We start from the raw sequence: 57,671 nt of genomic DNA, 5'->3' as shown, positions 1-57,671 counted from the left end.
AAAAGCACCAGGGATGACAGCACGGCGACGAACAGGGCGGGATAATTATGGGCATCGAACGGAATAGGTTTGATAACCGCGCCAACGCCCAGGATGAAAAATACATTGACAATATTGGAACCGACGATGTTACCGACGGCGATATCGGCGTTCTTTTTAAACGCAGCGACCACAGAAGTGGCCAGTTCCGGCAGGGAAGTGCCAACAGCCACGATGGTCAAACCCACAAATGACTGATCCCAATTCAGATCCTGTGACAACCGGATTGCTCCGTCCACTATCCAGCGCCCGCCGAAAAACAACCCCAGCAGACCGAGGGTTATCAGGTTAATTATCTTCAACCATGAATACTGGACCGTTTGCGTTTCTACATCCTGTTCCGCCGCAACATCGGTGTAGAAACTCGAACGCTGCCGGCGCACCTGGGCGATGGTGTAGTACAGGAAGACCGTAAAAAACAGAAGTAGTATTATTCCATCGGACCGGGTGAGTATCGAAACGGCTTCGTTATCGAGAATAGAATCGGAGGCTATAACGCCCAGCGTCATCACGGCCAACAAACTTAACGGTATCTGCACCCAGATGACATCCCGTCTTACGACGATGGGAAAGATAAGGGATGCAACGCCCAGTACGAGTAAAATGTTGGCGATGTTACTGCCGATGATGTTGCCGATCACCAATTGGGACGCTTCGCTGGCGCTGGCGCTGGCGAACAGAGTTACCATCAACTCCGGCGCCGAAGTCCCCAAGGCGACCACGGTGAGGCCGATGATGAGACTCGAAATCTTCAGTCGCAACCCCATGGCGGAGCCGCCGTCCACGATGAAGTCGGCGCCTTTGACCAGGATCACGAAACCGATTACGAATAGGATGTATGTGATCATTATTTAAGACCGATATCGATCGATGGTATTTTTGAAAGCCTCCGGTTCCGGGAAGCATTAATACAAAGATTCTACCATATACCAAATTTCGCGTGGTTTTACGACAGATTCTGGCTTATCATGCTCTCACATAGGCATTGGATTGCTTCCCTAACCTTCGGAAAGGGCAGGCGGCGGAATCCCTTCGACAGGCTCACTTCGTGGTGACTCAGTGGAACCAGGACAGGCCTCACAATAACTGATTTTTAGTTTTGGCTTGTGATGACGGTTCATTTATCTTCTCTAAAATACCTATATCGTTGCACGGGATGGTACACTATAATTAAGAATGGAAAGGTGACAAAGGCCAGATAATGCCTCATCGTAAAAAATGACCGAAGATACCGGCTCGGGATTGGGAGCTTCAGCCGGTAGGCAGGCAGGAGGCGCTCAAAAGGTAATAAAATGGAAAACAATAACTGCGAACCGCGTAACCCAGAAAACCAGCCGCTTCAGGGGCCACCGCCTCGCAAACCCCCATCAATAGAACAACTCGAAACCGAACTTCAGACATATGAAGCCGAACTGGAGCTGCAGAACGAGACTTTGCGGGAGACCGAGTGCCGGCTAGAAGAATCCCACGCGCTATACCGCCAGTTATTCAACCTGGCACCGATAGCGTACTTTGTACTCGACTCCAACCATATCATCAAAGTCGTCAATAAGGCCGGTGCTGAACTCCTAAACGAATATCCGGCCAAACTCACCGGACTGCGTTTCACCCGCTTCGTCGCCCCGGAATCACAGGATATCTTCCATCGCCGCCTGATCGGTCTGCACCAAAGGTCGCTGAGGACATCGATCGATGTGGTATTGAAAAGCCAGGACGGTCCCCCCATCCACGCAGAAGTCATGGCCGCCCGCACCGGCTCCGAAGGAGAGAATTTCCTGCTGTCCGTTCGTGACATCACCGAACGCAGGCAATTTATAGCGGAATTACAGGAGCGGCAGGCGGAGATAAACCGCCTGATTGCGGCGACGATCAAGGATAAGATTCTGTTGGAAACGGTCACTGAAAGCATCGGCACCCATGTGGCCTACCTGGACCGTGATTTCAACTTCCAAATGGTCAACAACGCTTACGTCACCGGCAGCGGCCGCAGCCGCGAGGAACTCATCGGTAAAAATCACTTCGACCTGTTTCCAGACGAGGAGAATGAAGCCATCTTCCGGCGGGTCAGGGATAAAGGCATCGCCGAAAGTTATCACGACAAACCTTTCGAGTTTCCAGACCAGCCGGGACGCGGTATCACCTATTGGGACTGGTCTCTCACCCCGGTCAAGTCACCTTCCGGCGAAACCGAGGGAATGGTTTTTGCATTGGCCGAGACCACCCAGCGGGTCCGGGCTGCTAACATCTTAAAGCTGGCCGCCGAACAATTGGAAGAGACGGTCAGCGAACGCACCTCGGAACTCTATGACCTGAATCAGAACCTGGCCGGCGAGGTGGACCGCCGTACCCTGGCGGAAGCGGAGCTGAGGTCACTGTCGCGTCGCCTGGTGGAGGTCCAGGAGGAGGAACGCCGCCGGATTTCCAAGGAGCTTCATGACGAGGTAGGGCAGCATCTGACGGTGCTCAAGATGATACTGGACACGGGTCTTAAGCGCGAAGACGCCATGAGCAAGAATGCCATCAATTCAGCTATTGACCAGGTCAAGCAGGTCATCACCCAGGTGAGGAACCTGTCCATGGAACTGCACCCCTCGATGCTGAACGTCCTCGGACTGGAAACAGCGTTGAACGCCCTGTTCGAGCGACTAAAATCCACGACCGGCCTTACCGTCGAACTGCACAGCGACGTCGACGACAGCCGGCTCAATCCGGATACCAGGCTCTGCGCCTACCGGGTGGTCCAGGAGGCGCTGACCAACGTGCTGCGCTATGCCGGGGTCAAGGAGGCGCGGGTGACGATGGCGGACAAAGGCGACAGCTTCACTGTCACCATCAGCGACAAGGGTAAAGGTTTCGACTTGGCCGACCTGGGCGGCGGACGCAGCAGCGGCATCAGCGGCATGCGCGAGCGCGTCCTGACGCTGGGGGGCAGTTTTCAGTTGGAGACGGGACCCGGCTGCGGCACCAGGATAGAACTCGAACTGCCGTACGCCGGCGTTTAGGTGGAGCGGGGGCGGTACCCGGGGGGGGTTAGTCATGCGTCATGCTCTTGTGGCAGCACTGAGTTCATTTCGCCGTAGACTCACGATGACGGTTTGTGGGATTTTTATTTTTTGCCGGCATTCCGATACCTGGCGGCGTTCGTGTTTCTTTATAAGTCACGCTGAGCCGTGATAGAATGAGTATTCATAAGCTGGATATGGAGGACATGTGAGCATCTTCAAGGCGATCCTGGGCATATGCGACACCAAGCCCCTGGCGGAGACCGCCTGGGAGTCCCGGGACGGACAGGCTATCGTCGATCTGAAGGCAGCGACCATGCTGACGGCAAAGGGCGGCGCCGCTTATCTCAAGGGCAAAGGCCTGGAAAAGCCGGTGCTGGTGGTCCGCGGCCAGGACAACAAATTGTACGCCTACCAGGACCGCTGCACTCACGGCGGCCGCAAGATCGACCCCGTCGCCAACGAAGGGAAGCTCAAGTGCTGTAGCGTCAACCACAGCACCTTCAACTATGACGGCAAGCCGCTGTCCGGACCGGCTAAGCACGACATCAAGCGCTACGAGACGACGGAATCCTCCGGGCGCCTGGTAATAAAAATCACTTAGGATAAAAAGAATGGGTAACCGATTCAGCGACCAAATGGAAAAGATCATCCGGGGCGCCGGGCGGCCGATGGGCTTCGGGCAGAACGCCGCGGCGATCAAGCCGCGCCTGTTCATCATGGCCGAAGCGACGGTCATCGACGAAGGCGCCGGTCTCCCCGGCATCGACGCCGTACTCGTGCCCGGGCCCTGCAACTGTAAATCGGAGAAATCCGGCGTGCTGCGCGGCTGCGCCATCGGTGGTGAGACGGAGCACTCCGGCTGCGAGTTCGTGGTCGTCAGCCTGGACGGGGCGGTTGGCGCTGACCTCGGCGAGGACACGGCGCGACTCCTGCGCATCGAAGCCGGTCTGACCGACGCTCAATTACGGGCAATCGGCGGGCTGGAACCGGTGGCGGTCATCGCCGAAGCCGGATTGGGCGAGTCCCTGACCTTCCATGACTTACTGGTGGTACAGCGCCTGACCGATTTCTGCGGCAAACCGCTCATCCTGAGACTGCCGAAGCTCTATTCCAAGGTTGAGCTTCAGTCTCTCAGCGACCGCGGCATCACCGGGGTCATCGTCGATCCGGCGGTGGTGAATACCACAGCCCTGCGGGAGACGGTGGATTCACTGGAGGCCAAGAAACGCGGTAAGGATAAATCTTCAGCCATCCTCCACTGCCCCCCGGCCGCCACCCCGTCCGCGGAGGAGGAACCGGAGATCGAAACTGACGAGGACGAGTAGGCGATAGTCGGGGCAAACGAGGCCGTGTCTTCAAAAGATAGTATCAGCGAATTGAGGGCGACGGGGGACGAAATCCCTCTTAATCTCCCTTTACGAAAGGGAGAAACGCGAATCGGAGGTTGCCGTCGGGGCGACGGGGAGGGCACGGCACGCCGTGTCCCTACGCGGAGGTAGCGATGCCGACGCTGTATATTGTGGCCACGCCTATCGGCAACCTTGAGGACATCACCCTCCGCGCCATGCGGGTGCTCAAAGAGGTCAGTCTTATCGCCGCGGAGGACACCCGGCGTACTTTGAAGCTCCTCAACGCGCTTCAGATCAAGACGCCGCTGACCAGTTATTACGAGCATAATAAGCTGTCCAAGCTGGATTATATCCTTTCCAAGCTGGAAGATGGGGACGTTGCCCTGGTGTCGGACGCCGGCACGCCGGGCATCGCCGATCCGGGACAGGAACTCATCGCCGCGGCCATCGCCCGGGGGTTTCGCGTGGAGGCGACTCCCGGACCGTCCAGCGTTATCGCCGCCCTAGCAGTTTCCGGTTTGCCGACGGCGGAATTCCGCTTCCTGGCTTTCCTGCCGCGGCAGGCTTCGGAACGACGGGGAGTCCTGGAAAGGCTAGCAGCCGATAAAGCCACGCTGGTGTTTCTCGAAGCGCCGCATAGATTGAGAGTCATGCTGAAGGCGATGATCGAGACACTGGGCGACCGGCCGGTAGCGGTGTGCCGTGAACTGACCAAGCTGCATGAAGAAGTGTTCCGGGGCACGCTGAGCAAAGCATTGGAACACTTCGGGGAACCGAGAGGCGAGTTCGTCATCGTCGTCGAAGGAACCAGGGCGGTAGAAGCCGCGCCGGTGCTCGATGACAAGATCATCGGCCAACTATTGAAGCTGAAAAACGAGGGCGCCCCGGCTAAAGAAGCGACGGCGCGGCTGGCGGCAACAACGGGATTGTCACGGCGCGAACTCTATGGGGCTTGGCTTAAACTTAAGTAACCTTTATAATACGTAGATATTTCGGAGGCAACAAAATGCGACGCGGATGTATTTCCCTGGGTAATATGAAATGTGACGTTTGCGGGCGGGTCATCGGCTACCCGGAACGTTACCTCGTGGTGGACGAGAAAGACGGCGAGGAAGTGGTCAAAGGCGCTTCGGTGCGCTATTGCGTGGAGTGCGCCCTGGAAAAAGGCTACGCCCACTACCGCGAGGACAAAGGCGAACGGACGCTGACGTTCCTGCCCTGATCGCTACGCGAAATGACCAATAACCAAGAAACAAACACCAAACAAGTTCCAAAGTCCAATAACCAATTCCCAAACGTTTGGTCATTGAGATTTGGTAATGGTGTTTGTTTGGTTATTGTAACTTGTATCTTGGTTATTCAATAGATGACAGAACGCATCTTAATCGGCGTGGCCTGGCCTTACGCCAACAATCGCCTGCACCTGGGGCATGTCGCCGGGGCTTATCTGCCGCCGGATATTTTTGCCCGGTATCACCGCACCCGCGGCGATGAGGTGCTGATGGTTTCCGGTTCTGATCAGCACGGCACGCCGGTAACCATCCGGGCAGAGGCTGAGGGGAAAACCCCGGCGGAGGTGGCGGGCTATTTTCACGATAAGTTCGTCGAGAACTGGGCGGCGCTGGGCATCACCTTCGACCTTTACACCACCACCGGCACCCCCAACCATACGGCAGTGGTCCAGGATATCTTCCTCACCCTGCTGGAAAAGGGTTATCTCTACAAAGAAACTGTGTCGCAACCCTATTGCGCCAGTTGTAAACGCTTCCTGCCCGACCGCTACGTCGAGGGCGTCTGCCCGTCGTGTAAGACCCCCGGCGCCCGCGGCGACCAGTGCGACGCCTGCGGCAAGCCGATGAACCCGGCCGATCTGATCGGCGCCTGCTGCAAGCTCTGCGGCACCGCTCCGGAGTTCCGGGAAACGGAGCATTTCTTCCTGCGGTTGTCCGCCTTCGAGCAGCCCCTACTGGAGTGGGTTAAGGAGCAGCAGGATCACTGGCGGCTCAACGTGCAGCGCTTTACCCGGCGTTATTTGGAAGAAGGCCTGCATGACCGGGCTATCACCCGCGATATCACCTGGGGCATACCTGTGCCCTTGCCCGGTTATGACGATAAGCGCATTTATGTCTGGTTCGAGGCGGTCATCGGGTACCTTTCGGCCAGCAAGGAATGGGCGCAGCGGAGCGGTGATCCGGAGGCTTGGCGCCGGTTCTGGCAAGAAGACTGCAAGAGCTACTATTTCATCGGCAAGGACAATATTCCCTTCCACACCATCATCTGGCCGGCCATGCTCATGGGCTACGGCGGGCTGAACCTGCCTTACGACGTGCCCTCCAACGAGTTCCTGACCATAGAGGCGCAGAAGCTGTCCAAGAGCAGAAACATCGCCATCTGGCTGGACGACTTCCTGTCACGCTATCAGCCCGATGCCCTGCGCTACATGCTTTCAGCCAATATGCCGGACACCTCGGATACCGATTTTTCTTGGCGTGAGTTCGTGCGCCGCAATAACGACGAACTGGTGGCCACCTATGGCAACCTGGTCAACCGGGTGCTGTCCATGCTGCAAAAGCATTTCGAGGGACGAGTGCCGGAACACGGCGGCCTCGACGAGCGCAGCCTGGAAATCATCGGCAAGACCGGAGCGACGCTCCAAACGATGGATGAACTACTTTACGGCTGCAAGTTCAAAGAAGCCATCAAGACCGCCATGGCGCTGGCCGCCGAGGCTAACCGTTACCTGGACGAGAAGTCCCCTTGGAAATCGGTCAAGACGGATAAGCCGGCCGCCGCCGATGCGCTGTATACCGCCCTCACCGTCATCTCCGGCCTGCGTACCGCCTTCTACCCCTTCCTGCCCTTCAGCTCGGAGAAGCTGCACGGATTCCTGGGTTACGACAGCACCATTCAAGCCGACGGCTGGAAGCTGCGGCGCCCTGTGCCCGGCTCGGCATTGAACCCGCCGGAAGCGCTGTTCATCAAGCTGGATGAGACGGTGGTCGAGGAAGAAACGGCCCGTCTGGGACTAATGTAGCAATCCACAGGAAACAAGGTACAATAACCATTCATGGTGAGCCCTCTTCATGGTGAACCAAACAAAAATCAATATTCAAATTCCAACCATCAAGTTTGTTCGTGGTTTGAATATTGGAAATTGGATATTGCATGGAATTTGTTTCTTGGTTGTTGGTTATTTCATGGTGATTAGGAATTGACCTTGAGACTAAAAGATCTGTATGCCCCGGTGGTCGGAGACCTTGGCGCCGTCGAGGCGAACTTCAATGCGCTATTCAACCAGTGGCGTGAGGAGTTCCCCGAACTCCACGACATGCTGCGCCATATCCTGGCGGGTGGCAAGATATTGCGCCCGGCACTGACCTTCATGGCTGGACGCTGTATCGACGGAAACACCCACCGTATCCTGAATATGGCCACAGCCAATGAACTGCTGCACATTTCAACGCTCGTCCACGACGACGCTATCGACCGCGCCGACACCCGCCGCGGCAGGCTGACCGTCAACAAGCTCTGGGGTACCGAGAAAGCGATCCTGCTGGGCGATTTTCTCTTTGCCCGCGCCGGTGAATTCGCCGCCGCCACCGACAATCTGCGGGTGGTAAAACTGTTCTCACACACACTCCAGGTGATTGCAGTGGGCGAACTGCGGCAGGCCCGCGATGTTTTCAGCCCGGAACAGAGCCTGGAAGGCTATTATCAGCGCATCGCCGGCAAGACGGCGGAACTTCTCAAGATGTCCACCGAGTCCGGGGCGGTGCTGGCGGGGGGTACCGAGACCCAGATCCAGGCGCTGACGGATTTCGGCTACAATCTCGGCCTGGCCTTCCAGATCGTCGATGATATCCTGGATTTCATAGGCACCGAGGCGGAACTGGGCAAACCGGTAGGCTCCGACCTGCGCCAGGGCACGGTGACCCTCCCCGCCCTTCTCCTGATGGAACGTTACCCGGATTCTAACCCGGTCAAGGATTTCCTGGAAGGCAAAAACCGCGAAGCTGACTTCACCCGCGCCATTGACATGATCCGCCACAGCGACCTTATCGACGAAAGTTACCGCCGCGCCGTGATCTATTCCGACAGGGCAATCGAAGCGCTGGACACCCTGCCGCTGAGTGACTGCCGTGAGGCACTGAAGGAACTTACCGCTTACCTGATCCGGCGGCGGGTGTAGGGCTGGGGACGAAATCCCTCTTAATCTCCCTTTGCGAAAGGGAGAGACGTGAATCAGTGGTGAACCCAACGAATAATAATAATAAGAAAAGGCGCTGATGCTTATATCAGCGCCTTTCTGTTTGTACCTGGTTCTTATCAGGTCGCCGGGGCTACGTGCGGGGCGGCCGGACCGGCTCCAGCCGGTTTGTCGGCAGCCTTGGTGGCGGTCTTGGCTTTAGCTTTGGCTTCTGTTTTAACAGCGGCCACAGGGGTGTTTTCAACTTCGGCCGTCTCAGCCTTGGGTGTGGGGGGCGGCACCGGTTCGGTGAAGAGCCTCTCCAGCGTCTCGCCCTCGAGGGTTTCAGCGGCCATCAACTGTTCGGCGATGTAGCGCAACCGGTCCTTGTTCTCGATCAGAATGGTCTTGGCCGTCTGATAGGCGGACTGGATGATGGCCTCTACTTCCTGGTCGATCAGGTCGGCGGTCTTTTCGCCGTAGTCGCGCTGCTCGTGGATCTCTTTGCCCAGGAAGACCATCTCTTCCTTGCTGCCGAAGGTGCGCGGCCCGAGCTTTTCGCTCATACCGTAGGAAGTGACCATCTTCTTGGCGATGTTGGTGGCATCCTTGAAGTCCTGGGAGGCGCCGGTGGACATCTCATCGAACATGATTTCCTCGGCCAGACGGCCGCCCATGGAGATGGCGATCTTGGTCTTGAACTGCGAGTTGGTGGCGATATAGCGGTCTTCCGCCGGTAACTGCTTGGTATAACCGCCAGCCATGCCCCGGGCTACGATGGTGATCTTGTGCACCGGATCGGCGTGGGGCAGGAGCCGCGCCACCAGGGCGTGTCCGGCTTCGTGATAGGCGGTGATCTCTTTCTCGTGCGGGCTGACCTTGCGGCTCTTGCGCTCCGGCCCGGCGATCACGCGGTCGATCGACTCTTCCAGGTCGATCATCTCAACGACCTTCTTGCCGCCACGAGCCGCCAGGATGGCGCCCTCGTTCATCAGATTGGACAGGTCGGCGCCGGAGAAACCGATGGTTTGCTTGGCCAGGGATTCCAGGTTGACGTCTTCGGCCAGAGGCTTGCCCTTGGCGTGGATCTTCAATATCTGGTGGCGGCCGTTGAGGTCCGGCATATCCAAGACCACGCGGCGGTCGAAACGGCCGGGGCGCAGCAGCGCCGGGTCGAGGACATCCGGGCGGTTGGTGGCGGCGATAACGATGATGGTAGTGGTGGCTTCAAAGCCGTCCATCTCCACCAGTATCTGATTCAAAGTCTGCTCCCGCTCGTCATGGCCGCCGCCGAGACCGGCGCCGCGCTGTCGGCCGACAGCATCGATCTCGTCGATAAAGATGATGCACGGGGCATTGCGCTTGGCCTGCTCGAATAGGTCGCGGACGCGGGAGGCGCCGACGCCGACGAACATCTCCACGAACTCGGACCCGGAAATTGAGAAGAATGGCACGCCGGCCTCACCGGCGATGGCGCGGGCCAGCAGCGTTTTACCGGTGCCGGGGTAGCCGATGAGCAACACGCCCTTGGGGATGCGGGCGCCCAGCGCCTGGAATTTCTCGCGAGACTTCAGGAACTCCACGATCTCCTGGACTTCACCTTTGGCCTCATCCACACCGGCGACGTTATCGAAGGTGGTGGTAGGCTTGTCCACGTTGAACATCTTGGCCTTGGAGCGGCCGAACTGCATGGCCTGGGAATTGGCGCCGCGCGCCTGGCTGAACAGGAAGAGGATAATGCCGCCTATGAACAGGATGGGGATGATATTGATGAGCACGGCGCCCCAGTCAAAACCGGTGTTGCCAACTATCTCAACATCGACCCCTGTAAGATCCAATCCGGGTATGTCATAGATGGAGGTCAGGTATTCCTTAAAGGTAAAGATGTCCCTGGGGGGGTCACCTGCCACTGGATATCCGCCGGTGGTGGTTGCGGTGATCTTGTCCTCTTCAACCACGATCTTCTCGATCTGGTTGTTCTGCGACAGGGTGATTAGATCATTCTGGGTCACCTCCAGAGGTTGATCCTGGGTATTAGGCAGCAATAGTGCGAAAATGGCGATGCTGACCAGCAGCATTATGACATAGGCGATGGTAGTGCGTTTCCAGTTAAATTTCATATCAGCCTCAAAAATAGTCCGGTGGCAAAAATAGTTGATAGAATATTATGTATATTATACCAGAGACCGCTATATCTCGAAAGAATCGTTGTCATTACCGGCCAGGCGACTGCTTCCCTCCCGCCAATTCCCAACGGGTACGCTGCAACAATAACGCGTCCTCCTCTATATTGGGGCTTTCACAGATGAGTAATCCGCCGGCATCGACATCAATCAAAGCTTGCAACAACTCCTCATAGCGGTAATCCGTCTCAGCCAGGTTGAGATGCCGCCGCTCACCGCTCTTACCGTATTCGATGCCGGACACATGCAAATGGAGATCCGACAGCGCCTCAGCGCCCAGTGAGTCGCCGATCCGGTTCAACACCTCGGCGAATTCAGCGTAACTGTTGTAGCGGCCGGTGACGGCACGCAGATGAGCGAAGTCGATGGCCGGAACCACACCCAGCAGTTCCTTCGACAAGCGCAGAAGTTCGGTCAGGTTGCCGAACTGGCTGACCTTACCAGCCAATTCCGGCCGCAGAGTAATCCGGATGTTTTCATCACGGAGTTTCTCCAGCACCACTTCGATTTGCTCTCTGATCCGGCCATAAGCCGTTTCCGGCGTGTCTTTCAAATAGTAACCGGCGTGAAATACGATGCTTCCGGCGCCGGCAAGAGCGGCAATGCGCGCCGCGTGATGCAGCACGCCTCCCGACTGCCGTTGCTTGATCTCATCGGATGCGTTGAGATTGAGATAATACGGCGCGTGACAGGAGAGCTTGAGTCCGAGCTTCTTAGCAACATAAGCGACCGGCGGCGCGGTGTTCTCCTTGAGATATATACCGCGGACAAACTCTATCTCCATGCCGCCCAAACCAAGATCAGCGACCTGCCTGAGACCGGCGACGGTATCGCCTTTGCCCTTGGTGCCGGCGGGTATGCCGGCGGTGCCGAAATTAAGCATAATCCGTTAAGTATAGGCGACCGGCATCAGCCGGGCAAACATATCCATACTACCCGCCCCTCCCCAGGGCCGATCTGAGATTGGCCCCTACACGAGAACGAAGGGATCTGACGAAAACGCATCATCAGCGAACAATGAAATTGACCGCCCTCGGGCGTACCGTGATATCGACCGGCGTAGTGCCGATGATATCGCCGTCACCCTGCACAGCAAGCCCATGGGCGCTCCTGATCCGGATGTCGCTGCCTCCACCGATGAATTGAATGGCGCGTTTCTTCCTGCGCAACGTAATATCCAGCACGGTATCGGCGATTTTCTGAGGCGTCCAGCGGGTGATCCCCAGCACTTCGACACTGCCGTCATCGATGCAGGAAGATTCATGAATATGGTATTGCGGCACACCCAGAACGCCGGTATTGGTAACATGAATCTCCACGGCGTTCACGGCATAATCCCGGCCGTCGATGGTGATTTTATAATCGCAAGGCGCTATCCTCCAGGTGGCGCGGGCTGCGCCGATAACATAGGAGAACATGCCCGCCTGGGCTTTCTGCCTGGCGTCCAGGCCGTCGAGGGAAATTGAAGAAATGCCTGTAGAAACATTTTGCAGGCATAAGCGTCCCCGAACCTCCATGCCGTCGATCGACCGGGTCTTCTGGGAGGTCGCGGCCAGCTTAATCGCCCTGCCGATATTCATGGGGATTCCCAGGATGCGCGCCAGGGTATTGGCGGTTCCGGCGGGTATGATGCCGAGGCGATGCGGCTTGCCATGGAGATGGCCAGCCGCCAGGCTGACGGTACCGTCCCCGCCGACGGCCAGAAAGGTGTGACAGCCGGATTTCAACGCACGGTCGATCTCCTCCGCAACACCGGAGTTCTCATCGATATAGTGGAATTGCAGAGTCAATCCAACACCGGAAAACGCCGAGTCTAGACTCCGGCACACATCCGGGTGAAAGTGACTGGCTCTTTTAGAGACCAGGGCGAGGATAGTTCTCTCGTCCATTGTTAACACTTTACTACTATTTCACGGTTGAGTCATCTTGGCGGATCGGATACTGAATTAGGATGCGCCCAATAGACAAGAAGGGGGCTTGCGCCCCCTCCCGAATGCTCAAGCGATTCCAATCTAATAAGAGAAGATGTCTTCCGGTTTGAAATACAGCCCGATCTCAAACTGCGCGGTTTCCGGGGAATCCGATCCGTGAATGGCGTTGCGCTCGATGCTCTCGGCGAAATCCTTGCGGATGGTGCCTACTTCGGCTTTAGCCGGATCGGTGGCGCCCATGGCCTTGCGCACCTTGATCACCGCATCCTCACCCTGGAAGACCGCCGCCACCACCGGGCCGGAGGTGATGTAACTGACCACGCTGGCGAAGAACGGCCTCTCTTTGTGGACGGCGTAATGAGCTTCCGCGGTTTCCCGGGAGATCTTCAGCATCCGCGTCGCCGCCAGTTTAACGCCGGTGGCTTCCAGCCGGGCCAGGATGGCGCAGGCATGACCGTTTTCTACACCGTCGGGTTTGATGAGTACCAGTGTCTTTTCCATTTATACTCCTTTTTGTAATTTACGATTTATCAGTTCCAGTATTTGAGACGCGTCCACCTCTTCCAAAGAGGCGACGACCAGATCCGCCGCAGCCAGTTTATCCTTCGGGTGAGTATTGGAGACGGCGATGACCGCCATGCCGGCACGAACCGCCGCTTCAACTCCCGCCACGGCGTCCTCGATGACCAGACAAGATTCCGGCTCAAGCCCGAGCCCGGCCGCCGCCTTTAGAAAAACTTCCGGATCGGGTTTCCCCTTAGACACCTGGGATGCATCGACGGTGGCATCGATCAACCCTTCAAGAGCCATCTCCCTGACAATGAGAGCTACATTCTCCGGCGGCGCCGATGAGGCCACCGCCTGTTTGAAATCGCTCTCCTTCAGGGTGCGCATCAGTTCCATGACGCCGGGGAAAGCGCGTGCCTGCCCCACAACCATCCGCCGGTACGCAGTCTCTTTCTCATTGCCGATTGTCGCGACTTCTTCCGGTATTGCCGGCCGGCCGGTGACGTAGGCGATGATATCGTCATTGCGGCGGCCGAAGGTGGCGTCGAATTGCTCCCGGCTCATCTCGATGCCGCGTTTGCCCAGTGCGTCCCGCCATGACCGGAAATGTAATTCAGCGGAGTCAATTATAACACCATCCATATCCCAGATAACACCGCGCCCGGGCAGCCCGGAGGTATCCCGCGGCGTTTTGGGAGGAGTGACCTGCGGCCGCCGTAGGTACAAAGCCTGGAGGGACGCGGCAGTATCCGTTTCACCCCGTTGCAGGCGTTCGAATCCGATCTGCCCAAGCGCCGCCGCCCGGTTCAAGGGGCTCTCGACGGCGATTTCGATATCGCTACGAGAAGAACGCAACAGTTCAAGAATCCTCTCCGGCAGTTCGCCAGCCACCAGCGTCCCCGGCGGCAACGCCGCAATCAGTTGATCGGGCGTCATCGCCTGCTCCGGTAGACTCTTAGTCCACTCCCCGTCAACGGGTTCAAACATAACGACGGCATAATCATGTCCCAATGGCAGGATAGCCCATACCGGGCGGCTGGCAGCACGGAAACGCCACGCCTCAGCCTCAAGGGTACCGACGCCGATAAGTGGTTTGGCTAAAGCGAAAGCCAGGCCTTTGGCGTTGGCGATGCCCACCCGTACTCCGTTGTAGCTTCCCGGTCCGCGGCTCACGGCGATGGCATCGACATTCTGAATCGTCAAGTTCGATTTAAGCAGCAGGGATTCCAAACGAGGCAGCAGTTCCACCGTCTGATTATGGTGAGTCAGCCAGGCGTCTTCGGCGACCATTTCACCGTCCCGAAGCAATGCCAGCCCGGCGTGCGCCGTGGCGGCGTCGATAGCCAGTATCAGTGTCATGATTTTGCCTCGAACCGGGCAGCCAAGCCGGTCAGCAATTGCTCGTAACGCTCGCCGCGAGCGGTGAAACACAAGCTCCGGGACCGGTTGCCGGCATACTCCAAGTCAACGCGCAGGTGTTCTTCCGGCAGCAGCACCCCGGCGCGGTCGGCCCACTCCACCACCGTGACCCCGTCACCGTAAAAATAATCATCCAGGCCCAGGTCCGAGATCTCCGGCAGATTTTCCAAGCGGTATAAGTCCAGGTGATACAACGGCAGCCTGCCCTTGAGTTCACGCATAAGGACGAACGTGGGGCTCATCACGCTTTCAGTGATGCCCAATCCAAGGGCGAGACCCTGGGTCAATGTCGTTTTACCCGCTCCCAGTGGTCCGGCGAGCAGCACAACGTCGCCGGAGCCTAAGGCTTTGCCCACGGCTTCTCCGATACGACGGGTGGATACGGGGGAATTCGCGTTAATTGTGAGTGAGTTCATATTTTGGAGCGATTTTCTAATTCGGGCAGCCGACGATCGGGTTATTATACCTAAAAGTGCCGCCATCCCGCGGGGTCAACCGACAGCGGACAACCCAGGGTATCGAGCAATTCAATCTTGCCCGTGCCACGGACGATCTCGCCGATGACCGTTACCGGACAGCAGGCATCGGCAGCCACTTTTTCGATAATTTCACGTTTTCCGGTGAATAAAAGTTCGTAATCTTCTCCGCCGTTAAGAGCCGCTTCCAACGCGTCGACTTCGCTCGACGATGCCGCCGATGGGTGAACCGGGATACGGGCGACCTCGACCTTAGCTCCGACCTTGCTGGCCTTGAGGATATGCCCCAGGTCGGCAAGCAACCCGTCGCTGATATCTATGGCGCATTTAACGCCGTGTTTAACCAGCAGTTGCCCGACATCGAGCCTCGGTTGCGGCCGCCAAAAAGCTCGCGTCAGTTCATCGGTGTCGAACTTCCCCGGCCGGAAGGCACCTTGGAGCGCTTGCAGTCCCGCTGCCGCTCCACCCAGCCGCCCCGTCACGGCGATAAGGTCGCCCTTTTTGGCCTTCGAGCGCAGCAACGTTTTCGATTTCGACTCCGCTTCGCCGATAACCGTCACATGGACGCCCAACTGCGCGGCGCGGCTGATATTGCCCCCGGCGATAACGGTGCCGGACTCCCTGGCTAGTTCCAGCATGCCGCGGTAAAGTTTGACCACGTTATCGGTATCGACATCAGAAGGTAGAGCAAGCGATACCAAAGCGTACTTCGGCTTACCACCCATGGCGGCGATATCGGACAGGTTCACCGCCAGCGCCTTCCATCCCAGAGACGTCCAATCAAGGAATTCCTTTTTGAAATGAACGTCCTCGACAAGACAGTCGACAGTAGCCAATTGGTACTTGCCCTTGAACTTGATAAGCGCCGTATCGTCGCCGATACCGGAAAGAAGCGACGGCCAATCGCCCGGTTTCACCCGGTTTACCTCGGAAATGATCCGGTCGATAAGTTCGAATTCGCTCAATTTAGCTCTTTTCACAACCCGGATTATATCATATCCCCAGAGCCTCCCGAATATTTTCCTGTTGCCCGGTGCCCTGATTTAAGGTAGTCTATCTTTATAACATTGTCAGGAGTTTCGCATTATGATTGAAGGCATCTTCGGGTTTTTCTTCGCCAGCATCTTTGGGATCATCTCATTCATCATCAGCCTGGTGATCTATTTCCTGCCCACAACTATCGCCATCGCTCGTAAACGCCGTAATACTGGCGCCATTTTCCTGCTGAATCTGCTCCTGGGCTGGACTTTCATCGGCTGGGTGGTTGCCCTGGTTTGGGCGGTCAAGAAGTAACCAGAGTTTTATATCGCCGGGCAGATCGTAAACGATATGAAAAAGTTGAGACAGTCCATCAACGCGTGGGTCAACCGTATCAAGGGCGCCCTGGAAAAGAGCATCGCCTTCCGCTTCCTTCGGCGCATAGCCGAGGAGTGGAGCCGCGATGACGCTTCCGACCGCGCCGGCGCTGTCGCCTTCTATGCCTTCCTGTCGATCTTCCCGCTCCTGCTAGGCGTGGTCTCCCTGATGGGCTTTTTTCTGCCAAATGAAGATATCCGCCGGGCAGTTTCGGACGCACTGATCCATGTTCTTCCCGGCTCTGCCGATTTCGTTGAAACCACACTGGATGCCGTCATCGAACTCAGGGGTGTTGGCGGTATCGCCGGTGTGGTTGGTCTTCTATGGAGCGGCAGCAATTTGTTCGCCGCCATCCGCCGGGCGGTCAACCGCGCCTGGGGCATCAAATCGGAGCGCCATTTCGTCATCGGCAAGGCGCGGGATCTGGCTATGGTGGTGGGCACCGGCGCCCTCTTCCTACTGTCGCTGACGGCGATCAACCTGGTGAATTTCGTCGATGAGTCACCCAATCCACTGCTAAATTTCCTGGTGCCGTTCGGTGGCCGCCTCATCGGCTTCCTGTTGGCGCTGCTGGTTTTTCTCATCATCTATAAATATGTGCCCAACACCCGCACCATCTGGAAATGGACCTGGCCTGGCACCATCCTGGCCGCAGTACTTTTTCAGGCGGGTACATATCTCTTTATCTTTTTCCTGACCAATTTCGCCAACTACGAGTCGGTATATGGCCCGCTGGGCTCAGTCATCGTGCTGCTGATGTGGATCTATATCTCCGCCATCATCCTCATCCTGGGGGTGGAGGTTAACTCAGTGCTGCACCAGGAGATCGAGGGCACAGGTAAATTCGAGCTCTTGACCAAAGGTGAATAACCTGTTTTACCCCGCCTTACATGCCTCCCCAAAGCCGAAATTCGAATACCAAGCACGAAACAAATTTCAAATTACCAAAACACCAATGACCAAACTCTGATATTTCGTGTTTGGAGCTATTCCGGGTTTGTAACTTGGAATTTATTTGTGACTCCATCTATAATGTGCCCCAATGGAAACCGCCTACGCAATCATCTTCTTCATGTTCGGCGCTGTCATCGGCAGCTTCTTGAACGTACTGGCTGACCGCTTACCTCATGATAAATCCGTCGTCATGCCCCCGTCCAAATGTCCGGGCTGCAGCCGCCGCCTAACCCCCGCCGACATGATCCCGGTGCTTTCCTGGCTTGTGCTCCGGGGCCGTTGTCGCACCTGCGGCGAGAAGATTCCGGCGCGGGTATTCTGGGTGGAGGCAATAACCGGCCTCACTTTCGCCTTCCTTTACCTCTATTTCGGCCTGACACCAGTGCTGTGGGCAGCTCTCTTCTACGCCGCGGTGACCGTTGTCATCTTCGTCATCGACATGGAGCACCAGCTTATCCTCAACAATATTCTGCTGCCAGCCATGGCGGTGGCCCTGAGCATCAGCCTGTTTTCCGGTCAGATCGACCTGGCGCCCACACCCCTCAACGCCGGCATCGGAGCCGCCGCCGGGTTCGGCATCTTCCTGCTGGTCTACATCGTTTCACGGGGGGGGATGGGAGAGGGAGACGTCAAACTGGGCGCCCTGGCCGGATTGATGACCGGCTGGCCTAATATCATCGTGGCCGTGATCATGTCCTGGATAGCCTCCGGGCTGGTGGCTATCGCCTTCCTGACCTTGCGCCGCAAAGGCCGCCGGGAAGCCATCGCGTTCGGCCCATTCCTGGCCCTGGCAATGTTCATCACCTTCCTCTGGGGCGACCAGATCATCGACTGGTACCTGGGCTTTTTCCTGAAATAGTTACTCGCCTTATCAACACAAACGCTTTAGCTACCAATGGCTTTTCCCGGTAGAAACCCTTGTTATTTGCTAATATCAATAACCCATTGTATACTTTTATGTAAATAATATTGCGGATTTTGCTATGTACACAATGAATAATCCATCGCGTATTTCCGGTCCGGAAGATGTAAACCGGTTGAAAGCGGAAAGCGTGGCACAATTTGCGGAAGAGCAAAAAAAGCACAATATGGCGAAAAACAGCGGAAGCACGTCGTGCCAGCAGTGCGGCTATTGCTGTTTGCAGCAGCCGTGCGTACCGGAACCAGGGGAGTTCGAGGCAATAGCGCGGTTTTTAGGTATGGAACCGGCGGAACTCGCGCAAAAATATACGGTCGTCAACGAAGATAAAAAAGGCTATTTTCTACTATGGATCAGGGAAACACAAGGTGACATCGCCGGGAAATACATACCTTACTACCGCACTTACGACCGGGGATACTGCGTGTTTTTCGACAAAGAAAACCACGAGTGCAAGATACATTCCGTCCGACCCAAGTCAGCAAAGAGTTCCGTCTGCTGGGAGAATCCGACAATAACGTATAACGGTATATGGCCGGTACATGAAATCCAGAAGCTGCTTCCGGATTTCGACCCGAATGGTGGAAAATACGTATATAAAACCAACGAAATAGGACTACCCTGTAAGGTCAGAGTAGCGTGACCAGTACGATTAGCAACTAAAGGACGTTAACTGCGGATGCTTCCGTCGCGGCACATTGGAAATCCAATTAAGTCCCATTTTTATCGCTGGAATCATGGCCTATAATATCCCTCACCATTGACGAGTCTCTGCGCCAGTGGTAAAGTATTTTGGTTACAGGGTGAGGTCATCCTGGGCAAAGGGGGCGCGCTATGGCTTTCTGCACTTCCTGCGGGCATACCACCGGACCTGAGGACGAATTTTGCGCCAATTGCGGCAAAACGGCAGGTCACACCGCAAAATCCCCTGTTGAATCACCCCCCGCCCCTTCCGAAACAAGCGCCACAATTCCGACTCTGCCGGGCGCAACCACACCTCCCAACAAAAAGACGGGCATCGGCATGCCGGTTATCGTGCTTTCCGCAATCCTCGGCCTGGCTGTCATCTTCGGTGGTGTATCGGCGGCTCAGTGGCAAAGCGCCAGCGGACAGGTAGATGATCTAACCGTTCAAAAAGACGAGGTCACCGCCGAACGCGATGACCTCAGTTTACAGATACAAAACTTATCCAGCCAGATCACAACTCTTTCCGCCAGTGTCTCAGCATTGGAAGCCGACAAGTCCAGACTATCTGACGACCTGGCCAAGATTCAATCTAAATTCCCGCTTAAAAACTTCGGTACTGAATTTGAGCTGCAAAATTGGCTTCTCGCCGCCATCAAAAAACTGAATCCCCTCGATGACTATCCGGAACAATACTACATGTTGCAACGCCTGGCCATGGACGACGGGTATTTTCTATCAGTGGCAATCTGGGAGGATGAGCAGTTCTACTACCCCGAACTCTACGCCGTAGCCGGCGACATGGTGTATATCTGCTTCGAAGACGGCAGTATCTACCCTTCATTCCAGTTATAACTTCCGTAAAACTCTATCGAAGGTAAGTTGCTCAGTACGCTTTTTTACCCGGACAGGGAGGGGGGGCGTCGTCGATGTGGGATGGCGGAGGTTATCGATGTGTAGACTACAAATCCCATCATCCGGATTATGTTATAGTCCTTTACAGCTCCTTGTAATTTTTGTACATATATATTAAGCTAACGGACGCGAGCCCCAAAGGATCGCGTCTCTCGTTTGCTGGAGAATGTCATGAAACGATGGTGTTGGCTTATTACTCTCCTGATCCCCGCCGTGCTCCTGGCCGGCTGTACGTCGAATTCCAATTATCAATTAGCCCTTGATGAAAACACTACCCTCAACGCCCAGAATTCCGATCTGTCGGCCCAATTGGATGCTATGCGGGCGCAATATGAAGATATAGCGAAAGTCTTCCCCCCGCGTGATTTCGGCAGTCTTCAAGAACTCAACGAATGGTTGTCCAAAGACAACACCAACGAAACCCCGACCGCCGCCAATATCGAAGACCAGTATTCGAAGGGTTTGCAACAGCAATTGGCCGCGCTCAAAGACGGGTTTATTATTTCCGTCGACCAGGAGTATATCAACGAGTTTTTCAGTTTTGTCCTCGGCATCGCTGTCATCGATGGCGAATTATGGGTCTGGGACATCGACACCGATGAACCCTATCAGCCGATCGGTTGGGGGAAGGTAAGCCGGGGTTCATAGCGGGTATAAATTATTTGAAGGCGCGTCGCGCGGAGGGAGGGATTCATGTTGAAAAAGGTGTTTCTCAGCCTGGTAACATTGATGCTGCTATCAGGGATGTTTTCGGCTCCCCTCGTTGCAACCGCGGCCGACCGCAGTAAAACGACAATCGATGAAATCATAGGCGCCAGAAACCCGCATCTCCTGTCCAGTTCCGCATACCTCAGTATCACCGAGCAAGACCCTTTTATGTCTGCTCTCATCAACAACCCGAACATAAATACGACACAAGCGGTAGGCGGCGCCGCAGCCGCTCTCATACCCTACCGCAGCCCAGCCGCGAACTTCAGCCGAAATATCCTCGTATCCCAGGACTACGGCCACGTCCCTTATCAAACCGAACCGCACCTCTCGGTCAATCCTAACGACCCCAATCACCTTGTCGTAGGCATGATCGATTACAACTTCCCCGGTGTATCCACTTACACGAGCTTTGATGGTGGCGCGACCTGGCAGGGCCCGGTACAACCCAAGATTCCCCGTACTCTGATATCCGGCGCCGGTGATCCCGTAACCGTGTTCGATAAAAATGGCAACGTCTATATCTGCCAGATGGCTATCTCACACGAAAAATTCGAGGTATCCGGCATTACTGGCTATTCTCAGGTGGCCAGTATCGTGGTTAACCGTTCTACGGACGGCGGCCTCACCTGGAATGATTCCGTGACCGCCGGTCTGGGTGAAGTCTATTCATATGATTACGAGGTCCCCGAGGGGGAACGGCCCCGGGGTGAGGTTTACAGTTTCTTCGTGGATAAACCATGGATGGCGATAGGCCCCAACCCGAGCGACCTGTCCAAAGAAATCCTTTACCTGACCTATACCTTGTTTATCGAAGTCTATTCCCTGGCCTGGATCGATGAATTACCGGCGCTACAGGTCGTCGAAGAGGTAGCTGTCATCGAGATGGTAAGGAGCGAGGACGGCGGCCGTACCTGGTCAGAACCGGTTGCTGTCAGTCCCTATGTCAACACTACCGGTCACGGCGATGAAGAGGACCGGCTGGTGCATGGTTCCCAACCCATGGTGGCGCCCGACGGCACCGTGTACGTGGCTTACCTCGACTCCTGGCTTGACGGTACCTGGCAGGGTGACGCCGAGATCATGGTGGCCACCTCCAAGGATAAAGGACAGAACTTCACCCGCCGTTCCGTAGCCCATTTAATAGAACTGGACTACCTGCCCCGTTCAGCTAATTTCCGATTTTGGGCTTCCGGTTTCCCCCAAACAGCCATGGGACCCAACGGGGAGATCTATATCACCTATGTAGCGTATCCTTCCGACAAGTTGTCCGACACGGGCGATATCTTCATGGTAGCGTCCCTCGATGGCGGTAAAACTTATTCGATCCCGAAGCGGGTCAACGACGACGTCACCGACCACTTGCAGTTTTTCCCGTCCATCGCCGCCGGGCCTGACGGTAAAGTGCATTTGATGTGGGGAGACACCCGCGACGATATCAGCGAACTGGCCTATCATATCTATTATTCGGTATCCTCCGATAACGGTAAGACCTGGGAGTTCAACAGCCGGGTCACCGACTATCCATCCAATCCGAATCTGGCATTCCCCTATGGCGGATTCCTTGGCGATTACTTTTCGATGAAGGTTTCCAGTACCGATGTTTACATGGTCTGGGCTGACAGCCGCCTGGGCGAAGTCATGGGCGCCAATCAGAAGATCGCCTTTGCCCGACAGAAAGCCATGCCGACGCCACAGCTATTCCTGTCACCGCCGTCCGGCCCCGCCGGCCGGGACATCATCGTCCAGGGCTCCAATTTCCAGCCGGAATCGGAGATATTCATCTCCCTGGGCGGCGTGCTAATCAGCACCGGTTTCACCGACGCAAGCGGCAATTTCATGCAGACCATTTACGCCCCGGTTGCCGGTGAAGGCGCCCGGGACGTAGTGGTGGCTGATATTTCAGGCAACGTATCTGTGGCGTCGTTTTTCACCGAATTTGGTTTCGATACATTTCAGACCAGCCTGAACGACCTCTCCACCAGCATTACGGGATTGAATGCCGCTCCTCCGTCGGACTCCGGCGGAGGCAATAATACCTGGCTGCTGGCGACACTATCCGCAGCCCTTTTCATCAGTTTGGTGGCTTCAGGCGCCATGTATTACCGGATGCGACTGGTATCGAACAATAAATAGAATCCATCGATCAATAGCGGCTGAGGAGGAGAGACATGTACAAGCGAGAACGCCTGGCGGGACGAGTATTCTCCATAGTCTTGAGTCTGGGATTGGCCTTGTCTTTCCTGTTGTCTCCGGTAGTAGCCTACACTCCGCCGCACTCAAAGCCCGGCCCGGCAGCCGACAAGCTCATTTTCAAAGCCTTTAATGTTGACATCGCCGCGGCTGCTCTGGCAAAGGGCGAGATGGACATGTATATCTATTCACTGAAGACGCTTGCTGCCCAGGACCTGGCTACAAACCAGAATATCGCCATGTACCAGGCACCGGCCACTTCGATCGGCCTGGTGCTTAACCCAGCTCCGGCGCCGGACGGCCAGTTTAACCCTTTCTCCATCAAAACTATCCGTTTCGCTTTAAACCAGATCATCGACCGCAATTACATCGCCCAGCAGATCTACCATGGCTCGGCGTTACCGATGGTCTCCCATCTGAGTTCAGGCGACTATGATTACCGCGCCATCAACTCCATGATCTACGAGATGAACCTGGGGTACCAACCGGAGCAGGCCAAGGCGACGATCGCCGCCGAGATGCAGAAGGCCGGTTGCACCCTGGTCAATAACCTCTGGAATTACCAGGGTAAACCCATCGAGCTTAAATTCATCGTGCGCACGGAGGACGAACGACGGGTAGTGGGCGATACCATCGCCGCTGAATTGACCAAGCTCGGTTTTACCGCCAGGGTCGTTTATCAGCAGTTTGCCCAGGCCATCAATATCGTCTACTCTCAAGACCCCGGCTTGTTGCAATGGCATCTTTATACCGAAGGCTGGAGCAAAGGTTCTGCTGATAAATACGATGCCGGCCTGATCAACCAGATGTATGCCCCATGGCTGGGCAATATGCCCGGCTGGCAGGAACAGGGGTTCTGGCAGTATCAGAACTCTCAACTGGATGAACTGGGCAAGAAGATCTATATGGGAACCTTCACCTCTGTCTCTCAGCGCGACGACCTGTACAAACAGATGACCAAACTGGCTATGGAAGATGCCGTCAGGTTGTGGGTTGTCACCGGGATCAATAATTTCGCCGCCAAGTCAGTAATGGATGGCGTTACCCAGGATATCGCTGCCGGTCCGCGCTCTATCTTCACCCTGCGGGAAGCGTACGTACCCGGCCAGTCCACGCTGACCATCGGCAACCAGTGGGTCTGGACCGAGCGCTCCACCTGGAATCCGGTGGGCGGCTTCGGTGACGCATATTCATCCGACATCTGGCGCAATATGGTCGATCCCCCGCTCATCAATCACCCATTCACCGGTCTGCCCGTCTCTTACCGGGCAAGCTATTCGGTCGAAACTTCCGGTCCGGCTGGCACCCTCAGTATCCCGGCTGACGCTTTCAGATGGGACGCCGACAAAGGACGATTCGCTTCTGTCGGGGCAAGCGCCAAGGCCACCAGCAAGGTCGTTTTCGATTACTCCAAGTACTTCCAGTCGAAGTGGCACAACGGCCAGCAGATAGAGATGGCCGACCTGGTCTATGCTATCTATCAGAGCTTCGACATGGTCTATAATAAAAACAAATCCGCCATTGAATTCGCCGCCGCCACCACTTCCAAGCCGGTTCTGGATACTTTCAAAGGATTCAGGATCATCGATGCCAATAAGATCGAGGTTTATGTCGACTACTGGCACTTCGTGCCAGACTACATCGCCTCCTACGCCGTGCCGGCTTCCCTGTCCATGCCATGGGAGATGCTGGCGGCCATGGACAACCTCGTCTTCGAAAAAAGGCAGGGAGCCTATTCCGATACCGCCGCTGCGCGTTTCAACGTCGACTGGCTGTCACTGGTCAACAACAACCATGCTATCAAAGTGAAAAACGTTCTGACCGGTTTCATCAACTCCAGCTATGTGCCTAACCTGATCTTCGACACTCCGCAAACCAGGGTAAGTTTCGCCTCGGCTCAGGCACGTTACCAAGCAGACATCGCCTTCTTCAACAGCTACGGCAATCTGGCCATCTCCAACGGGCCGTTCAAGCTGGTGAGGTTCGAATCCGGCGCCCAATACGCCGAATTGGAAGCGTTCCGTGATCCGGGTTACCCCTTTAAGCCCGGCGATAAGTTCCTTGGCACCGCAAACCTGGTGGATATCAAAGAAGTTTCCTCCGGCAAGCTGGAACCGGGCAAGACAGCTGACATCAGCGTCGAACTGACCGGGGACGGTAAGCTGGCCGTGGATTATTGTTTGGTAGACCCATCCAGTAACAGGGTACTCAAGAGCGGCCAGGCCCAGGGCAGCGGCACAAAGTTCAGCGTTAATCTTTCCGCCTCCGATACCCAGAACCTGTCCAAAGGCATTTATCATCTCTACCTGCTCGCGTACAGCGACACGGTGTCGCTGGTGACTGAACGACGGGTGGATGTGGACATGGCCGGCGGCGGTATCATCGCCCCACCCGAACAGAGCAACGGTACAAACGATAACGGTGGCGGAAGCGGCGGAATATCGCCGATTCTCATCGTCATTCCTGTAGCTCTACTGGTCGGCAGTGGTCTGGTCATGCTGATCATGAAGGGGGCCAAACCTAAAAAGTCATAACCAAGTTCCAAGTTACAAAACAAGCACCAAATAACCAAATGTTTGGGTATTGATCGTTGAAATTTGGAATTTGTTTGGGAGTTGTCTCTTGGTTATTGGTTATTGTCGAGTAGCATGTCGCCGATAGTCTGGAAATTGCTGGGGCGCGGCCTCACCCTATTGGGCGTGCTCGTCATCGTGCTACTTATGGTGGTGGTGTCGCTGGGAGCCACCGGCTTTTCCGACCGCATGCTCCAGTCGACGGTGAACGAAGAAGTGCGGGCGCTGCGCACCACCCTGTCGCAAACCATCCGCGACCCCGATGAACTCGAACAGGCGGTTGCCCAGCGAAGAGAGCAACTGGAGGCTTTCTACCACCTGGATCGGGAGTGGTATTACCGGCTGCCGGATACGGTGGCTCGAGTGATCACCTTCGATCTTGGTGAAGCCCGGACGCTGAGAAGCACCGATGGCTCCGCCCGGGTGGTCGATATAGTCGCCGAGCGCCTGGGTAATACCATCTTCCTGATCACCACCGCCACCGTGCTCACCTCCATCCTGGGACTCCTGATCGGACCCCGTCTGGCTTCCCGTGCCGGGACAAGACTGGACCGTATCTCCTGCCTGGTTTTAGCTGTGTCATATGCCCTGCCCGCCTGGTGGGTAGGCATCTTCTTCGTCCTCATCTTCGCCTTCGAATGGGGATTCTTTCCTTATGGCGGGTTGGTATCGGCGCCGCCGCCTGACGGGACGCTGGCACGGTTGGCCGATATGGCCTGGCATGCTGCGCTGCCGATCGCGGCTATGGTCATCGTCTCGTTCGGTTCATGGGCATATGCCGTGCGCACCATGGTCCTGAACACTGCCCAGGAACCCTTCGTCACTGTCGGCCGGGCTAAAGGATTGCCGCAGAATTTGATAGAGCGGCGTTACGTCCTGCGGGCGGCGGCGCCACCCATCGTGACAAGCCTCATCCTGGGCCTCGCGGGCTCATTGGGTGGCGCCATCCTGACCGAAACGGTATTCAACTGGCCAGGCATGGGGAGACTGTATTACGACGCCATCCTGGCGGCTGACGAGACGGTCATCGTCGCCCTGACCTTCGTTTTCACCCTGATTTACCTTTTCGCCCGTTTCGTATTGGAAGTGCTCTACCTCTGGCTGGACCCCAGGATCAGATACACGTGATGATTTGCGCGCATAGATGAAACCTAAAGACATATTACGGACTTTATTGAAAAGCTGGGTGGGTCGCGCCGGGGCTGCCTTCCTGGGCTCCATGCTGCTTATTTCGATTTATGTGATCGCCACCTACCCGCTCGACTTCGGTAAAAGCGTCTGGAATAATCCGGTCTACTGGTCGGACTACCCGCAGAGCGCGCCGCCGGCCTGGACCAACTTCTTCTCCGCCGCGGAAAAAGTGGAACACACCATTTTCACCGCGAACGAGCCGGATGATATTATCATCGATGATACGGAACGTTACCTGGTTTATCATTTCAATCTAGATTATATATACAACGAATTCCCCGCCTTCACTTCTTTTTCCCTCTCGGGTGTCAATTTCAGCGACCGGTCACCAACACTTTCACTGTCTATCGTTCGCCCTGACGGCAAAGAGGTATTGCTGCTGCGCCATATCGTGCCCGGCCCCGCTGCTGGTGAAACCCCGCCTTTCACACGCTATACCGAAACGCCTTTCCGGGTCTATCTCTCCGGCGACCAGTCAGTCGCCTACAACGTCCGTGATTTCGCCGGTACCGAACTGGGGCTGTCAATGACACTGGCCGAAGTGCAACAAAAACCAGAGGCCTTCATTTTCGGGCAACCCGACGGCCAGGGGGGTCTCATACCCCTGCCGGGCGAATACCGCATCGATATCACGGCTTTGACCTACGGTCCGGCCGATTCGATCGCCGAGGTGAAATACGTTCTCGGCGGTACGGTTTACGGTCTAATGGGCACCGACTCGCTGGGGCGCGACCTGGCCACGGGGCTGCTCTTCGGCTTCCCGGTGGCTCTTCTCATCGGCGTGGTGACCAGTGTGTTCATCACCTTCATAGGCACGGCAACCGGTATCGTCTCCGGTTACGTCGGCGGCCGCACCGATACATTCATCCAGCGCCTGTGCGACGTCCTGGCTAATGTGCCCCTTCTGCCCATATTGATATTTTTAGCCTTCATTATCGGCCAGAAGTTATGGCTTGTCATCTTCGTCATGGTCATATTCGGTTGGCCGGGACTGACCATCATCACCCGGAGCATGGTGCTGCAGCACGCTTCTTCCCAGTTGGTGGAAGCCACCCGGGCACTGGGAGCCAGCCCCAGCAGGATCATGTTCCGCCATGTCCTGTTTCAGATCGGCCCATTCGTCCTGTCGCAGATGATCTTCGCCACCCCCGGCGCCATCCTGGCCGAGGCGGGACTATCTTTCCTGGGTTTAGGCGATCCCTCCGTCCCCACCTGGGGCCAGATTCTTGAAAGCGGCTTTTCCACCGGCGCCGTCTACGTGGGTTACTGGTGGTGGGTGCTGCCGCCCGGCCTCCTGGTGGTCTTTGCCGCTATGACGTTCGTCCTCCTGGCGCTTGGATTCGAACCTGTAGTCAACCCGAAGCTGAGGCAACATGGCACTGCTTGAAGTCAGCGATCTCAGGATCAGCTATCAGACCGGTGAAGGGCTTTTAACTGCCGTCGGTGGCGTGTCTTTCGATATAAGCGAAGGTGAAACGCTGGCGGTTGTCGGAGAATCAGGCGCAGGCAAGAGTTCATTGTCGCTGGGATTGATGCGCCTGCTGCCGCGCAACGCCGCACCAACTCAAGGCAAGTTCATCCTGGATGACATCGACTGTCTCGGCCTTTCCGAGGAGGAGTTCCGTAAACAGGTGCGCTGGCAAAAACTGTCTATGGTTTTTCAGGGAGCCATGGACTCACTGCATCCGGTAAGAAGGGTGGGCGACCAGATCGCCGAGCCGCTGCTCCTCGACGGCAAGACCGGTAAAGTCGCGGCGTCGGAGCGAGTCGCCGAACTCCTAAGCCTGGTGCGCCTGCCGCCCGAGACGTCCCGCCGCTACCCCCACGAGCTGTCCGGCGGTATGAAACAAAGGATCATGATCGCCATGGCCCTGACCTGTTCACCTAAACTTGTCATCCTCGATGAACCAACCTCCGCCCTGGATGTGATCATCCAGGCGCAAATAATGAACCTGCTGAAACAGCTCAAACGCGATTTGAAACTCGGTGGCTTATTCATCACCCACGACCTGGCTCTGGCCTCCGATCTGGCTGACCGGATCGCCGTGATGTACGCCGGGGAATTCGTCGAGATCGGCAGTGCCGAACAGGTGCTCACTTCGCCACGCCATCCTTATACGAAAAAGCTGCTGGGCAGCATCCCTCTGTTATCCGGTGATATCCGCCCGGAATTCATTCCGGGTTCGCCTCCCAAGATGATGGACCCACCCGCCGGCTGCTACTTTTCACCGCGCTGCCCTGACGTCTGCGGCGAATGCGCCGTCCATCCTGAACTTGAAGTCTGCGACAGCGGACAGCAAACCCGCTGTCACCTGGCGAGGTCCAAATGACGGCGGAACTGGAACTGCAAAACGTGACCATGGACTTCAAATCCCGGAAGTCGCTGTTTCACTCGTCCATCGTCCGGGCGGTCGACGGGGCGAGCGTTTCGTTAAGGCCGGGAGAGACTCTAGGTATCGTCGGTGAATCCGGTTCCGGCAAGACGACGTTGGCCCGGATAGCCTTGCGTCTGTTAAAACCCACCGGCGGAACCGTCCTGTTCAATGGCGAAGACATCACCCAACGGCCGGAAAAAGAACTTAAAGAACTCCGGCGCAAGGTTCAAGGCATTTTCCAAGACCCCTTCGCCTCACTCGACCCGTTCATGAACATCGGCCAGATCCTGGAAGAGCCGTTGATCATTCACCGCCTCGGTACCACCGCGGAACGCCGGGAAGCGGCGGCTATAGCCCTCGAGGAGGTGAAGCTTCGGCCGGCTAAAGACTACCTGGGCGGCTTCACCCATCTCCTTTCCGGAGGCCAGCGTCAGAGGGTGGCTATCGCTCGGGCGTTGTTGCTCAAACCGGAATATATCGTCGCCGATGAGCCGGTATCGATGATCGACGCATCAAGCCGGGCCGAGATATTGTCCCTCTTCTCCGAACTCCAGAAGAGCCATCATTTAGGGTTTCTGTATATCACCCACGACATCGCTACTGCCGGATATTTTTGCCACCGAATCGTCGTAATGTACCTGGGGCGGATAGTGGAATCCGGTCCCGCCAAAGATGTTATCCGCACGCCGCGGCACCCGTACACCCGGGCTCTCATCGGCGCCATACCCACGCCCGACCCGCAAAACCGTTTCCGCGAACGCTCCGTAATACCCCTGGAGACGACTCTCGCGGAGGTCAATGGATGTGCGTTTTATCCCCGCTGCCCTGACGCCAAGCCCGGGCTTTGCGAGTCTACCAAACCGTCGCCGGTCGAGGTGTCCGAGGGGCATTGGGTGGAGTGCTTAAGAGTATAATCGTTATGTCAGGTTGATCAGGCATTGAAACAGGCCACGAAATGCCCCCCGCCTTTATCCTCCAGGACTGGCACTTTCTCTCTGCATTCAGCGCCGGCAATCTCGCACCTGGGCGTGAAAGGGCAGCCCGCGGTCACCTCGGTTAACCTGGGAGGTTCGCCGGGGATAAACTTCGGCCCGCTTTCTGAGGCAAAGACCGCGATGCAATCCAGCAGTTTGCGGGTGTAAGGGTGCAACGGCGACCGTAAAACGTCCTCCCGGCTGCCTTTTTCCACGATATGTCCGGCATAGAGAACGGCAAACCATTCACAGATAGAGCTTGCCTGGTTGATGTCATGGGTAATGAATACGTAAGATGAGGCATATTTCTGTTTCAGGTCCCCCAGCAGTGAGATGATCTGACCCTTCAAACTGGGATCCAACGCCGAAGTAGGTTCGTCGAGGATGATCAAAGCCGGCTTCAACGCAACAGCGAGGGCAATGCAAACCCTTTGAATCTCTCCTCCGCTCAACCTGTCGGGAATTGCCTTGCCCTTATCCATGGAAAGCCCCACCGTGGCCATATGTTTCCGGATTTCTTCCGCGGTAACTGCGACACCGTGGGTCTTGAAAATTTCTTCAAATTGAGCCTCTATCTTATAGAAGGGATCGAGTGAGCCCTTTGTATTCTGGGGAACCCAGGCGATCTTGCGCCAGCGGTACTCCCGGCGAAATTCGGTATCCGTTAAAGAAAACAATTCCCGGCCGTCCAGCCACACCTTTCCGGAAAACTCAACCGCGTTACCCGGCACCAGCCGCATCAGAGCCAGACCCAGGCTGGATTTACCGCAACCGGACTCACCTATCAGCGCCAGGGCCTGCCCCGCCTTTTCTATTTCCAGGGAAACCCCATCCACCGCCCGCACGATACCGTTTTCCGTCCGGTAATGCAGCTTCAGGTCCTCGACCTTCAAAAACTCGTTCATTTCAACCTCTGTTGTTTGGAGAGTATCTTGCCCTAGGATCCAACCGGTCACGAATGGCGTCACCCAGGAATACAAAACTGAACGCGGTCAGGCTCAAGACCAGTCCGGGGAAAACCGCCAGCCAGGGCGCGGCCTCCATGTAAGACCGGCTTTCCTGAAGTATACCCCCCCAGGTGGGGCTGGGCGGGGGAACGCCCAGGCCGAGAAAGTTTAGAGCAGATTCAGCTATCAAAGCTATGCCCACATAACCGGTCGCATAAGCAAGAATGGGAGAAAACGCATGCGGCAAGACATGTTTGAAAACGATACGAGGCGATGACACGCCTTGAGCCCGCGCCGTAAGAATAAAAGTTTCTTCCTTGATCGATAACGAACGGGATCTGGCCAGTCTCACCATTTGAGGTGTTATTCCCACGGCGATGGCAATCATCACCGTATTAGCGGACGGTCTCAAAGCCACCACCAGGATAATCGCCAGCACCAGAACTGGGAACCCTAACAGGGCATCCGTAATTCTTTGCAGTAGCGAATCGACCCAACCTCCCCGATACGCTGAAACCGTTCCAACGACAGTCCCTATCAGCGTACCCAGGGTGACCGAAACAATGGCGATATATAGTGACGATCTCGAACCGTAAACGATACGGCTGAATACGTCCCGCCCGAAGTTATCGGTGCCGAAGAAGAACCCCTCTCCTGGTGGCAATAGACGGCCGAACGCATCCTGCGCAAGGGGATCCTTGAGCGGGAGCAAATCGGCGAATATCGCCGCCGAGGCAATCACTACCAACATTATTCCACCCGCGAGGGCTAAAAGCTTGTTAATAGCTTCACCTCCCCGGGCTGGCCGTTTGAAATACGGGGATCAAGAGCCCTGTACAACACGTCCACGATCAGGTTCACGAGAAGTATCGCGAACACCACGACGATGACGTAACTCTGGACCACCGGAAAATCCCGGGCTAAGGCAGCCTGCACTAGTCCCCGGCCTATACCAGGTAAACCAAAGACAGATTCCAAAATCATGGTGCCGCCAAGCAGGACACCAAACTGTAAACCCATGACGGTGATGATCGGGGCTGCGGCTGCACGGAGCGCATGCTTGACGATGATCTGGTTCTCCGACAATCCTTTGGCGCGTGCGGCGATAATGTGATCCTCCTGCATGGTTCCAAGCACGCTGGCACGTGTCACCCGTAATATATGCGACCCGAATTCCCAAACTAAAAGCAGCACGGGTAGGAAGATTATCTGCAAATGGTTCCAGGGGTTCTCCCAGGGATGGGTATAAACCAGCGGCGGGGACCAACGGAATAAGAGCATCAATCCGAGAAGTAATAAAAGAGCCAGCCAGAAATTAGGTAATGCCTGACCGGGCAGGGCAATCAGTCTCAAGAAGTAATCCTGCCAGCAGTTTTGCTTCAAAGCCGCTAAAATCCCCAGCGATACCGCCGCAACAAAAGACAGAATCACAGTGTAGACGGCTAAAAGCAGAGTGACGGGAAGCTGCCGAGCCAGCAGATCCCCGATAGATTGTCCGGAAAAAAGGGATTGCCCGCCAAAGTCTCCCTTGAGCATGCTCAATGCCCATCTCCCGTACTGAACGACCAGGGGATCGTTAAGGCCTAATTCTTCCCTTAAGGCTTCTTTCACCTCTGCGCTGGTGATAACGTCTCCCGCGATCAGGTCGACGATGTCTCCCGGCAATAGGTGCATCGCCATAAAGACGATGATCGAGGCGAGAAGCCCGGTCAGAAAAAAACGGCGATGCGTCGTACCCAGTAATTTGCTGCGAACCGCTTTAAATTCATCAATCTGCTCCTCGGTCTAACCAGACAGTCGAGTAATCGGTAAAAGTATGACCGTCCTCAGGGGGAATGGCAAGTCCCTTCACCCAGGTGCGGAAAGCCTGGACATAGGTGATTTCGGCAATCGGGATCACATATGTCTGATCCATGAACAGGTATTTTTGTAACTGGTACCAGACATCGACACGCCGGTCATAGGTCGTAGCGTCCTTCATGATCGTATAGAACCTATCGATTTCAGCATCCTCATGCTTGCTATAGGCGTCCGGGCTCTTACTGAAACGGCCGTAAACGCCTTCTGTCCCTTCCGGCGTGGCCAGCACCGACAGGTTGCCGGATTGTGAATCATAATCCAGGCTGACCCGGCCCCGGTTCCATTCCCCCTCTTCGACGATCCGTAGTTGAAGGTCTATGCCCAGACCTGCCAGTTGGTCTTTGAGAAACTGGCCGCCGGGTATCCCGTTCTGGGCGCGGCAAAGATAGCCCATGGTGAAGCCGCCGGCATAACCGGCTTCGGTTAACAGCCGCCGGGCTTCCGAACGCCGCTCTTCCAGGGGGCCGGTATCGAACCTTGTCCAAACCACAAAGTTTTTATCCCTGAACGGGTTATCAGGGCTGATTTCAGGTGTGGTCCACCCAAACCCATCCAGCACGATAGGAATAGCCGCCTTTTTATCGATCCACAGCGCTATCGCCCGCCTGACCCGGGCATCCTGCCACGGGCCGGGTTTGAGCACGTTGAAAGCGAGCCGGAAAGTGCCCCCGTCCATTTTGGCAAAATTAATATCATCGCCAAAATCCTTGACATAGTTGTCCATGCGCTGCTCGGTGAGGTAATGTCCGAAGCCGCGGGCGGTGCCGTCCAGGCGACCGGTGCGGAAGGCGATATCCATGGATAATGCCTCAGAGGTGATTATGTAATCTATACCGTCGAGGTAGGGCAGTTTTTTCCCTTCAGCGTCCGACTCGAAGTAACGGCCGAAACGGCGAACCCGGATTATACTCCCCGGTTCATAGCTGTCAAATTCAAATGGTCCCAGGCCGACCAGCCCGACGTCGAGTGGCGAGAGATTGATTTCACCGGCGTTGATCCGGGATTCCATCAGATGCCTGGGGTGATCGATCTTGATCCTCGGATCGGCAAGAACATCGGGGAAAAACCGGTTTGGATTCTGTAACGTGATCTTCACTTGATCCGTTGGAATCACTTCCACCTTTTCGATGTCCAGCGCGCCCTTATAATATGCCGGTGCGCGTACCTTGTCCCCAACTTTCGCCCCGAAAACAGCGAGATCCAGCCAGAATTTTACGTCTTCCGGTGTAAACAGGGTCCCGTCGTGCCAGAGGACGTTCCGCTCGAGTATAAACGTCCACTCGGTGAAATCAGGATTGGAGTACCAGCGCCGGGCCAGGTAGGGGCTAGGTAGATACATATTACCCCGGTTCCGCATCACCAGGTTGCCGGCGCCGAACAAAGCCCCCGCTACATGATGAAGAGCGATACTGCTGGTGCGCATCGAATTAAAATTGGATGGAGGATCGCTGCGGTTGGCCAGGACAAGGATTTTGGTCCCCGCTCCAATATCGAAGCGGTCTTTGAAGATAAAGATGATCGCCGCAACAGCCAGTAGCCATGTGACGAAGGTACGGCGGGTCAGTTTCATGGTGTTAGTGCTGAACTTCCTGTTTCAGTAACAGGAAGTTCCAGGAAGTTCAGGGATCCTTTAATAGCTCATAGCCAGCTTTTTCATATACCGCATTTCTTGCTCATCGATTGAGTTATGTTCAAATCGGTTTGTTATCGTTTCGAACTCTTTTATCCCGAATCTCAGTATTCCCATTTTCCGGCGGGTTTGCAGGAATGACGATAACTCGTTTAGAAATAGCTGGGAAGAAACGTATAGTTCCTTTCCTGCTGGGCAAACCATAATTATGCCGAATTGTAAATCACCGGCCTTCTTCTCCGAATTGATACTGAAAGGAAACGCCCGACAGCCGAATGGACGAAGGTGATATTGAAGGCAGGTGCTATTCTCCTTATCCAGCAACGGACAAGGATACTCAAGCAGATACGTGCTTCCACTCTTTTTTAATTCACAGAAGGAACCCAAAGACACCGCCTCTTCTTTGGACAGGACAACCCCTTTATCCCATTGCCTCTGATTTGGCCTGCAACAATTCCCGCAATGCTGGCATTTTAAAAAACTAGCCACTAGATATAACGGCAAAAAAGCCCCGAGAGAACGGGAATCTGCAACCACGGCATCCATCGGAACCCCAATAATCCTATTCGGGCCGTATTCTTTGAACACCTTATCCCAGTATTTTCGTAAAGCGTCAGGAGTGATTACTTGGGCTGCCTTTTCGTTAATGTTAAACCCCGTCCTTTCTTTGCATATCGCGAAATATCGACGACTTCAAATTATTTGGCGGGCTTTGATATTATAACTCTTGAATACCAAAGCCCGCCAATATTTTTACTGAGTCTCTAGATTAAGAAGAAGTACCTCGAATGCGGCGCCACACCATCGACCAAGCGGCGGCCAATAAAACGAGCGCCGGTAAGCCCATGACTGCCGCCATCATCCAACGAGCCAGGGTGGGGTCACCAATAGTTCTTGCGCTGCTACTAATAATAATTATGGTAAAAACAAGTAACAACAAGCCAATTGATCCCAAAAGCCATTCATACCATTTCAATGTCATTTTTCGGGCGCGTAGCCAGAATACTAAACTTATCACCGCGATACCGACAATCAGTCCAACCATGATCGCAAATATATCCAATGTGAATACTCCTTTCTGATTTGTTTACCCCTATTGTTATTCGTGAGAACCGAAATGCGTAAGTAACCCATGCTCGGGTCCAATCGTTCTCCAGAATTGTCCTATAGTGTCGTCTTCAGTATGCGCCTTGCTGCCCATTTGATTAGTCCTGAAACCAAAAACATCATCCATCTGTCTGAAGAAGCCGTTGAATATCGGTGTAGTTGCCGCCACAGACTGAATGAGCGGGTGCACCATAGACTCATTGAAGTTGCGGAAAACGCAAGTAGAAAGACACATTCCGCAATATCCCGGGCCATATGCGCTCTTCCAGGATCCACAGGAAGCGTAATTAAAGTAGAAGTGCTTCAAACCGGGGATATTCTGGTATTTATCCCTTACTTCCCACGAAGGTTCATCTTCCATACTTATCGACCCGGTTATGCATGTTTCAGCGCATTTTTTGCATGTATGACAGAATTTGTATATACCGCTGTCAATGGGCGGGGAGTAGGCTAACGGCAGGTTGGTTAGAGCGGTCTCGGTACGCCTTGGCATCGCACCGTGGCTGGGCACGATTACGTTTGCTCCCTGGCGGGTCATTTCCGTAACACCGGTTAGTGTCGGAAATGCTCCTGTCCCAACCGTGGGTTCAGCCTGGCTGTAGCCCAGATTCTGGATGAAAGCGCGGATTCTGGCTGCAGTGTTCGTGCAGAAAAAATAGCCATAAGGATTTGTCACTTCGCCGGGGGAGGTGGATAACGCGAGTTGGGGATGCTGCATGACCCAGGTAAAAGCATAGTTCCAACCATTAGGAATCGTGACTTCTGTAGAAGTTTTTTTGAACACACCAGTATCCGTGTATACAACATTCATGGGGGTCGGGCCCCTGCCCGCCTTGATCACTCGCAACGTTTTGTCGTTTAGCTCTGCGGCCCCGGAGGCGTAGGAACCAAAAAATCGACTGGCTACCCGCATCATATGAAGATTTTCCTCGGGGCTGCCTTGCCACTTCGGAACTCCCAGTTCCTCTAAGGATACTGGTTTCCAACTACTCTTGAGTCCACTGTTACAACAATTGGCCGCATTCTCTAAAGCACGATCCCTTAAGGACATTCCCGGTACATTCTGCTGGGCCCATCGTGCCTCAAGTATGTCCAGGTCTGTGGTCCCGTATTCCTTTTCGACTATGGCCATGGTATTCGCTATTTGTTGGTCATTCCATGCCGTGTCGCGCCCCGCCGACCCCGGATACACATCCCAATCTACCTCGACAGTAGGTTTTTCATGCTCCTTGTCCTTAATCCACCATGGGTTTTTCCACTCCGTGTCAGGGGTTGATAGCACCTCATCCATATCATGGAAGACAGGCGCTGTCGCCGCAGCAACAGCGCCAAGTCCGGCTCCGGTTAATCCCAGGGCTTTCATAAAATCCCTGCGGCTTACATTTGAGTGAAATTTTGACATACGCGGTACCTCTTAGATTTTATTCTGATTTTTCCGTGGGTCTCCGGACTTTCCCGGAGGGTCAACAGTTTATAAGCATCCTCCTGTCATATTTCTGTTTGTAATACTATTTTATTATATCGTTACTGTATCACTGTGTATTCAAAATAGCATCGTACTAAAGTATTAGTACCTTGGCAATTTTTTATTACTTCTTACACTCAAGTTGTTAACTGGATGGCTTGATAAACCCCAGGAGGGACAGCCTATCATATTCTTGAACCAGTTTACCGTAGAATAAAAGATTCGTCCTTAGACTATTGGGTTCAATCTCCTGTCTGTCGGTTCCTCCCAATGGTCGATCCTAGCATTTTGCTGGCTATACGGATTATACTTGGTCAACTTGGCTTTATAATTCCTAGACTCCAGCCAAAAGGTAAACCAGTTGAACCATGGCAAAACTGAAATCTCTCCTAAGTGATCAACACAATTTTATTCTTGTGGCAGCCATCCTATTGGGTCTCTTGGGAAATCCTCTTTCACAATTATTTAAGTCCTGGATTATCCCATTGCTTGTTCTCGCAATGACCATTTCCCTAACACGGCTTGAGACTAAACATTTTTATAATCTGAAGTCAATCATAATCCCAAGTCTTCTTGTTCTCCTGTTCAATTTTATTGTTCTAGGCGGCGTGAACATCTCGTTGGGACACCTCTTAAGTGATGATACTCTTTTAAGAGCTGGGTTTGTTGTCTTAGCTACAGTACCTCCATCGATGACCATCCCTCCTTTTAGTTACAACCTAGGTTCAAACGTTACTCTGGCATATCTGGGGACAACATTTGGATATCTTGCCTCAATTGTTATCTTGCCCGTTTCATTATTCATGTTTTTTGGCCATGGTTACGATAATCAAGGTCTATTTATTTTGATTGGCCAGATCATTGTTTTACCTTTAGTGCTTTCAAGGTTTTATCGTAAAACTCTTCTGTACAAGAAGACGCAGGCCTCCGGTAGTAAAATAATTAATTGGTGCCTAGCAATAGTAATTTTCAGTCTTATCGGAATTAATAGAGATACTCTTTTTGCTTTCCCCGAATATTCTGGGGTGTCATTGTTGGTTGCCTTCATCACAATTTTTCTCTTGGGTGAATTGATATACCGTATGAGCCTAGCACTCAAGTATGAACACTCGGAAGCCATTGTGTTTATGTTATTCGGGACCATGAAAAAATGGGCCGGTGCCAGCGCTATAACGTATATGCTGTTTGGACCAATAGCAGCGATACCACCTATCACCGCGATGATTGTCGGTTTTATATTTTACTTTTGGTTATCAATCCGGTTTGTCAGGAAGGAATCTCCATGATACCCTTCCGTCACTTAATGTTACCGTTCAGTTATTCACAGACACCGATTACTCCATGATAATAGGCGTATAATCAAGTAGCGGGGTAAATGAGATGTTCGAGTTAGCCAACAACAAAAATGATTGGGATTGGTGTTATGAAGGGCATCCCTCTCGAAACAACAGCGAGTTCAATAACACGGTTCAGGTCAGACGACTTATCGAAAAACTAATCAAGGCCTGGGATGCTAACGAAGTAAGGCCATCTCACGTATATTCGATCATAAGTATGTGTGATAAAGCACTGAGCCAACTGGATATCGACTACAAAAACAACGAACCTATTCCCATTTGCTATTTTTCAGAACTACAAACTATTGGTGCCTTATTAGTTGACGTTTATCTAAGGAGCAACAATTTACAGACCTACCTGGTTGGGATTAAGGATCAAGATGAACTGGATAATACGATTTCTATATGGGAAAAGGAGACCCCAAAAGTTATCATTTTCAGTTTTTCCGCGTTGAACTACATTGATATGGTGAAAACCAGAGGGAGCGCACTCAAGGCATTGAATACCAAGATATTTGCGGGAGGCATAGTATTTAAACGTAGCAGCGAGGAGAAAGATCACCTTCCGTTTTTCCATTTCCCTTCAAGCTTACGTTTGCTGCTTAAACACGTTGAGAGTGGGAGTGAACGATGGCTACCAGTATCGGCATGATTACTTGTTCATCAATAGCGGATCAGGTCAAAAGTACCCTGCAGACCAGAAAAGATTACCGTCTTTATCAGTTGGTGCCATCCTGTATGTTCACCATTTCTCCTGAACTGATAAAACACGTCTTTGAACAATCATGTTTAGAAAACGATCGAACGCTTTTAATTTACGGATTTTGCCATTCTGAAATCGAACATATCTTGAAACATTATTCCAATCAGATAACCAAAATCAAAGGCGGCAACTGTTGGGAAATGTTATTGGGTAAAGAGAAAACCCAAGAATACATTTCAGAAGGGTACTGGCTGTTAAAGGATGCCCTGTGTACCAAATGGAAAAATGAGGTGTTCGTGTCATATGGTGCCTTCTCAGAAGACAGTAACATGATTAAGGCATGTGGAACCAAAAAGATACTTGCATGTCGATTTGAATCTGAAAAACCCCATGAATCTGACGTGGCTACTTTCGCTTCAGCATTCAATGTGCCATACGAAATTACAAATGTTGATATGACTAGCTTCAGGTCATTAATCAACAAATCGATAGACGAGTTACAAGGCGGTGCGCAACCGAACCCTCAACGCAATAGCCCGACCAATAAGCTTCAATCGATGTTCAAGGGCGTTTATGAAAAGGAAGTATTTTACAAGATTAATGTCGTTACTAAAGACATAACGTTTGTCAGTCCAAGAATTCGAAGTTTGTTAGGCTACACTACCGATGAATTTATCCAGTCATTCCTGGCCGGACCGGGTAACGGATATTACAAAGATAGCCAAGTATACCAATCCGTCACTGAATCCAGGTACTCATACATTTCGAAGTGCCTTGCTCAAGGTATTCAGTTACCTTATTCAGTTGAATATGAGTCGCTTAAAAAAAACGGGGACTCCATCTGGATAAGAGAAAGCTTATACCCCAAGTATTATAAGGATGGGTCGATACAACCCAGTTTGATCGGAAAACTTGAAGATATAACCGATTGGAAGAAGAACGAAGAGGAACTTAAAAAGGCTCTTAGAAAAGAGGTGGATTTACGAGCGGCATTGGAAAAAGAAATCAAGCGTCGTATTCATTTTACCAACGCCCTGGTCCACGAACTAAAAACTCCCCTGACTCCGATAATCCTAGCGAGTGATACTTTGGCTAATATTGTAGAGGAACCTAATTATCAGCTTCTCTTAGAGCAGATCAAGATTGGTGCCAATGAATTATGTTTTAGAATAGACGAATTGCTCGACCTGGCCAGAGGCGAAGTTGGGCTATTAACTCTGGACACCGAGGAAATGAATATCAATGAGGTAATCAAGGAAGTTACAGCATTTCTTACATCCAAGGCAACTAACAATCAACAATCAATTACCACCCAATTATCTCCTGACACTCCATTAATTCTAGCAGACCGACGAAGGATCAAAGAAGTAATCACCAACCTGGTTGATAATGCTATCAAATATTCAGGAGTGAACACCACGATTACAATCGTGACTGATGTGAGAAAGGATGATATCGTCACCACGGTACGCGACACAGGCAAGGGTATTCCTAAATCAAACCAAAATAATATTTTCGATCCATATAAACGTGCTCCTAACAACCGTCTTAGTGGCCTTGGCTTGGGACTTGCGCTTTCCAAAATGATCATCGAAAAACATGGCGGTAGGATATGGTTAAATGGTCGATACCAAAAAGGCTGTTCATTCCAATTCTCTATCCCTGTTAATAGTCGGCAAGGAGCGACAAAATGAAATTCCTAATCATCGAGGATGATATGTCGATTACTGATACGGTCTCACTGGTATTAAAACTTGCATGGCCGGATTCGAAAATCGTTAGTAGCACCTACGGGACAAACGGGATTACCCTTGCTGAGACTCAAAACCCAGACGCTATTTTATTGGACTTAGGTTTGCCAGATATAGATGGATACGAAGTATTAAAACAGATCCGGGCTTTTTCAACGGTTCCGATCATCATCATTACAGTAAAAACCGATGAAAATGCCCTGGTAAAAGCTTTTTCCTTAGATGCAAACGACTATATTGAGAAACCGTTCCGTCAAATGGAATTGTTGGCAAGATTAAAAGCCGCATTGAAGCGCCACTCATTTCTTGAAGAAGATCTCTCGGTATCAGCCGGTGGCATCGGCTTTGGTTCATCAATCCAAGAAATTAAAATTGACGACCAAACCTTATTGCTGACTTCCACTGAGGGGAGGTTGTTATATCACTTGGTTAAAAACGCTGGTCGCGTAATTAGTACCCACGAGTTGGCTGAGATGCTTTGGGGGGAGTACATCCCCGGGGCGACTGATAATATAAAAAACTATGTCTCAAGGTTGCGGAAAAAGATTGAAAAGGATTTTGAAAAGCCCTTGATTATCCAGAACCGCCGTGGTTTGGGTTATATAATTCCGATTAAATCATAGTTTTGTTATTACCTTATAGTTACTCTATATCACTGTATTGGCACTGACCACTACTCCTAACGATACCTCCTTGCTTCTATAATGAAATCAAAAATGGAACTTGGAGGATGTAATGGCAAATTTCCACTCAACGTTGAGCCGCCGCGATTTTATGAAAAGTCTTGGCTTGGTCGGGACCGGATTGGGGACTGCGGCGTTATTAAACCCGGCTATTAATGGCCTGGATGACCTGTTGTCGACAAGTACCGATGATGCCAAACGTGATTGGTGGGTAAAAGAAGTTGAGATCCCAACCGTAGAAATCGATTGGAGTATGGTAGAACGTTTCGATGCAACTAAAATCCCACAAGTCTCTTATGGTAAATACGTAGGTGCCGATAAGGCCAAACAACAGGGAGCAAAACAAAAAGAAGACCGGAAGAATTGGATCTTAGAAAATAAATCCGGATACACACTGAAAGATTACGCCCTTTTTGATGCCGCAGCATATGGATGGCAGGTAGGGTATTCTCATGACTTCTTGGGTGATACCACTGCCACCCCTTACGGAATGGGAAAGCCATCCGATTTAGGCGTCCCTATCTGGCAAGCTAGCCCGGAAGAGAGTTCTGCAGTTATCAGAAAGGCGTTTCGTTTCCTCGGCGCCGGCACAGTTTCAATTGTGGAATTAGACCAAAATCATCGGAAATTAGTTGATGGTATTGACTGGGACGGAAAAAATATCGAATTCGAAGACGTTGAAGAGGCCTACGAAACCGATAAGAAAAGAGTAGTTCCCAACAAATGCAAATATGCAATCGTATTTTCCCTGCCAATGTCAGAAGAAATGAACAAAAGGGCGCCTACGCTGCTAGGAGACGCAACCACTGCCCTATCCTACTCTTTGAGCACATTATTCCAGATCAGGGCGCAACGGTTCGTGCGCATGCTGGGATACCAAGGACTTGGAAGTTACCAATTCGTTAATAATCTGAATATTAACCCGGCTTTGGCCGTAGTAAGTGGTTTGGGAGAACAAGGTAGATTGGGTCAATGTATTATGCCGGAGTACGGCACAATGGCAAGACTTGGAAGCATAGTAACGGATCTACCACTTGCTCCAGACAAACCTATCGACGCTGGTATCTGGAAGTTTTGCCAAACGTGCGCACTATGCGCCAGCCACTGTCCATCAGGTGCTCTTGACCCGAATGACACCATTTCATGGGATACAAAATACGCCGGCAACCATCCCGGTAAGAAGGCGTTTCACTGCGATGGCATCAAATGCCGAAGTTACTGGTTTGAGGCTACTAGTTTGTGTTCTATTTGTGTAGCCACATGTGTATTCGCCAAGAAAAACTCTGCGAGTATCCACGATGTAATCAAAGCTACAGTAGCGACTACGAGCGCATTCAATTCGTTTTTTACAAATATGGATCAGGCTTTCGGCTACAACTACGATAACCGTGATCCTGAGACTTGGTGGGATCTAAAGAAACAGCCCATGTTCGGGTTTGATTCTAAAATCTAAACTCAGAGACGTTATCTCTACGATGTGATGCATGGCAATTGCCATGCATCACATCGTATTGTCTTGCTATTGATATCCAATCTGGAACATTGACGAATAGTTGGTCCGGCTGACCCTCCCCCAATAATTTGTATCGCCGAGAAGTAGAGTCCTCCGCTAAAATTAAGTGTTCACGGAGGGCTCAATTGATTAGGAAAAAATTCACCGAAGAGCAGATCATCACTGTACTCAAGGAACCAAAGCCGGGGCAAAGATCGGCGAGTATGCCGTAAATACAAAGTCAATGACGCCACTTACAAGAAATGGAAAGCCAAATATGCAGGTCTTTCGGTCAGTGAGCTTAAACAGCTTAAAAGTCTGGAGGATGAAAACCGCCGTTTCAAGCAGATCGTGACCGACCAGGCGCTTGATAATTAGGGCGCTTAAAGAACAGTGGGATAAGGTCAAAAAAGCTCAATCTATCGTTGTGATATTCCCTTTCGGCTCTTTCTCGCCGGTGGGGAAAGCAATGATAACTTTACGCCGCTATCTGCGTTATATGAGGTAGATAGTCGCCGTGAGGTTGATACTCCATGAAAAAGACTGCTTTTCTCGTATTGTCGACTTTGATTTTAACTGCTATCTTGACAATCCCCGGCTGCACTGGTGATGCAAGAGACCCGGATTCAAATAGTGGTTTTCCCACTTTTACCTCGGAAGATGCGTTGGTTTCCGCTTTTACCCAGGCGCAAGCCCGCGGATATTCAGGTAACTACTTTGCTAAAGATGGAGTAATACCCCAGGCAATGGCGCCGGAGGCGGCCCTTACGGGCGCCGCGGGGGCAACCAATGATGTCTCTTACTCCGGTACCAATGTCCAGGTAGCCGGCGTGGACGAAGCCGATATCGTCAAAACGGACGGCAAATACATTTACGTGGTATCCGGCAGCACTATTTACCTGGCTCAAGCCTATCCCGCAGAAACAGCCAAGATCGTCGGGCAGATCGCCATCCCGGGGTTCACCCCCCAGGAGCTTTTTGTCGACGGAGACCGCCTGGTAGTCTTCGGTTTCACTTTTTCCAGCGGCGGCGACCCAGGTTATCCAATTACAGTCCTCCCCGCCGACGCAAAATCGGGTATATCTTCTGTCTATCCGTACCGGACAGGCATGGTATCCGTAAAACTCTACGATATCGAAGACCGTTCGAATCCTAAGCTGCTCAAGAGCGTCGACATCGAGGGATCGTACCTGACCTCACGCAAAATAGGTACCGACGTCTACTTCGTCGTCAACTCATATCCCAGCTACATTCAAACTAAGCCCACCGCCGGCGATCTCATCCCCGGGTATCGGGAGATTCTTGGCGGCACCACCGCCCCCAGCTACCTCAAGCCCATCGCGACTTTCAACCAGATAGGCTATATCCCACCGGTCCAGGCGGCTAGCTTTCTCACTATCGCCTCTCTGTCGATGACTGATGCGAATAAAGAGATCGGGAAGACCGTTATCGTCGGCAGCGGTGAAAACGTTCATGCCTCGACGGAAAGCCTGTTTATCGCCCAGACCTCCTGGCCAGTTTACGGCGAGATCGGCATGACGATCGCCGATAACATTCAAAGTACCGTCATCACCAAGTTCTCCCTATCCGGCGGCAACGCAATTTATGCCTCCACTGGAAAGGTCAAGGGACACATCCTGAACCAGTTCGCCATGGACGAATACGACGGTTACTTCCGTATCGCCACCACCGTGAGCGGCTATGTATCTAATCGTGATACCTCCACCAATAATATCTACGTGTTGGATAGCTCCCTGAAAATGGTCGGCGAGCTGGAGGATGTTGCTCCCGGGGAGAGCATCTATGCCGCCAGATTTATGGGCAAGCGGGTTTACATGGTGACATTCCTGCACGTGGATCCACTTTTCGTTATCGACCTTTCCCAACCGTCGGCACCGAAGATACTGGGCAAGCTTAAAATACCGGGCTATAGCAATTACCTGGAACCCTACGATGAAACCCACCTGATCGGCATCGGCCATGAAGTCGACCCCAGCATTGATGCCGACCTGATCCACACCGAGAACGCGATCTACTACACCGCAATCCAGGGTGTCAAGCTGTCTCTCTTCGATGTGAGTGACGTCGCTAATCCGGTTGAAGTTTACAAGGAAGTCATCGGTGACCGGGGCACAGAAAGTCTGGCTACTTCCGATCATAAAGCTTTTCTTTTTGACAGAGAGTCGGGGCTGCTGGTACTGCCGGTGACCGTGGCGGAGTTGGAGCCGGGACAACCTAAAAACACACAGGGAGATTATGTCTTCCAAGGCGCTTACGTGTATAACTTGACTCTGAAAGACGGTTTTACCTTAAATGGTAAAATCACCCATTACGATACCAAAGAAGATTTTCAAAAGAGCGGGCAGTATTTCTACGGCGGGCAAAGCGAGATAACTCGCAGTCTGTATATCGGCAATATCCTGTACACGGTTTCCCAGTCGCGGCTCCAACTGAATGATCTCACCAGCATGGCGACTCTAAAGGTATTGTCCTTCAGCCAGGAGTAGCATGCCCGCGCTAGTACTACCAACCCCGGCTGGCACCGCCGCCGCCGGAACGACCTCCGCTGAAACCACCGAAACTGGAGCTACCGGATGAACTGCGGAAACCGCCACCGGAAGCAGACCATGTGGTAGGTAAGCCAGAGGAGGTGCGTGTTTGGTAGTTGCGCGACACCACCGCATCCAGGAACAACCCTACTGCTGTTAATCCGAGAGTGATTCCAAGCAGCGCCCAAGCATTACCTGTAGCCAACCCAAGCACGATCCCTGTCAAAGCACCCCAAATGCCGCCCAGCCAAATGCTTTTAGAGCGGGCCATCCAGGAAATCATATACATGGAAATGAGACCAATACTAAAAAACAGGGTTTCCAGATCACCGAAAAGACCGCGGAAGGGGTTTTCCTCAACAAAGGTTGGAGGCGACCCGGAACGGATAAATGCTTCCAATGCATCTACCCCGGCGACAATGCCGGAGGCATAATCGCCTTCACGGAACGATGGCAAGACACTGTTATCAAGAATGCGGCCGGCCCGGCCGTCAGTGATGACTGGTTCCAAACCGTAACCGACTTCGATGCGTACCTGGCGCTCAGCCAGCGCGGTAATAAAAAGGACGCCGTTATCCGACCCTGCCTGACCGATGCCCCATTCATCAAAAAGTCTTACGGCATATCCCTCTATGGAATCGCCGTCAAGAGTAATAACAGTAACCACGGCCAATTCGGTGCCGGTCTCTTTACTCAACAGTTCGAGGCGGCTTTCCAGAGATGAACGGGTGGTGGGATCGAACAGATTGGCGAAATCTGATACATACCCCTGGGGCGGTGGAAACGACTGGGCGATCACTGCGATACTGCCGCTGACGAGTAGCAGTATCGCCGCAATCCAGATCCGTAAAAACAGTCGCATATCAGCTGAAGGTTACTTGAGGCGCCTGGTCAGCGCCGGAGTAACTTTCAAAATATCCCCTTGGGTCAAAACCAAACATACCGGCCACCAGGACCGTGGGGAATCTTTTAATAGCGGTGTTATACCCCTGCACTTCTGTGTTATATCGGCCTCGCTCAACCGCGATGCGGTTTTCCGTGCCGGCCAATTCGTCCATCAGGGTTACAACCGCCTCAATACTGCGCAGTTCAGGATAGTTCTCCATAATAACCAGAAGACGCGCCAAAGCGCTTTCAACTTCGTTAGCGGCTTCAGCCCGATCCTCCGGAGTTACGGCACCAGCGTAACGCGTGCGGGCTTCAGCGATGGCGATAAAGACCGTTTGTTCCTGAGCCATAATACCCTTGACTGATTCGACCAGATTAGGTACGAGGTCGAAGCGGCGTTGATACTGGGTTTCTACCTGCGCCCACTGTGCATCTATCGATTGAGCCCGGGTTACCAGTGAGTTGTAGGTGCCCACCAGTGATAAACCGACAAGGAGCAACAGAACAAAAACTATTCCGGCCGCGATCAGGGGTTTTTTCATGATTCACCTCGATAATAACGCCATACCGTACAATTATATTGCAGACTGACACGGTGCGCCAGGGGGACTCCCCACTTCCCACTGGGACCCCGCTCAACTTCTTATCAAACCTATGTAGATGGAGCTGAGATTAACAGTGGTAGTAATCTTAGCTACCTCTGACAACCTCCATTCTTGAGGCTATTTTAAGCCAATCCTATGCCCTCAGGCTTCCCAAGATTGAAGTTACAATTGGGAATTCCGCCAGGTCCTTACCACAAGGGCAATCTATGTTACTTCTTGAAAACTTTCCCACAACTGATCGCATTGACGAGTCAGTGATATGGTGTATACTTGCATTGTAGGATTGTCTCTTTCCAGCAACAACGGAATAGTGTACGTCACCAATGAAGATATCAATTGTAACAAAAGTGGTTTTTCTGGTGGTGTTTTCGGTTTTATTACCCACTATGGTTGTGGCGTTATTCGGGTCAAACCAGACATCAGAAATAGTCAAACAAGATAATATCACTCATAATCAGAGCCGCGCCGAGCTTATCGCTGATTATACATCCAGCTATATCTCCACCATCAAAGCCCATCTGTTAGTGTTTGCCGGCCGGCCTGATGTCATTGAGGCGGCTGACACTGGCAATTTTGCCGCCGTTCAGAAAGCCATATCCTCTTTTGCTGAAACCCAGCGTTCTTTAGAGACAGTGGGGATATTTGACAGCGATGGAACCTTAAGGGTCTACAGCATCCCCGATACTCCAATGATAGGAACATCCTTTTCCGACCGTGATTGGTATAATGCCGTCGTATCTACCGGTATGCCGGAACTGAGTGTCCCTCTTATTTCCCGTGTTACCGGCAGTCCCATAACTCCTTGCGCAGTGCCGATAATCAATGGGTCCGGCGATCTAATAGCCATCCTGAGCGGCGATATTACCCTCGATGGGCTGATATCGGCGTTGAATTTAGATGATTCTCACACCCATCATTCAACCATCATTGATCTCCGATCTGGAATCGTTACCGCTGACTCTGAAAAATCTTACATCATGAAGCCATTTGAAACTGAGTATCTGGAAGCAATTGGTCTCATGAGATCAGGTTTATCTGGAAATATTGAAACTTCCGTCCAGGGCAATCCATCAGGGCTGGTAAGCTTTTTCCCGTTATCCGATCTGCCGCTGGGTGTGCTGGTCAGCACCTCGTTATCGGTAATAACTGAACAGATTTCAGTGCTGAATCGCCAGGCCGTGCTTACCGCCACTGTCACCGGCGGTATCGCCGCCTTAATAGCTGCCTTTCTAGCTTTCAGCATCACCCGGCCGATACGCAAACTTACCCGTTCCGCCCGGGAAATTGGGCGGGGAAATTTCAATACACCACTTGGTAGCCGTAGTTCTGATGAAACAGGGATATTAGCCGTTGCCTTTCAGGATATGACTGCGCAGTTACAAGCTACCCTGGTATCGCGTGATGAACTTCAGAAAGAGGCATCTGACAGGCTGTTGGCTCAAAAAAAATTATCGGACGCCGCTGAAGAATGGCGTTCAACCTTTGATTCCATCACCGACATGGTAGCCATTGTTGATGCCGACCATAAAATAGTCAGAGTCAATCAAGCCTTCGCCAAGAAGCTCGGTGAAACCCCACAAGTACTTATCGGCCAACACTGTTATGAAGTTATACATGCCATGAACCAGCCGCACCCGATGTGTCCCCATGCCCGAACCATAGCCTCCAAAAAAGTAGAGTCAAGCGAGTATTTTGACAAGAAACTGAAGATCTGGGTTGAAGCCACTTCCTCGCCCATCTTTGGTGCCGAAGGGCAATTGACTGGTTCCGTGCACATCATCAAAGATATATCGGAACGGAAGCACGCGGAAACGGAATTACTGGAGATATCTGTTCACCAGTCAACCATCCTGTCGGCCGTACCGGACATCATTATGGAGGTCGATAACGACAAGGTCTACACCTGGGCGAATCAAGCCGGGCTGGATTTCTTCGGCGATGATGCTGTCGGCAAAGAAGCCTCGTACTACTTTGAAGGGGAACAGGCCACCTATGAAAAAGTACAACCGGTTTTTGATGGCACCGAGAATAATGTGTATATCGAAAGCTGGCAAAGGCGGAAAGATGGGGCAAAACGTTTGCTTGCCTGGTGGTGCCGCTCTTTGAAAGATAGTCAAGGAAAAGTCATCGGCGGGCTCTCCGCCGCAACGGACATCACTGAACGCAAAGAGGCGGAAACCAGGCTTCTTGAGTCAACAGAACAATTGAATAAAGCCCAGTCAATGGCTCATTTGGGAAGCTGGGTATGGCACATCCGGGAAAACCGCCTGGAATGGTCGGACGAGATGTTCCGCATATTCGGCATCGCCAAAGACAGCTTTTCAGGAGATTTAGCCGACGTTATTGCGGCGGCAATTCATCCCGATGACCAGGCTGCAGTCGAAGCGTCAAACTTGGCTGTCCTCAAAGATAAAAATCCGATTCCTCTGGAATATCGGATAATCCGGCCTGACGGTGTTGTTCGTACCGTCTGGGCCGAGGCGGGTGAACTGATACTCGACGATAACGGCAAACCGGTAATCCTATCGGGTATCGTCCAGGATATTACCGATAAGAAACAATCGGAGGCAGAACAGCAGCAACTTCGGGATAAAGCTGAGATGGCCTCACGGCTGGCGGCGGTCGGCGAAATGGCCGCCGGCATTGCCCATGAGATTAATAATCCATTGACCGGCGTTATTGGATTTTCTGAACTTCTTCTGGGTCGCACGAACATTCCCGATGACATGAAAGAAGAATTGACCATCATCAATGCCGGTTCTCAGCGGGTAAAAGATATCGTCAGACGCATGCTGACTTTTGCCAGACAAGCCAAGCCGGTGAAAAGCGCAGTTTCTATTGAAGAGCTGTTGGATAACACCCTGGAACTTAGAAGTTATGTTTTGAAGACAGCCAATATCGAAGTGGTAAAAGATTATGCGCCGGATCTACCCTGGGTTATGGCTGACGCCGGTCAGCTACAACAGGTGTTTTTGAATTTGATTGTCAACGCCGAACATGCTATGAAAAAAGCGCATGATAAGGGCAAATTGGTCGTCAAAACAGAGAGGATGAACGGGAATATCCGCATTTCAATAACTGATGATGGACCGGGAATGTCCGATGAAATTATGCGTAAATTGTTCCAACCTTTTTTTACAACCAAAGACCCAGGAGAAGGCACCGGTTTAGGTCTATCGTTATCTTTGGGTATCATCCGTGAACATGGCGGCACCATCAACGTGGAAAGCAGGGAGGGTGAGGGGGCAGCCTTCATTGTTGAATTGCCCATCGTGGAGTCGGTCGCATTGCCCGTTGTCGAGGCTGAGTCGGTCAATACTCACCATGTAATTAATAAAGCGCAGATACTAATAGTTGATGACGAACCAACCGTGGGGGAACTCGTCAAGGCCATATTGAATCGCTTTGGGCATGAGGTAACGGTGTGTCATGATCCCCTTTTAGGATTGGAAAGGTTGACAGAAAACAGCTACGATTTCATTATTTTAGACATCCGAATGCCGGGGATGAGCGGCATCGAATTTTATAACCAGGTCAAACAAAGATGGGTGCATATGGCTGACCGGGTGATGTTCCTGACAGGGGATACCTCGGATCTGGTAACCAGAGAGTACCTCAATACTCATAACATTCCTTATATCGTCAAACCATTTGACCGGATGGAGTTTCTTGATAAGGTCAACAAATTGCTGTCGCGAACATGACAGGACGTTGGTGTGGGGCTTGGAAGCAGTCATGGAACATCATATTCCGAGAGAGGAAGATTTAGAGTACCCCCAAGGGAATTCGAATCCCTGTTGACGGCGTGAAAGGCCGTTGTCCTAGGCCACTAGACGATGGGGGCGCGGAAAACCATTGAAGTATAGCAAAAGCCCGGAAGCTTGACAACGTCGGCCGGAGTAAGCCCGCCGCCGATATGCTAAAATAGCCCACGATGGTAAATAACCCCACCCCAAACGGTCAACCCCCCAATTCCGATGAGCACATCGTCCCCACCGGCGGCTGGGTGCAGCGGCGATTTCTGCCTATTCTTTCCATCGTTTTCGTCATCGCCATCGTAGCCGCCGTGTTATACATTTACAACGCCAACCCTGACCTCGTCGAGAGTTTGAAAGAGTACGGCTATGTCGGTGCCTTCGTTATCAGCGCCATCCTCAACGCCACGGTGGTGCTGCCGGCAGGGAACTTTTTGGTCCTGGCGGCTCTGGGCGCTACATTGCCATCGCCTACCCTCGTCGGCCTGGCCGCCGCGCTCGGTGCGGCTGTCGGTGAGATGACCGGGTATCTGGCCGGATACTCCGGCCGGGCGGTGGTGCCACAGCACCATAAGTGGTATATCCGCGTTCATCACTGGTTGGACCGGTTCGGCGTGTGGGCCATCTTCGGGCTGTCGGCGGCGCCGCTCATGTTCGACGTTGCCGGTATCACAGCCGGGGTGATGCGATTTCCGGCGCGCAAATTCTTTATCGCCTGCTTCCTCGGCCGGAGCGTACTCTACATCGTTCTAGCCTGGGCCGGAGCCCTGGGATGGCAGCAGGTTATCGACTGGCTGGCCGCTTAACCATCAGCACCAGCAACCCGCCGGCGACGAAGTATAGGACCGATGTCCCCAGCATCACCTCATAACCCAGGTTGGGCGATGCCGCGTTGAAACGGTCGATGACCGGCCCGATCAGCCGCGCCAGCGCCGCCCCACCCGCCGTCGCCATATTGGCGATAGCCAGGTACCGGGCTTCCTGTCCTCTTACCACCAGGTCGGTAGCCATTGCCCAGTTGGTAACCCCAAAGGTGCCGATGGCGTATCCCGTCACCGCTGCCGCGAAATATACCGCCGCCACTGACGGCCAGACCAGCATGACCAGAACGCCCAATGCGCCCGCCAGCCCGGCGGCCATCGACAGCCTGCCCCTGCCGTAACGGTCGGACAGGTACCCCGCCGGGAATACGGCCAGGCCCATGCTGACCACCGCCACCAGCAGGAACGCTGCCGTGGCGCCAGCCGGGTTCTCCACGCCGATAACGTCCCGGAGATAAAACAGGGCAAATTGTTGAATAGTGGCCGCGCCCATGAAAAACAAAAGACGTGAAGCCAGGAACCAGCCGAAACCTGGAGATTCACGCAGGCTAAACCGGTAGCTTAACAGGGGGTTCTTGAAGTGAGGCAGCGGCCCTGTGATCGGCGGGTCCTTGAGGCTGCGCCCTAGATAAAGCAGAATGATACCGATTATGGTCGATAATGCCGCCAGCGCCACCCACAAACCACCCTCGTTTGCCAGGGAATGACCGGACATCAGCCGACCGATGAGGAAAATCCCCAGCGCACCACCGGTTATTTCCATGAGCGACTTCAGCGAAGATGCCCGCCCGCGGTAATTCGGTGCCACCAGTTCAGGTAAATAGCCCTGGTAGGGACCCTGGGCGGTGTTAGAAGCCAGTTGCATCAGGCAATAGACGACAAAAAGATAGGCGATGCCATTTGCCAGACCGATACCCGGAAGCAGCACCATTACGGCGATGGCGCCACCTAGCACATATGGCTTGCGTCTGCCCCAGCGGGAAGCGGTAGAATCAGAAAGTGCTCCGGCCACCGGTTGAGCCAGCATGGCGACTACCAGGCCGGTAAAAGTGATGGCTCCCAGGACAGTGTTCTTATCGGCCTCGGAGACGAAATCGAGCACGCGAAGCGGCAGGATGAGGCCGTGCAGGCTCTGTGATAACGCCGCGAAAGCCAGGCTGAGAATGGTGATTTTGACGTAACCGGATATCCCGAGTGACGGGAATTTCGGCATTTTCATAGCGACAGCTTAACAGAGCGATAATATTTTCACAATAAGGCTTAGTTTCATAACGTCTTCGACCGAAAGCCACTCTGTCGATGCTGCCCGTTGCCCGGCGCCCGCCCCCCGTGTTAAACTCTGCGCCATGACCGCATTACCCAAAGCAGAACTACGACACCTTATCGCTGGCACGCCGCCCCTCCTGGCTGAATACCTCGACCTCGATCAGCAGCTCCAGCCCAATGGTATCGACCTGACATTTAAAGAAATTTTCGACTACGCAGGCCCGGGGATCATCCCCGTCGATAACGCCGGCCGCAAACTGGCGCCCGTTGCAACTAGGCCGTTCGACACTGACGGCCGCGTTCACCTCAAAGAGGGCATTTATCTCATCACCTACAACGAGGTGGTCAGCCTGCCAGCGGATGTCATGGCACTGGGACGCCCCCGCTCCAGCCTGCTGCGCTGCGGCGCCGCCATCCATACAGCAGTTTGGGACGCCGGGTACTCCGGGCGCTCTCAATCGCTACTGGTGGTATACAACAAAGAGGGTATCACACTGGAGAAGAACGCCCGGCTGCTGCAACTGGTCTTTTTCCGCCTGGACGCCGAGACCGAAGGCTACTGTGGTGTTTACCAGGGTGAAAATACCGGCGTCTAGCGGGAGCTGAGATCCACTTCGGTAGCCCCGCTACCTCCGTGCCAGGTATCGGCAAACCGGTACGCCAGCACCAGCGGATGACCGGCCAGGTAGCGGCCGACCTCCAGCTTGAGCACCCCGGTGCCTTTGCCGTGAACTATCCTCACCCGGTAATATCCCGCCCTGAAACAGGAGTGGAGGAACTCGTCAAGTTTCGGCAGCGCCTCGACCACGGTAAGGGCGTGAAGGTCCAGTTCCGGCGCGATTATGAACGAAGGAACCGCCCGGTTCCCTCCGGCAGGTGCAGGTTTACGATGATTTTTCCGGGCCATAACCAGATTATATCATTTCAGCCCGGCGATAGCCCCTCAACCGCCCAAATATTGCCCGTGCCATGAGTGGTACCACACCTGCCCGGTATACCCGTTGACCGACAACATGCCGTAGGTCTGGCCACCCCGGGTAAAATCCAGCGTGTAATAACCGTAAAATCGTTCGGCTTCGAGGGCCTGGGCTCCGGGAAGATAACCGTCCAGAAAATCCTGCGCCAGATCCTTCGCCTGAGCTGGCGTTACCGTCATCGGAGCGGAGGCATCGGCCGACCCCCAGAGTACCCCGGACATCATGCCGTACTTGGTATTCCACATGACACTGGGACCGGGTTCGGGATAGAGGTCGCCGGTGAAAGGATCGATCAGGGCTTCGAAGGCATGGATGCCCGTGGATCGTTCGACAAAGTCCATATAGAAATTATACTGGAATTCCATCATGTGACCGATTTCAAAATCAAGATCAGTCCGGCTTTGCAAATAGTCCGTCGCGATGGTATTGGCGGCAGCCAGGGTGATTCGCGGACCCGCAAGTTGGTAAAAACCGGAACCGGGGTACATCATACCGCCATTGCCCATCATCCCCCCCGGGCCGAAGCCGCCGCCCGGGTAATACTGCCCGGACGTGGTTAACGGAGGCGTTGTGGATGGTTGGGTGCACCCGGCTATCGCCAGGACCGCCAGCATTACCCCACCGGCTGATAATAATATCCTTCGATACTTGTTCATCTGTCATCCTCTCTTATTTTGTCATCTTGTTTTGAACTCGTCTTTCTTCCAAAGTCTACACCTGTATGATTTGGATTGAAATGCGTATAAATACGGCTTTTTGCATCTTGACCCACCTATTTTTGAAGTTCCCATGTGAAAAGTATTTACAACCCCTATTTTCAGCCGAGACGCCGGATTACGCCTTCCCTGATTAAAATATGGGCTCTCTGCAGCCTAAAACAGGTAAAACTACCTATTCCAATAGACGCTCGGGCGGTATACAATGGAATGAGCTATGATGCAATCGAAACAGCGACAGTCCGGATTCCCGCCGGCGCTGGCCGAAGCCAGGAAACCGGCGGCCCTGCTCTCCCGCCCCCCGGGGCAGCTGGATTTCTATGCGTTGCCGATGGCCGGCGGTGTCCAAATGCCGCTCCCTGGTTTCCCCGGGAGCACCTCCGACGATGACGGCCGGGCCGCGGCGCTGGACTGGCACTGCTACCTCGGCAGCCGGTAAAAACCGGTCCCCCGGATAAACGCCGTTCAGCCTGCAGACGGCGATTTCATACCTCTCGACAATAGTACCCATTGACACCTCTACGTTTGCGTTTTATACTTCTCCCAAATAACCTTTCGGCATTGCCGGAAAGGGGGCGTCATGGACGAACGCAGCATCGAGGAACGTATCCGCAAAGAGACCGAGCGCCTGGCAGTTGAACGCGAACAGCGGACAGCCAGAGAAGCGGAAGCTATCGAGCGCCGGGCCACCGCCGAACGCCTCGCCGCAGAAGCCCGCGCCACCGATGAACAACGCCGCCTCGATGCCGCCGCGGAAAATCATGCGCGCCAGGCTGAGGTATTAAAAACCCAGATCCGTGTCGCCGCCGTAGAGGATAAAGCTGCCTCGGACGTTTCCGATAAAGAACAAAAACGCCAGGCTGAGCGGGAAGCCCGTCTCAGGTTGGAATCGGAAAGACAATCACAGAGGGAGGCTATCCTCCTGGCGAAAATGGAAAGCCTGCATCGGGAAAAAGCGGCCAGGGAAGCCTTGGAAGCGGATAAGCGCGCCCGCAAGGAAGCTGAACTTCAGGCTAAACTGCAAAAGCAACAGGAAGAGAAAGAAGCCAGGGAAAGAGTGGAAACCGAACGCCGGCAGAAGCTGGAAGCCGAAGCACAGGCTCGTGCCGAAGCCGCCGCCAAAGCAAAGGAAGAAGCGGAGGCCAGAGCACAGGCGGAACGGGAAGCAAAGATAAAAGCCGAAGCCGAGAAATTGGCCCAAAAAGAGGCACAACTTCAGGCTAAATTGGAAAAACAGAGACTCGAACAGGAAGCCAGGGAAAAGGCTGAAGCAGAGAGACAGGCTCTAAAAGAGGCCGAACTTCAGGCTAAACTGGCAAAACAACAGCAGGAAAAAGAAGCTAAGGAAAAGGCTGAAACGGAACGCCGTCAGAAGCTGGAAGCTGAAGCACAAGCCCGCGCCAAAGCTCAAGCAAAAGCAAAGGAAGAAGCGGAGGCTAGGGTTCTAGCGGAACGGGAAGCCAGGGAAAAGGCCGAAGCGGAAAAACGCGCTCAAAAAGAGGCCGTTCTTCAGGCTAAGCTGGAAAAACAAAAACTCGAGCAGAAAGCCGGGAAACAGCCGGCGACATCGTCGTCCACCATAGCCTCACCGCCCGCCCCGCCACCCACTGTCGCCGTACCTGTCGTTCCCCCGGTACCGGCCGATACCACCGCGGCAACAGCCGCGACCGAGATGATCCCGACAGAACCCGTCATCGAACCCGAGCCGGTTACCCGGGAATTCGCCCCTGGCGATTACATGCTGCGCCTGAACGGCTTCAACAGCAGATCGCTGACCGCCTTCAAGGAGGCGATGCGTCGTGTCGAAGGTGTTAGACTGGTGATGGTTACAGGTGGCGGTGACGGCATCGCCCTGAAAATCAAACTGGAACAGCCGATACTGCTGACGGACGCCCTCTCAAGCCTGCCGGGTGTCGCCGGGGTGGAGCGTCAGGAAAACCAGATAACCGTCTCGGGGACCCCGCCGGCTCTCAACTGATAACTGACGACTGAAAACTAGTATCCCCGGTACCAGCCGTCGGCTACCTCTCCCAGTGCATCCGGCTCCAGCCCTTGTTTGCGAAACCAAGGTCCCCCATGACGCCGGGTCAGGTCTTTGAGTTCTTTCAATCGTTCCACGGCCGTCGATTCGAAGAAGCGGCGCCGCTCCACCCGGCCGGCTATGTCCACCGCCTCCTGCCAGATCGCCCTGCCGCCCAGGAATCCGGAGGCTCCGGCTCGGCAGGCCAGTTCAACCTGGCGCCGGAATACTGCGAAATCGGCTCCGGCTGACAGGATCACCCATGGTTTGGCCGATGCCTCATCGAGTTCCCGGCAGGCATCCATCAGTTTTGCTTCATCTTCGATCACCGACATATCGGCGGGAAATTCAGCTTTGAGCACGTCGATGGGCAGCGCTGTCATCACTTTCGCCGTCGCTACGACGATTTCGGTTTTCTTACGCCCGAATTCCATCGCGGTCTCGCCGTCCAGGGCATAACTTACCGGCTCCACCAGGAACGGGATATCGTACTTGAGGCAATCGGCGGCGACCTGCGCGACGGTGGACAGTTGCGTCGTGGCCAGTTCACCGGAGTCCGGCCTAAAATAGATCAGCATCTTCACCGCGGAAGCGCCCATGCGCTTGATCTTCTCGACGCCCCACCCATCCAGCAGCCGGGTCACGCGCGCCGTTTTGCCGCCTTCATAGCCGGTAGCCTCCACGCTGACCAGAAGCCCGGTTTGCCGCGGCAAAACCCCCACCCCTATACACTGGGCGGCGCCGTAAATCGGATCCAGCAGCACCGCCGAGGCATGCGGTGCCAGAGCGGCGCACAGGTCCAGCTTGAAATCTACCATCGGCTGGTAACAGTCTTCCCCGGCCTGGAGACACAGCCCCTTTTCCAGTGACCCGCGGTGGTCCATAGCCGCCATAGTGAACCGCCCCGTCTCGTCAGCGATCTGCTGCAAGCCCCGCAGCTTGCCGATGGTCATCTGTTTGTCCATAAATCCATTATGACGCCACCACTAACTTCAAGCAAATTAATACTACGTCCCCGTTTTAATTTAATGTTTGGTATTTAGAATTTGTTTCGAATTTCGAATTTTCCCCACCCGTACCATCTTCCCATATCGCCGCTAAAAATTAGTACTATTTGGGGTCTTGTAACGGTGCAATAATTGAGGTATAGTACTATTTAGTA

At 53.6% G+C, this 57,671-nt stretch carries 51 protein-coding genes, 1 tRNA gene and 1 pseudogene (1 of these 53 running past the window's edge); 31 read left to right on the top strand and 22 right to left on the bottom strand.

Translation table 11 applies throughout. From position 1 onward, the window contains the following. A protein-coding gene (locus ABFB09_RS00265; RefSeq protein ID WP_346999029.1) for a calcium/sodium antiporter crosses the window boundary here: on the bottom strand, positions 1–887 show its 5' portion. 109 nt of this gene lie to the left of the window's left edge; only the first 887 of its 996 coding nucleotides appear in the window; it begins with the start codon at positions 885–887; the stop codon falls past the left edge of the window. Between the two features lie 444 nt (positions 888–1,331). On the opposite strand from ABFB09_RS00265, the gene ABFB09_RS00260 reads away from it, so the two are divergent. From ABFB09_RS00260 to ABFB09_RS00230, 7 genes are all read left to right on the top strand, one after another. After that, positions 1,332–3,041: a PAS domain S-box protein gene (locus ABFB09_RS00260; RefSeq protein WP_346999028.1), complete on the top strand. Its 1,710-nt coding sequence runs from the start codon at positions 1,332–1,334 to the stop codon at positions 3,039–3,041. 208 nt (positions 3,042–3,249) lie between these two features. Beyond that, on the top strand, positions 3,250–3,645 hold the full coding sequence (locus tag ABFB09_RS00255; RefSeq protein ID WP_346999027.1) for a Rieske (2Fe-2S) protein: 396 nt from the start codon (positions 3,250–3,252) through the stop codon (positions 3,643–3,645). A 10-nt stretch (positions 3,646–3,655) separates the two neighbouring features. Further along, entirely contained in the window at positions 3,656–4,369 is a 714-nt protein-coding gene (locus ABFB09_RS00250; protein ID WP_346999026.1) for a hypothetical protein, read from the top strand. A gap of 176 nt (positions 4,370–4,545) precedes the next feature. Then, the gene (rsmI, locus tag ABFB09_RS00245; protein WP_346999025.1) at positions 4,546–5,364 is read left to right on the top strand and encodes a 16S rRNA (cytidine(1402)-2'-O)-methyltransferase; all 819 of its coding nucleotides are present in this window, start codon (positions 4,546–4,548) and stop codon (positions 5,362–5,364) included. 35 nt (positions 5,365–5,399) lie between these two features. Further along, the gene (locus tag ABFB09_RS00240) at positions 5,400–5,615 is read left to right on the top strand and encodes a hypothetical protein (RefSeq protein ID WP_346999024.1); all 216 of its coding nucleotides are present in this window, start codon (positions 5,400–5,402) and stop codon (positions 5,613–5,615) included. Positions 5,616–5,759: 144 nt separating this feature from the next. After that, positions 5,760–7,427 carry a methionine--tRNA ligase gene (gene metG / locus ABFB09_RS00235; RefSeq protein ID WP_346999023.1) on the top strand — a complete coding sequence of 556 codons (1,668 nt, stop codon included), beginning with the start codon at positions 5,760–5,762 and terminating at the stop codon, positions 7,425–7,427. 183 nt (positions 7,428–7,610) lie between these two features. After that, the gene (locus ABFB09_RS00230) at positions 7,611–8,582 is read left to right on the top strand and encodes a polyprenyl synthetase family protein (protein ID WP_346999021.1); all 972 of its coding nucleotides are present in this window, start codon (positions 7,611–7,613) and stop codon (positions 8,580–8,582) included. A gap of 137 nt (positions 8,583–8,719) precedes the next feature. Here ABFB09_RS00230 and ftsH read toward each other — a convergent pair whose 3' ends face one another. From ftsH to thiL, 7 genes are all read right to left on the bottom strand, one after another. After that, a complete protein-coding gene (gene ftsH / locus ABFB09_RS00225; RefSeq protein WP_346999020.1) occupies positions 8,720–10,699 on the bottom strand; it encodes an ATP-dependent zinc metalloprotease FtsH in 1,980 nt (659 codons plus the stop codon). A gap of 94 nt (positions 10,700–10,793) precedes the next feature. Further along, a complete protein-coding gene (locus ABFB09_RS00220) occupies positions 10,794–11,645 on the bottom strand; it encodes a TIM barrel protein (protein ID WP_346999019.1) in 852 nt (283 codons plus the stop codon). Positions 11,646–11,769: 124 nt separating this feature from the next. Next, complete coding sequence (locus ABFB09_RS00215) at positions 11,770–12,651, bottom strand: diacylglycerol kinase family protein (RefSeq protein WP_346999018.1); 882 nt, start codon at positions 12,649–12,651, stop codon at positions 11,770–11,772. Positions 12,652–12,774: 123 nt separating this feature from the next. After that, entirely contained in the window at positions 12,775–13,194 is a 420-nt protein-coding gene (gene ndk, locus ABFB09_RS00210) for a nucleoside-diphosphate kinase (RefSeq protein ID WP_346999016.1), read from the bottom strand. Further along, on the bottom strand, positions 13,195–14,559 hold the full coding sequence (tsaB, locus tag ABFB09_RS00205; protein WP_346999014.1) for a tRNA (adenosine(37)-N6)-threonylcarbamoyltransferase complex dimerization subunit type 1 TsaB: 1,365 nt from the start codon (positions 14,557–14,559) through the stop codon (positions 13,195–13,197). Beyond that, the gene (tsaE, locus tag ABFB09_RS00200) at positions 14,556–15,035 is read right to left on the bottom strand and encodes a tRNA (adenosine(37)-N6)-threonylcarbamoyltransferase complex ATPase subunit type 1 TsaE (protein ID WP_346999012.1); all 480 of its coding nucleotides are present in this window, start codon (positions 15,033–15,035) and stop codon (positions 14,556–14,558) included. The genes tsaB and tsaE overlap by 4 nt, the downstream gene beginning before the upstream one ends. 50 nt (positions 15,036–15,085) lie before the next feature. Next, positions 15,086–16,060 carry a thiamine-phosphate kinase gene (gene thiL / locus ABFB09_RS00195; protein WP_346999011.1) on the bottom strand — a complete coding sequence of 325 codons (975 nt, stop codon included), beginning with the start codon at positions 16,058–16,060 and terminating at the stop codon, positions 15,086–15,088. Between the two features lie 133 nt (positions 16,061–16,193). On the opposite strand from thiL, the gene ABFB09_RS00190 reads away from it, so the two are divergent. The 12 genes from ABFB09_RS00190 to ABFB09_RS00135 all read left to right on the top strand — a co-directional run bounded on the left by ABFB09_RS00190 (position 16,194) and on the right by ABFB09_RS00135 (position 29,877). After that, positions 16,194–16,388, top strand: coding sequence for a superinfection immunity protein (locus ABFB09_RS00190; RefSeq protein WP_346999236.1), 195 nt, complete (start codon positions 16,194–16,196; stop codon positions 16,386–16,388). Positions 16,389–16,424: 36 nt separating this feature from the next. Then, entirely contained in the window at positions 16,425–17,321 is an 897-nt protein-coding gene (locus ABFB09_RS00185) for a YihY/virulence factor BrkB family protein (RefSeq protein WP_346999009.1), read from the top strand. A 172-nt stretch (positions 17,322–17,493) separates the two neighbouring features. Beyond that, on the top strand, positions 17,494–18,264 hold the full coding sequence (locus ABFB09_RS00180; RefSeq protein WP_346999007.1) for a prepilin peptidase: 771 nt from the start codon (positions 17,494–17,496) through the stop codon (positions 18,262–18,264). Between the two features lie 178 nt (positions 18,265–18,442). Next, complete coding sequence (locus tag ABFB09_RS00175; protein ID WP_346999004.1) at positions 18,443–18,967, top strand: YkgJ family cysteine cluster protein; 525 nt, start codon at positions 18,443–18,445, stop codon at positions 18,965–18,967. Between the two features lie 191 nt (positions 18,968–19,158). After that, positions 19,159–19,863, top strand: coding sequence for a hypothetical protein (locus ABFB09_RS00170; protein WP_346999003.1), 705 nt, complete (start codon positions 19,159–19,161; stop codon positions 19,861–19,863). Positions 19,864–20,094: 231 nt separating this feature from the next. Beyond that, positions 20,095–20,571, top strand: a complete 477-nt coding sequence (locus ABFB09_RS00165) for a hypothetical protein (RefSeq protein WP_346999002.1) — start codon at positions 20,095–20,097, stop codon at positions 20,569–20,571. A 45-nt stretch (positions 20,572–20,616) separates the two neighbouring features. Beyond that, on the top strand, positions 20,617–22,767 hold the full coding sequence (locus ABFB09_RS00160) for an exo-alpha-sialidase (RefSeq protein ID WP_346999001.1): 2,151 nt from the start codon (positions 20,617–20,619) through the stop codon (positions 22,765–22,767). 35 nt (positions 22,768–22,802) lie between these two features. Beyond that, positions 22,803–25,358, top strand: coding sequence for an ABC transporter substrate-binding protein (locus ABFB09_RS00155; protein ID WP_346999000.1), 2,556 nt, complete (start codon positions 22,803–22,805; stop codon positions 25,356–25,358). Positions 25,359–25,472: 114 nt separating this feature from the next. Then, positions 25,473–26,525, top strand: coding sequence for an ABC transporter permease (locus ABFB09_RS00150; protein WP_346998999.1), 1,053 nt, complete (start codon positions 25,473–25,475; stop codon positions 26,523–26,525). 16 nt (positions 26,526–26,541) lie between these two features. Further along, a complete protein-coding gene (locus ABFB09_RS00145) occupies positions 26,542–27,975 on the top strand; it encodes an ABC transporter permease (protein ID WP_346998997.1) in 1,434 nt (477 codons plus the stop codon). Continuing rightward, complete coding sequence (locus tag ABFB09_RS00140; protein WP_346998995.1) at positions 27,962–28,918, top strand: ABC transporter ATP-binding protein; 957 nt, start codon at positions 27,962–27,964, stop codon at positions 28,916–28,918. Before ABFB09_RS00145 ends, ABFB09_RS00140 begins: the two co-directional genes overlap by 14 nt. Further along, positions 28,915–29,877 carry an ABC transporter ATP-binding protein gene (locus ABFB09_RS00135; protein WP_346998994.1) on the top strand — a complete coding sequence of 321 codons (963 nt, stop codon included), beginning with the start codon at positions 28,915–28,917 and terminating at the stop codon, positions 29,875–29,877. The genes ABFB09_RS00140 and ABFB09_RS00135 overlap by 4 nt, the downstream gene beginning before the upstream one ends. Before the next feature lie 17 nt (positions 29,878–29,894). Here ABFB09_RS00135 and ABFB09_RS00130 read toward each other — a convergent pair whose 3' ends face one another. The 7 genes from ABFB09_RS00130 to ABFB09_RS00100 form a co-directional block, all read right to left on the bottom strand. Further along, positions 29,895–30,842, bottom strand: coding sequence for an ABC transporter ATP-binding protein (locus tag ABFB09_RS00130; RefSeq protein WP_346998993.1), 948 nt, complete (start codon positions 30,840–30,842; stop codon positions 29,895–29,897). 1 nt (position 30,843) lies between these two features. Continuing rightward, positions 30,844–31,635, bottom strand: coding sequence for an ABC transporter permease (locus ABFB09_RS00125; RefSeq protein WP_346998992.1), 792 nt, complete (start codon positions 31,633–31,635; stop codon positions 30,844–30,846). A gap of 17 nt (positions 31,636–31,652) precedes the next feature. Continuing rightward, the gene (locus ABFB09_RS00120) at positions 31,653–32,576 is read right to left on the bottom strand and encodes an ABC transporter permease (RefSeq protein WP_346999234.1); all 924 of its coding nucleotides are present in this window, start codon (positions 32,574–32,576) and stop codon (positions 31,653–31,655) included. 76 nt (positions 32,577–32,652) lie between these two features. Then, entirely contained in the window at positions 32,653–34,314 is a 1,662-nt protein-coding gene (locus tag ABFB09_RS00115; protein WP_346998990.1) for an ABC transporter substrate-binding protein, read from the bottom strand. 60 nt (positions 34,315–34,374) lie between these two features. After that, positions 34,375–34,920 (bottom strand): YkgJ family cysteine cluster protein, encoded by a 546-nt coding sequence (locus tag ABFB09_RS00110; protein WP_346998989.1) that lies wholly within the window; start codon positions 34,918–34,920, stop codon positions 34,375–34,377. A gap of 223 nt (positions 34,921–35,143) precedes the next feature. Continuing rightward, positions 35,144–35,437: a dehalogenase gene (locus tag ABFB09_RS00105; RefSeq protein ID WP_346998988.1), complete on the bottom strand. Its 294-nt coding sequence runs from the start codon at positions 35,435–35,437 to the stop codon at positions 35,144–35,146. A gap of 36 nt (positions 35,438–35,473) precedes the next feature. Continuing rightward, the gene (locus ABFB09_RS00100; protein ID WP_346998987.1) at positions 35,474–36,883 is read right to left on the bottom strand and encodes a reductive dehalogenase; all 1,410 of its coding nucleotides are present in this window, start codon (positions 36,881–36,883) and stop codon (positions 35,474–35,476) included. A gap of 431 nt (positions 36,884–37,314) precedes the next feature. On the opposite strand from ABFB09_RS00100, the gene ABFB09_RS00095 reads away from it, so the two are divergent. From ABFB09_RS00095 to ABFB09_RS00065, 7 genes and pseudogenes are all read left to right on the top strand, one after another. Beyond that, entirely contained in the window at positions 37,315–38,232 is a 918-nt protein-coding gene (locus ABFB09_RS00095; RefSeq protein ID WP_346998986.1) for a hypothetical protein, read from the top strand. A 94-nt stretch (positions 38,233–38,326) separates the two neighbouring features. After that, the gene (locus tag ABFB09_RS00090) at positions 38,327–38,935 is read left to right on the top strand and encodes a hypothetical protein (RefSeq protein WP_346998985.1); all 609 of its coding nucleotides are present in this window, start codon (positions 38,327–38,329) and stop codon (positions 38,933–38,935) included. Continuing rightward, positions 38,914–40,680 carry an ATP-binding protein gene (locus ABFB09_RS00085; RefSeq protein WP_346998984.1) on the top strand — a complete coding sequence of 589 codons (1,767 nt, stop codon included), beginning with the start codon at positions 38,914–38,916 and terminating at the stop codon, positions 40,678–40,680. Before ABFB09_RS00090 ends, ABFB09_RS00085 begins: the two co-directional genes overlap by 22 nt. After that, positions 40,677–41,360, top strand: coding sequence for a response regulator transcription factor (locus tag ABFB09_RS00080; RefSeq protein WP_346998982.1), 684 nt, complete (start codon positions 40,677–40,679; stop codon positions 41,358–41,360). The genes ABFB09_RS00085 and ABFB09_RS00080 overlap by 4 nt, the downstream gene beginning before the upstream one ends. A gap of 112 nt (positions 41,361–41,472) precedes the next feature. Further along, positions 41,473–42,873, top strand: coding sequence for a reductive dehalogenase (locus tag ABFB09_RS00075; protein ID WP_346998980.1), 1,401 nt, complete (start codon positions 41,473–41,475; stop codon positions 42,871–42,873). A gap of 185 nt (positions 42,874–43,058) precedes the next feature. Continuing rightward, positions 43,059–43,303: pseudogene (locus ABFB09_RS00070) on the top strand (transposase); the annotation flags it as partial. A 142-nt stretch (positions 43,304–43,445) separates the two neighbouring features. Continuing rightward, positions 43,446–45,419 (top strand): beta-propeller domain-containing protein, encoded by a 1,974-nt coding sequence (locus ABFB09_RS00065; RefSeq protein ID WP_346998979.1) that lies wholly within the window; start codon positions 43,446–43,448, stop codon positions 45,417–45,419. 16 nt (positions 45,420–45,435) lie between these two features. Here the strand turns inward: ABFB09_RS00065 and ABFB09_RS00060 are convergent, their stop codons facing one another. Next, on the bottom strand, positions 45,436–46,323 hold the full coding sequence (locus ABFB09_RS00060) for a TPM domain-containing protein (RefSeq protein ID WP_346998978.1): 888 nt from the start codon (positions 46,321–46,323) through the stop codon (positions 45,436–45,438). A gap of 1 nt (position 46,324) precedes the next feature. Beyond that, the gene (locus ABFB09_RS00055) at positions 46,325–46,891 is read right to left on the bottom strand and encodes a LemA family protein (protein ID WP_346998977.1); all 567 of its coding nucleotides are present in this window, start codon (positions 46,889–46,891) and stop codon (positions 46,325–46,327) included. Positions 46,892–47,277: 386 nt separating this feature from the next. Between ABFB09_RS00055 and ABFB09_RS00050 the strand changes: the two genes are divergently transcribed. Continuing rightward, complete coding sequence (locus ABFB09_RS00050) at positions 47,278–50,658, top strand: PAS domain S-box protein (RefSeq protein WP_346998976.1); 3,381 nt, start codon at positions 47,278–47,280, stop codon at positions 50,656–50,658. A gap of 67 nt (positions 50,659–50,725) precedes the next feature. On the opposite strand, the gene ABFB09_RS00045 is transcribed toward ABFB09_RS00050, so the two are convergent. After that, a tRNA-Glu gene (locus ABFB09_RS00045) sits at positions 50,726–50,798 on the bottom strand. Positions 50,799–50,888: 90 nt separating this feature from the next. Here ABFB09_RS00045 and ABFB09_RS00040 point away from each other — a divergent pair. Continuing rightward, positions 50,889–51,515: a VTT domain-containing protein gene (locus tag ABFB09_RS00040; RefSeq protein WP_346998975.1), complete on the top strand. Its 627-nt coding sequence runs from the start codon at positions 50,889–50,891 to the stop codon at positions 51,513–51,515. On the opposite strand, the gene ABFB09_RS00035 is transcribed toward ABFB09_RS00040, so the two are convergent. Beyond that, a complete protein-coding gene (locus ABFB09_RS00035) occupies positions 51,493–52,749 on the bottom strand; it encodes an MFS transporter (RefSeq protein WP_346998974.1) in 1,257 nt (418 codons plus the stop codon). The two genes, ABFB09_RS00040 and ABFB09_RS00035, sit on opposite strands and share 23 nt — an antisense overlap. Before the next feature lie 127 nt (positions 52,750–52,876). On the opposite strand from ABFB09_RS00035, the gene ABFB09_RS00030 reads away from it, so the two are divergent. Continuing rightward, on the top strand, positions 52,877–53,392 hold the full coding sequence (locus ABFB09_RS00030; RefSeq protein ID WP_346998973.1) for a deoxyuridine 5'-triphosphate nucleotidohydrolase: 516 nt from the start codon (positions 52,877–52,879) through the stop codon (positions 53,390–53,392). On the opposite strand, the gene ABFB09_RS00025 is transcribed toward ABFB09_RS00030, so the two are convergent. Together ABFB09_RS00025 and ABFB09_RS00020 are read right to left on the bottom strand one after the other, a co-directional pair. Further along, entirely contained in the window at positions 53,389–53,703 is a 315-nt protein-coding gene (locus tag ABFB09_RS00025; RefSeq protein WP_346998972.1) for a Smr/MutS family protein, read from the bottom strand. The two genes, ABFB09_RS00030 and ABFB09_RS00025, sit on opposite strands and share 4 nt — an antisense overlap. 36 nt (positions 53,704–53,739) lie before the next feature. After that, complete coding sequence (locus ABFB09_RS00020) at positions 53,740–54,429, bottom strand: hypothetical protein (RefSeq protein WP_346998971.1); 690 nt, start codon at positions 54,427–54,429, stop codon at positions 53,740–53,742. Positions 54,430–54,706: 277 nt separating this feature from the next. On the opposite strand from ABFB09_RS00020, the gene ABFB09_RS00015 reads away from it, so the two are divergent. Next, a complete protein-coding gene (locus ABFB09_RS00015; protein WP_346998970.1) occupies positions 54,707–54,928 on the top strand; it encodes a hypothetical protein in 222 nt (73 codons plus the stop codon). A gap of 141 nt (positions 54,929–55,069) precedes the next feature. Further along, positions 55,070–56,467 (top strand): hypothetical protein, encoded by a 1,398-nt coding sequence (locus ABFB09_RS00010; RefSeq protein ID WP_346998969.1) that lies wholly within the window; start codon positions 55,070–55,072, stop codon positions 56,465–56,467. A gap of 17 nt (positions 56,468–56,484) precedes the next feature. Here ABFB09_RS00010 and ABFB09_RS00005 read toward each other — a convergent pair whose 3' ends face one another. Further along, positions 56,485–57,474 (bottom strand): tagatose 1,6-diphosphate aldolase, encoded by a 990-nt coding sequence (locus tag ABFB09_RS00005; protein WP_346998968.1) that lies wholly within the window; start codon positions 57,472–57,474, stop codon positions 56,485–56,487. Between the last annotated feature and the right edge of the window lie 197 nt (positions 57,475–57,671).

The sequence above is a fragment of the Dehalogenimonas sp. THU2 genome (assembly GCF_039749495.1).
GTDB lineage: Bacteria > Chloroflexota > Dehalococcoidia > Dehalococcoidales > Dehalococcoidaceae > Dehalogenimonas.
Note: the sequence above shows the minus strand (reverse complement) of the source record. Positions and strands in the feature narration are given on the sequence as shown.

Coding starts and splice junctions, on each gene's coding strand:
- ABFB09_RS00250 (WP_346999026.1), top strand. CDS start 3,656: ATGGGTAACCGATTCAGCGACCAAATGGAAAAGATCATCCGGGGCGCC.
- ABFB09_RS00085 (WP_346998984.1), top strand. CDS start 38,914: ATGGCTACCAGTATCGGCATGATTACTTGTTCATCAATAGCGGATCAG.
- ABFB09_RS00040 (WP_346998975.1), top strand. CDS start 50,889: ATGGTAAATAACCCCACCCCAAACGGTCAACCCCCCAATTCCGATGAG.
- ABFB09_RS00220 (WP_346999019.1), bottom strand. CDS start 11,645: ATGCTTAATTTCGGCACCGCCGGCATACCCGCCGGCACCAAGGGCAAA.
- ABFB09_RS00060 (WP_346998978.1), bottom strand. CDS start 46,323: ATGCGACTGTTTTTACGGATCTGGATTGCGGCGATACTGCTACTCGTC.
- ABFB09_RS00020 (WP_346998971.1), bottom strand. CDS start 54,429: ATGAACAAGTATCGAAGGATATTATTATCAGCCGGTGGGGTAATGCTG.
- ABFB09_RS00110 (WP_346998989.1), bottom strand. CDS start 34,920: ATGGATGCCGTGGTTGCAGATTCCCGTTCTCTCGGGGCTTTTTTGCCG.
- ABFB09_RS00180 (WP_346999007.1), top strand. CDS start 17,494: ATGGAAACCGCCTACGCAATCATCTTCTTCATGTTCGGCGCTGTCATC.
- metG (WP_346999023.1), top strand. CDS start 5,760: ATGACAGAACGCATCTTAATCGGCGTGGCCTGGCCTTACGCCAACAAT.
- ABFB09_RS00015 (WP_346998970.1), top strand. CDS start 54,707: ATGATGCAATCGAAACAGCGACAGTCCGGATTCCCGCCGGCGCTGGCC.
- ABFB09_RS00135 (WP_346998994.1), top strand. CDS start 28,915: ATGACGGCGGAACTGGAACTGCAAAACGTGACCATGGACTTCAAATCC.
- ftsH (WP_346999020.1), bottom strand. CDS start 10,699: ATGAAATTTAACTGGAAACGCACTACCATCGCCTATGTCATAATGCTG.
- ABFB09_RS00030 (WP_346998973.1), top strand. CDS start 52,877: ATGACCGCATTACCCAAAGCAGAACTACGACACCTTATCGCTGGCACG.
- ABFB09_RS00240 (WP_346999024.1), top strand. CDS start 5,400: ATGCGACGCGGATGTATTTCCCTGGGTAATATGAAATGTGACGTTTGC.
- ABFB09_RS00185 (WP_346999009.1), top strand. CDS start 16,425: ATGAAAAAGTTGAGACAGTCCATCAACGCGTGGGTCAACCGTATCAAG.
- ABFB09_RS00005 (WP_346998968.1), bottom strand. CDS start 57,474: ATGGACAAACAGATGACCATCGGCAAGCTGCGGGGCTTGCAGCAGATC.
- ABFB09_RS00130 (WP_346998993.1), bottom strand. CDS start 30,842: ATGAACGAGTTTTTGAAGGTCGAGGACCTGAAGCTGCATTACCGGACG.
- ABFB09_RS00050 (WP_346998976.1), top strand. CDS start 47,278: ATGAAGATATCAATTGTAACAAAAGTGGTTTTTCTGGTGGTGTTTTCG.
- ABFB09_RS00100 (WP_346998987.1), bottom strand. CDS start 36,883: ATGTCAAAATTTCACTCAAATGTAAGCCGCAGGGATTTTATGAAAGCC.
- ABFB09_RS00025 (WP_346998972.1), bottom strand. CDS start 53,703: ATGGCCCGGAAAAATCATCGTAAACCTGCACCTGCCGGAGGGAACCGG.
- ABFB09_RS00160 (WP_346999001.1), top strand. CDS start 20,617: ATGTTGAAAAAGGTGTTTCTCAGCCTGGTAACATTGATGCTGCTATCA.
- ABFB09_RS00115 (WP_346998990.1), bottom strand. CDS start 34,314: ATGAAACTGACCCGCCGTACCTTCGTCACATGGCTACTGGCTGTTGCG.
- ABFB09_RS00080 (WP_346998982.1), top strand. CDS start 40,677: ATGAAATTCCTAATCATCGAGGATGATATGTCGATTACTGATACGGTC.
- rsmI (WP_346999025.1), top strand. CDS start 4,546: ATGCCGACGCTGTATATTGTGGCCACGCCTATCGGCAACCTTGAGGAC.
- ABFB09_RS00095 (WP_346998986.1), top strand. CDS start 37,315: ATGGCAAAACTGAAATCTCTCCTAAGTGATCAACACAATTTTATTCTT.
- ndk (WP_346999016.1), bottom strand. CDS start 13,194: ATGGAAAAGACACTGGTACTCATCAAACCCGACGGTGTAGAAAACGGT.
- ABFB09_RS00065 (WP_346998979.1), top strand. CDS start 43,446: ATGAAAAAGACTGCTTTTCTCGTATTGTCGACTTTGATTTTAACTGCT.
- tsaB (WP_346999014.1), bottom strand. CDS start 14,559: ATGACACTGATACTGGCTATCGACGCCGCCACGGCGCACGCCGGGCTG.
- tsaE (WP_346999012.1), bottom strand. CDS start 15,035: ATGAACTCACTCACAATTAACGCGAATTCCCCCGTATCCACCCGTCGT.
- ABFB09_RS00145 (WP_346998997.1), top strand. CDS start 26,542: ATGAAACCTAAAGACATATTACGGACTTTATTGAAAAGCTGGGTGGGT.
- ABFB09_RS00165 (WP_346999002.1), top strand. CDS start 20,095: ATGAAACGATGGTGTTGGCTTATTACTCTCCTGATCCCCGCCGTGCTC.
- ABFB09_RS00055 (WP_346998977.1), bottom strand. CDS start 46,891: ATGAAAAAACCCCTGATCGCGGCCGGAATAGTTTTTGTTCTGTTGCTC.
- ABFB09_RS00035 (WP_346998974.1), bottom strand. CDS start 52,749: ATGAAAATGCCGAAATTCCCGTCACTCGGGATATCCGGTTACGTCAAA.
- ABFB09_RS00150 (WP_346998999.1), top strand. CDS start 25,473: ATGTCGCCGATAGTCTGGAAATTGCTGGGGCGCGGCCTCACCCTATTG.
- ABFB09_RS00155 (WP_346999000.1), top strand. CDS start 22,803: ATGTACAAGCGAGAACGCCTGGCGGGACGAGTATTCTCCATAGTCTTG.
- ABFB09_RS00075 (WP_346998980.1), top strand. CDS start 41,473: ATGGCAAATTTCCACTCAACGTTGAGCCGCCGCGATTTTATGAAAAGT.
- ABFB09_RS00125 (WP_346998992.1), bottom strand. CDS start 31,635: ATGTTGGTAGTGATTGCCTCGGCGGCGATATTCGCCGATTTGCTCCCG.
- ABFB09_RS00010 (WP_346998969.1), top strand. CDS start 55,070: ATGGACGAACGCAGCATCGAGGAACGTATCCGCAAAGAGACCGAGCGC.
- ABFB09_RS00170 (WP_346999003.1), top strand. CDS start 19,159: ATGGCTTTCTGCACTTCCTGCGGGCATACCACCGGACCTGAGGACGAA.
- ABFB09_RS00090 (WP_346998985.1), top strand. CDS start 38,327: ATGTTCGAGTTAGCCAACAACAAAAATGATTGGGATTGGTGTTATGAA.
- ABFB09_RS00140 (WP_346998995.1), top strand. CDS start 27,962: ATGGCACTGCTTGAAGTCAGCGATCTCAGGATCAGCTATCAGACCGGT.
- ABFB09_RS00215 (WP_346999018.1), bottom strand. CDS start 12,651: ATGGACGAGAGAACTATCCTCGCCCTGGTCTCTAAAAGAGCCAGTCAC.
- ABFB09_RS00260 (WP_346999028.1), top strand. CDS start 1,332: ATGGAAAACAATAACTGCGAACCGCGTAACCCAGAAAACCAGCCGCTT.